Source organism: Vibrio sp. EA2, assembly GCF_033042495.1.
Taxonomy (GTDB): Bacteria; Pseudomonadota; Gammaproteobacteria; order Enterobacterales; family Vibrionaceae; genus Vibrio.
On sequence record NZ_JAWLID010000009.1, the window covers coordinates 57,672 to 115,342 of the forward strand.

Below are 57,671 nucleotides of genomic sequence, written 5' to 3' on the forward strand. Positions count from 1 at the left end.
TATCGGGGCTTTTGAATAAATGGCACGCCCTATAGGATTCGAACCATTATCTAGTATAAATCCTATATACTCAAGGTGGGTGGGTGGGTAACTTAACCCCTTTAGTGTATGCATACACACAAAGTCTTTTAAGCGTCAGGCCAATAAAGACAAAGGCTCCCCCTATCTATCCTCGGAAAATTTAATTTAGAAATTGATTCCCTTTTCCTTATGAAGGATGAAAGCCACGTGCGCACCACAGTGCAAACGCAAAAGAGAAAGTCAGTGCAAACGAGTGCATTCGTGAGTCAGACAAAATCCATTTGAGAATGTTTCTCTGAAATCCACAAACTATTAAACAGTACCTCAATGCGTTTATCTCAGCTCTCTGCATAGATGTACCAGCCCCCCATCAAATATGCACCGACAACTTGAAATATCTTAGGCGTATTAGAGGTTATATGTTAAATAGCTGACTTTTGTATTAAATATGCCAATCACAACCCTAGCTAATAGCTTAAGGCGCAAAATGTACAATTAAGCATAACGCCCACTTACCCTTTTAGCTAAGTTGATATCTTTCGAATCGAAAGATAAAACAGCGAAAATTTCATTACTAATATTTCATTCAAAATTACTACTCTACTGCTTGAAAAATGAAGTTTGTCCTTCGCTGACGACCAAGATGCCGAACTAAGATAAACGGTAACTACAGAGTGAATATTTCCTCAATGGATGAAGGAAGGGGTTTAGCTTCTACCCATCTAAGCCACACCTGTCTGCAAAATTTGCCCAAAATGTAGATGTTGAGAGCCTATTTTGTTTCAGAGCAGTTGAAATGCAGTCCGTGTACTTTGGTGTGATATTGACTAGTGCTTGTCGAACTGATCGTATGTCTTCGATTTGTTTTTGTTGTTCACAATGATCTAAAAGAAGAGGTACAGGCAACAAATCAATTAAGGCATCTGTAATAGTATCTGAGATTGATTCCCCCTTAGTTAACATGACAATTAAGCTGATGAGGATCTGCTCAACGACTTCTGTTTTATCAGAGTAAAGCTCTTCAATAACCATTCTTTGCAAACATGCAATGATCAAACTGAGTATATTTTTTTCTCCCCACTCACCATCAAATTGAGATTGAGCAAACTTGACCAATATTGTTAATTGTTCGTCACTACCATAATGTATAAATTCCCTCATGCTATCGAATGACATTGAGCTAATGTTTGAGTGACAATTTAACCAAAGTAAGTTCTCGATAATTTGTTTACTTTTGTTTGAAACAATCACCTCTTGAAAATCTTCAGGCATCAATGATTCTAAGTTAGGTGCAAAATTCTTTAGGATATTCCTAGTCCCTGCATCGATGCAGAAGCAGCCTATTTCAAGTCTCTCGGCTAAAGCAATGCTTAGTAGAAAGTTCTCTGTGCATATCCCTCTAAATTTGATTTTTAAATCTAGAGGGATATCTAAGTTGCTGTCAGTATGAATTTCTGTCCTTTGAAGGATATTCGACAAGTTATCAATGATGTCTGTCGGTACAACGCTATTTTCTTTTTCGTTTTCAAAGTAAACAGTGTCATGTGACTCATGGTAAAACGGCAATTGATTCTGATGAAACTCACAAAAATGTGATAACGATTCATATACAGTCTTTGTCATATGCCATGTGCAGTCATTAAAGACTTGTTTGCCTAAACAGGCTAAATATACAGCAGTAATTTCATCAAGGACAAAATCTTTACAGCCAACCTTAGAGTGCTCTTCATTAACTGGGGTTATGTGGATTGTTACACCTTCGCAAAGTACAGCTAACATTGCTTTTTGTATATTATTCTGACCATTTAAGTATCTGTATTTAAGGTCAATAGGTATCGACTGCTTCATGTATGGAGCTAGTTTGTTTCTTTGTTCTCTTAAGGTAGAAGTTAACTTATTTAGTTCTTCTAGTATTTCTTCACCTGTAGCGTTATCTGGGAGACTTAACATATGAAATACTTCGTTTTCATCATCATCCATGATGTGCTGTGCAATATGGTAAGCTGCAAATATGGGTGATAATTTCTCTACGAGCGTACAAAGTTTTACAGGTAGCAACATTGCATCCCCACATTGGGCACTATTTAGTTTGGTTGCTATTGTCCCATTTTCATCAATCAGATATTGAGGATTATTTTTTACAAACCGAGACGAAACTACTACTTTCCTATGAGATTGATAGTTTTCTTTGTAATGATAGGCACTGGTATACTTACCTGATTGTAGAGGCCACTCCTGTTCATGAAAATTTTGACTGGCATGCATTATGAGGTTGAAATAGAACTTTGCATTTGCATGAGTGTCGTCAAAGAACCAGTCAAGTATTTTTTCAGAAATATCTTTTATGCGGTGTGAATGGTAAAACATTAACCGCCATGAATAATGACCGAAAAAATCATCAAAAATATCTGAAGGTAACTCATTTGTTAGTTCATGAGCTTTGTCTGGGTTTTCTTGATAAACGGTTTCTAGGTATTGCCCCCATAAATAGATTAGGTTCCTCTTTTCATATGCTTCTAAAGACCGATTTTCATATCTATTTATGTTTTTTCGAAGTAAAGTAGCAGCAAGCGCGTAGTCTTTTTCCTTGTTGGCTAGCAAAGAATAGAGTGTTGTTATTTCTTCTTGTTGTTTATCCTCTTCACTCAAATGAGACAATCGTTGAATAACAGTATTGTACTGTCTTGCTTGATGTGAAAAATTCAGATAAGAAAAATAGGCTTCTGAGAGCCAAGGGAAATATTCCCTAAAACCTATTTGATAAAGCTTTACTGCTATTTCCACATGCCCATTGTGTGCAAATTGAAATGCAATGCTATCAATAAATGAGATACTTAAGTCTGCGCAGTTAAAATAGCTATCTATGATTTCGTCTATTTGAATGTGAGGAAACTCTTGCTCTGAGAGGATTGGGCAGCTTATGGCAGCAAGTGCCAAAAGGTTTGCTTTTGCACCCATCGATTCTTGTTCAGCTAACCTGTCGAGAGTTCCTATTATTAGGTCGGTGTCTTCACTCTCGCAGAGCAGCCTGACAACAGGTAAGTTACAGAAATTTTCGTCTGTTTGATTTATTAATTTTAATGCAAGCTCTTCAGGCGACAGAGATTGTATGTCCTCAAGTTCTTTAAGAAGAGTCTTGGTGATGACTGATTTCAACACTTCTTCATTGAAATAATTTTTTGCCTCTAGGTTCGTTTGGTTATTTTCCAGACAGGCTCTTGTGGTTGAACAAGTATATTGAGTGTAACGAAATAGCTGGCTGAGGATGTTAATTAATTTAAAGTCAGGAACTTTGCTACTATCGATCAGAGATATAAGTGAGTCTCGCAAATTGTCAAATTTCGACTTCTCTTCAGGTGATAGGCAAAAGTAATCTTTATCACTAAGAAAGTCGTTAGCGTTGATGCACTCTAAGATTATTGTTTCGCGTTTGAAATCAGCTAAAGGTTTTAACTCTTGTAACAGATCAAGGATGCCTTTGCTTTCGGCTATCATCGAATATTCAAGTGTTTTTTCAAATAAAGCCCCAAGAGTGAACTCAGATAATTCAGATTGTCTATCTACGAGATAGCTAACATAGTCTTCTTTTGCAAGCCTTTGCAAATAGATATATTGAGGTATTATTTGTTCTGGGAGTTTATCGAAGTACTTTCGGGCTGCATCCTCACCGTGTCGAATCTCGATAAGCTTAAGTATTGCAGCATTGGCAAGCTCTTGTGCAAATGTGGAGTAGCCTTTGGATTTAGAATAATCTTCGACTCGCTGTTCATCATCTTTATTATTTTCGTCGCTCATTAAGATCCGGAGGGATGCTATAGCTAGTTTTGCCTCTTCGTCTAGCGTATCCATCATACTGAGGAAGCGAAGTTTTTGTATTCCATTGTTGTTATCGTTTTGCCGAAAATCATCTAGAGCTTCAATTAGAGGTCGGCATATAGCACTTAGTGATACGCTGCCGCTGATTTGTACTTTAAGTGTCTCTATAAAAACTTCAGCATCAATAACTTTGTTACCACCAAACGCATCACCTGTACCGTTACTGATTATATTGTAGGTGCCCATTGATACCTCATAGTATGTTCTGATTTGGTGTAGTTAGGATGTATAAGTAGGGTAGGCTCACACAATAGTAGAGCCTTAATTGACTAGTACACCTTAGGCCTAGTGTGACTTTTCCAAAGGAAGGACTATTTATCGTTGATGTTGATCTTATTGCCCATTATTTTATCGCCATTAAATGCGTCACCACTTCCGTATGAATTAATATTGATTACTGTCTGAGGTTTTTCATTCAATTGGCTTATCACTTCCTGAAGAACCTTTGATGATTCAATTAATGCTATAAGTTCTTCTGGAGATGTTGACTTTTGGTATTGTTCTTTAGATAGCTCTTCTGCTATTGCATCAGCCACTTTATCGTCGAGGTGAACGACATTGTCTAAACCTGCTTTTATGTAGCTAGCTGTTAGCTTAATTGGAGATGACACCAAGTCATATAAGGCTCCGCCTATGATCGCACTGCTTACAAAATCCATACTTTCCTCTTCAATTACATAATTGTGATAATTATTATACAACCTCTCTCAATGCAATTGGAAACGCATTCCATTGCGTCACCTGCTCAAAATATCTTAAATGTTGTTTTTTATGATTAAAGAGTTGGCAGTGCTATTTTTTAGTAGTTAAGCTCCCAATATTATAGGTGTTGACCACCATTGACCATGCGTGGTCAATGGTGGTCAATAGCGGTCAACAGCACTGAGATGTTTGATATTGCGTAGCTGATATTGCAAAAGTTGCGAACCTGCCATCACTCATTCAAATACAACTCTGCCATTCCATCCAAACGGCTTTTCACTTCTTTCCAGTTAGGCATCACGCTTGTTAGCAAACGCCAGAACCTGTCACTATGGTTGTGCTCAGCGATGTGGCAAAGCTCATGCAATATCACGTAATCAATACATTCCTTGGGTGCTTTGATGAGGTGTGGGTTGAGCATCAAATTCCCTTTCGCTGAACAGCTTCCCCATTGTTTGCTCATGGGTAAAACACGAAAGCTTGGGATTCCGGTTACCCATGTAGCTTGAGGCAGTAGCTCAGACAAACGTTCATGGAAAATGCGTTCAGCGCGAACCTTGTACCAGTTGCGCACTAAAGCTTTAACCATGGCAGTCTTGTCGTTGTTAAACCGAGTCAAGGTAACAAGTAGCTTGCCGCGAGTCATTTTTACAGTTGGCAAGGCATCAATATCTTCCACTATCTTCAGGACATAACGGCGGCCAAGGTAGAACTGCATCTCACCGCTGACATAGTTCTTTGGCTGCACATACTCAAGGTGGCCTCGAAACTCTTTCAGCGCATCATAAATCCACTTGGCACGCTTCATTACTGCTTGGTGAATATCTTCTCGCTCTGCGTCTTCTGGAGATGAGACGACCACTTCACAGTTTGGGTGAACTTTAATAGTTATCTTGCGCCTTTTGCCTTCAGAAAAAGACTTACGAACCACCTCATAGCTAACAGCTTCATCCCCATAGACAAAACTGTACTCTTCTTTATTGCGCTCAGTAGATGAAACCGAAGTCATTAATGATGTCCTGTAACGCCGAGGCGAGTGATTTTTATAACATCAGTGATAATAGCTTGAGTCTTATCCATACCAATCGCTTTGAACAATAAAGGTATCAACTGGCGTCGAATTTGATTTTCAATTTCTTGAGGGTTGATCGAGTACTCGGCTACGGCAGCAGTAACGACTTCGTCAATACGAAGTGCGTAATCAAAACTGTCATCTTCAGGTAACGTCGATTCCCCCAAGTGATGAGGGAATAAGCCATAGAATGCCTGTACATGTCGCTTAATTTTAGGGTCGAGTTCAGCGAAACGGTCAGTTGGAATGCCTTCTACGTTACGCTCTTTTACTTGCTCTTCAAAATCAGCGAAAAGCAGGTATTGCTTTACCGGAGCATCAAACATTTCTTTTGCTTGTTGGATAGCTTTCTTAAGAAGATTAGAGAAATACTCTTGAGCATATGGATCATCAGCCAAATCTTGTTCAATCATTTTAGTTACACGACCTGTGATAGCATCCTTCTTGTTGCGAGCTTCATTGTCCGTCAACTCTTCAGGCTTAACGTTCTTCCCCATATTACCGACAAGGTATGCGCCTTTTGACTCTTGGATTTCGACACCACCAATGTGCTTATCCAGCATGGTGCGAATATTCTCTGCATACTCATCGTAGTCGACAGTCTCTTCTGCATCTTCACGTACTTGCTTACGCAGTTCAGACATGGATTTCAGCGTCTTTTTGTAGAGTTCGCGCTTGTCGTCAAAGCTCTTATCTTCGAAGTAAGTTGCAGACTGCAAAGCCACTTTCAGGCAATTAGAAAATGTGGTGAGAGCTGAATAAAAGTCTTCACGTTTCTTTTGGTTAGTATCAGTTAGCTGACCATCAATGGTATCAATCTTAGGTGCAAGTGCTTGGCGTAGCGCCTGACCGTCTTGCTTATTTTGTACGCCTTCAAAAATCGCCCACAGATCACTGTAGAAACCCGGAAGCTTCTTGTACTCGGTATCCATGCGGCTGTAGAGGCCTTTTAGATCCTCGATATCAAAACCACCTTTGATACGTTCCTCTAGTTCCTGATAACTCGCAATAGAAGCATCCAACTCTTTCAAGATGCCTCGATAATCAATCAGATAGCCAAACTGTTTCTTTTGATGCAGGCGGTTCACACGGGCAATAGCCTGAATCAAGTTATGTTGCTTAAGTGGCTTATCGATGTAAAGCACGGTGTTTTTCGGCTCATCAAACCCAGTGAGTAGCTTGTCCACTACTATCATGATGTCTGGGCCATCGTCTTTACCAAACTCATCGATAATGTGCTGGGTGTAAGCTTTCTCGTCTTGGTTGCCTACATTTTCCTTCCACCAATTTTGTACGATGTCTTTGCTCTCACCATCTACCGTATCATGCCCCTCACGGGTATCCGGTGGCGACATGGCAACCACAGAGGTTACCTTGCCAATTTGATCTAACAGCTTCTTATACTGAATAGCTGAAGCTTTCGAGTCACACGCAAGTTGCCCTTTCAGACCTTGGTTCTTAAAGTTTTGGAAGTGATCAGAGATATCATGCGCAATAAGCTCTATGCGTCCTTCTGTCTGATAAATTTGACCTTTCTGAGAAAATTTTCTCTTCAAATCGGTACGCTGTTTTTCTGAGAGCTTATCGGTAATGCGGTCAAACCATGCATCAATGGCTTTGTCATTGGTGCTTAGATCTGGAATACGCTCTTCATATAGCAGTGGAGTAACAGTTTTGTCTTCCACGGCTTGCTGCATCGTGTAAGAGTGAATGATCTTACCGAACTTGTTCTCGGTCTTATCATCTTGCAACAGTGGTGTTCCCGTAAAACCAACATAAGCTGCTTTAGGTAAAGCTTGCTGCATGCGAATGTTATTCTCACCGTTTTGGCTACGGTGACCTTCATCAACCAGAACGATAATGTCTGGGCTATCGTTATAACACTCAGGCAACTCAATCGCTGTGCCGAATTTATTGATGATGGAAAAGATAATCCGTTCATTCCCTTTACCGATTTGTTCGGCTAAGCGGCGGCCTGTGGTTGCCATGGCTGATTTATGGTCTTTATCGGACAAAGCACCGCCAGAAGCGAATGTTCGGGCAAGCTGGTCTTCTAAGTCCACTCGGTCGGTCACGACAACAACACGGCATCTAGCTAATTCTTTAATCCAAATTAGAGCCTTAGATAAGAACACCATGGTAAAAGATTTACCAGAGCCTGTGGTGTGCCAGATCACACCGCCGTTGCGAGCACCTTTTTCATCAAAAGAAGTTACCCGTTCAATCAAGGCTTTAATACCAAACACTTGCTGATAACGAGCAACAATTTTGCCAACTTTCTTATCAAACAAAGTAAATAGCTGAGTCATTTCGAGTAGACGGTCGTGGCGCAATAACGATACCAATAGACGGTCTTGATCGGTGACTACAAGCTTACCACCTGCGATAAGCGAAAGGTATTCATCTCGAACCTTAGCAGGACGGTGATTAAAGATAAGATCCAATTTGTCTTGAGTAAGTGGAGTATTCTTCAAGCGTTCAAAGGTCGCTTCAGTGATCTCTTCTTCTTTCCACTTAGCCCAGAATTTTTCAGGGGTGCCACATGTACCGTATAAGCCATCGTGCCCATTCACTGACAGTAATAATTGGCTATAAGCGAATAGATGTGGGATCTCATCGACTTTTTGGTTACGAATGTTCTGAGAAATACCTTCAGCTACCGTTGGCTTACCTTCATGGGATGAGTCTGGGCGCTTTGCTTCTATGACTACCCAAGGCAAGCCATTCACAAAGCAGACGATATCAGGAATACGATTTGCGGTGCCACGAGCATTTTCTACGGTCAGTTCTTCAGTAAAGTGGAACTGGTTATTGGATGGAGTTTGCCAATCAATCACATTGATGGTTGGGTTGGCCTTTTTGCCATCAATAAACTCTGTAACACCGATGCCATAAGTTAAAGCATCATAAATTTTTTCGTTGGCAACTTTCAGCCCTTCATTCATGGCTGGGTTAGCCAGCTCGTGAATGATTTTATCGATAGCAGCTTCCGATAACGTATGCTCTTTACCCATAAACGAGTATGTTTTATCACGAAGTACGCTACGCAGAACATCTGGCAGGATGACCGTTGAAAGGCTACCACGTTGGACTAGACATTCACTCGGCGGAATAAATTCATAGCCAAGGCTAGTTAGCAATGCGAGCGCAGGGATCTTCGCGCTTTGCTCCTCACGAAAATTAGGAAGATTTTTCACAATAATCACCTGTGTTCTAATTGAGGAAATTCAAGAGATTGATAGTGTTAGCTACCACTCTGTAGGACTCGCCTTTATCAGGTCGCCCCCAACCTCTTGAAAAGAAACCATCAACTTGCTGAGCTAACAAATTTATATCCTTTTCTTCTTTGGGAGAGTAATAGTCGCTATTAAACGGGCTGTCCGAACAAACCAAATGAAGGATAACTTGATGTGGATGAAGTCGTGTTTGAATGTCGTTTAATGAATCTGGTTTTTCATCAAACCATTCAATTAATCTTTTAGAGTCTAACCTTCTATTTACTAAGTCCTTGGATATGCTTGGCTCAAAACAGTGTAATAACACAGCTAGTATATTTAATAGCTGGTAGCCATATATGGTGTCTTCTGCAAATGTGCTTTCATTAAGTGTCTGCGCGATTTCAAGATGTCGTACAAACGTTTCAATCTCCCTTAGGGTAGTCTGCTTAATGCTAAATATGTGCTCAATGAATGCTATCGTTCCGTTTTGCTCTAGTTTTTTATTCCTCAAGGAGGAGCTTTGAGCGACAAGGTTTCTATAGTGAGAAAGAGAGATATTTGTTTGGGAGTAACCGTCTGACACGAATGCAGGTAAATTAACTGTGAACTTTACGAATTTATCTAGATACCTTTGAGAGTCGATCGATGAACCATAACAGTGATTGATAGAAGACCTAAGCTGTTGAGTATTGGTTACTAATACAAACTGTACACCTTCAACGTTGAATGTATGCTTGATGATCTCCAACATGTTAACTGCGAAGTCTGGTCTACAGCGATCTAGTTCATCGACAAACAGTATAATAGGCTGTTCCTGAGCTATCTCTTGCAGTGTCTCTTGAAGCGCTTTTAGGCTTTCAGATGCCTTTACATGATCTTTCAGTACCGACTCTACCGATGCATCAATGGCCTTATTGGCTGCTTGCTGAATTTCTTTGTCGAAGTCGTTTACTACATCGGCGGCATCTTGGCGAAGTAGATGCGCTACGCCAGCTTTTGCTAGAGTCTTCAAACCGTATCTTGCCGCAGGTATGGCTTTCTGAATAAAGCTTTCTTGAGCTTCTTCTGAAGGTAGAATATTAATGACTTCTGCTAGTACAGTTAAGAGAGGCTCATCAGCATGATCCGCTTGGAAGGCATCTACATAGATCAAGTGATGTGTCTCATCTTCAGCCATAAGGTTAATTAACTTATGGCAGAACTCCGTTTTCCCCGTTCCCCAACTGCCATCAATCACCATAGGTGAGATATCTATGTCTGCTCGTAGTAGTTGAATGGCTTTCTCTGCAATCTGTTTACGTTGAAATTCATCTCGCTCATTAAATGTGATGTTCATAAAGCCTAGCCTTTGTTTTTAGTTTTAATTCATAGTTTGTTCACTGGCTGATTCAAGTGTTCGTCCTTGGTAATCATGCAAGGTGACACCTTTATCTGTTTTCCAATCTACCCAGCCATTAGAAGTGGCGAGCAACAGGAACATGGATGCACCGCTTGGTGTTCTGAATAGGTAGTCGCGTTGAAAGACAAAACGTTGACCATCAGTGTTCACGACACCTTTTGCGAGTAACTCGTCCCGCTTATCGTAAAAGCGTTGTTCGGTTTTTCTTTTTGTTGTCATCGGAGCAGACGAGCCTTTCAAGACAACCATTCCTTCACTGGTATAGATGCCTTTCGCATCAACACCTGCACGATTACATACAAAGGTCTGTTCGGTCTTTGTCATTGCTGGTTCTGTAAGCGGTTCGAAAATCGGGTAACCCAATGTTGCCAGTAGCAAACTGCCAATATCATGGATTTCGTCGCAATCTGCTTTTAAAGGGATAGGAGTATGAGGTTTTTGCCCACCATTTCCATTGAGCAGGTCATAACGCTGGCAGGACTTTGCTTTTTCAATCGAAAGAGATTCCAGATACAGCACGTGGGTCTGAGTCAAATTATTAGTAAGAGAAATTAAAACTAAGGCTCGTTCCCAATCTTTTTTCTCATCTTTATGATGCTGCATTAACCGAGACCCTACATCACCAGATTGACCTATGTAGCATTCTTCTTTGTTATCACCAGAAACAAGAAAGTACAAACCAACTTGCTTTGATTCTGGCATTTTAACAAACTCGGCCATTTCACTTCGCGGCACTTCAATCAAGCGAATGATTGAGGTGGTTTGTTCTGCAATGCGAATACCCGATGGGTCTCCACTAGGTAGAAAAATCTGGATGGTGCGAGGTCTCTTATTCATTATGCGACTTCCATTTCTTCAACGTTTACACGGCACTTACCCGTTAACAACTGCTGCATCAGTGCTTTTTTCTCCTGCTTGAAGTGAGCAAGCTTGGCTTCTAGTGCTTCGATTTCTTTGTCGGCAGCAGTTAGAACAGAAGCTATTTTTTGTTGTTCAACGATAGTTGGTAGTTTAATAGTAAAACCCTTGACCATTCCCGCGTTGAGGTTTGATTGAGTTCCCTGTTGTCCTGTTAAAATAATTTTTTCTTTTAAATTAATAAGGTAATAGTACAAGTAGATATTAATTAAATTACTGTTAGGTCGAATTCCAAGAATAGCTTGAGATGAGCAAAGCTCTACTGTTGCAATGCTACACTCACCTATAGAGGCATACATCGCATATAAAACAGTTCCTTTAGGATATAAACGAGCGCTACTATTGGCTATTCCTTCATCAGTAAGAGACTTTTCTGTTTTCGAAATCCACTTACCATGCTTTGTCATATCGGCAATAGAAACCCATGGATGTTTTCCATCATAGTATTCACTTACAGAAGATTTAGGCGTACCACCGCTATTCATAGCAGCGACATCACCCAACTTAACCTCTTCCCACGTCCCCTCAAACACCTTACCCGTTTCAGGATTAAGCAAACGTTTCTTACCCGTCAAAAGCTGCTGCATCAGGGCTTTTTTCTGCTGCTTACTGGTTTCAATCAACTTTTCTGTGGCAGCAATCGCTTTGTCCCATGTTGAGAGAATTTTGGCGATTTTGCGTTGTTCTGGGAGTGATGGTTTTAAAATTGGTGTTTTCTCAACTACAGATTTGTTTATCTTCACCATGGAGCTACTACTGCCCGCTGCACAGTTTTTGAAATACTGTCTGGCCTTAGGTGACTGGAGGTATATTTCCAGATAACTTGGTTCTACCTTAGACTCGTCAGCACGAAATTTCATCATTAAGTCAGGGTAAGAGCAGTTCGGGATTTCACCTCTAAACATAACAGAACGACCAACTTTATCAGGTGTATTTGAACGACTAATTAAAAAGTCACCATGACATAGCTGAGTCTTGAGTACTCGTTCTGTAGCTTCAACATTTTTGATATTGGCTGTATCAAGAGTATGGTCGGTCAATGCACCTAGCCCCAGAACAACATACCCTGTGTTCTGCTCGACGGCATTTGGTGAATAACCATTTTTGATTGATGTACAAAGTAAATTCTTAAGGAGAGTCTTTTCCCAACCACTAGGCACCATAACCCAGCTCCTCTAGGTAACCAGCCATTTCTACTTCTAGATCGGCTAACTCCTTCTGCAATGCTAGACGTTCAATTCGTACCGCAACTAAATCTATCTCTTCTTCTTCCTCAAACGTGTCGACATAACGAGGAATATTAAGGTTGTAGTCGTTCTCAACAATCTCTTCGAGCGTTGCTAGGTATGAGTATTTGTCGGTGGTTTCACGCGCTTTATAGGTATCAACAATCTTTTGAATGTTCTCAGGCGTTAGCTGGTTCTGGTTCTTACCTGATTTGAACTCACGAGAGGCATCAATAAACAATACCTTGTTATCGTTTTTCTGTTTTTTGAAGATCAGGATGGCGGCAGGGATGCCTGTACCGAAGAACAGTTTCTCAGGTAAACCAATCACTGCATCGAGCAAGTTTTCGTCAATCAATTGTTTACGAATTTTACCTTCTGAAGATGCTCGGAATAGCACACCGTGAGGTACAACAACACCCATACGACCAGTCTGTGGTTTTAACGTCTCAATCATGTGTGAGATAAACGCATAGTCACCTTTAGTTTTTGGTGGAAGACCACGGCGAAAGCGACCAAAGTGATCATTGCTCGCGATGTCGTATCCCCATTTATCTAAGGAAAATGGAGGGTTGGCGGTAACCACATCAAAGTGCAGTAATCCACCTTCCTGATCTTGTAGCTTAGGGTTACGAATTGTGTCCCCCCACTCAATACGGTGGTTATCTTCACCATGCAGGAACATGTTCATCTTCGCCAGTGACCAAGTTGAACCAATTGCCTCCTGACCAAACAAAGCATACTGCTTCGAACCGCCAAAGTTCTTTTGAACTTGCTTACCACACTTCATCAATAGTGAGCCTGAGCCACAGGCTGGGTCACAAATACTGTCGCCTTGTTGTGGTTCAAGGATGATAGAGAGTAAATCAGAGACTTCTGGTGGTGTATAGAACTCGCCAGCCGATTTGCCACTACTTGCCGCGAAGTGTTTGATTAGATACTCGTAGGCATTACCTATCACATCTAATGAGCCAACACGGCTAGGGCGAAGGTTTAACGTCTCTTTACCAAAATCTTCCAGTAAGTGGCGAAGGATTTCGTTCTTTTGCTTTTCATCACCAAGTTTATCGGTGTTAAAGCTGATGTCTTGGAACACGCCTTTTAACTTGGTGCCGTTGGCTTCTTCGATAGCGTGCAGAGCTTGGTCGATACGTGATCCGTTACCTGCTTCATGACGAGCTTCATATAGCTCCCAAAAAGTTGCGCCTGTTGGGACTTTAAAAGACTGGCTCTCCATCATTGCTGCGATCAGCTCTGGTTCATCCCCGTATTCAACCGTTAGTTCGGCTACTTTATCTCTATGTACATCGGAAATGTACTTTAAGAACAACATGGTTAGGATAAAGTCTTTGTAAATCGACGGATCAACGGTGCCTCGGAAAGTATCACAGGCAGCCCAGACGGCTTTGTTTATTGCATCTTGACTAATATTAGTATGGGGCATTTACTACTTGCTCTTGAATAATGGTGAATATCAAATCGAAACCAACATTAGCTAATGTTTACAATCAAAGATTCAGTGACTTAGCAAAAAGGAGTTTCATTGTTATTTATGTTTGTTGCTGCAATTCTATCACTAAAGAAGAGGAAAAATACGTACTTTAGGTGGCGGTGTTGTGGTTAGATAAACGCATGGTTCAAAGGCTGGGGAAGGAATGGGAAGCAGAGGTGAGCGGACATGCTCACCCCTTACTTTGATTAAGCGATCTTGAGCTGAACATTACCTTGTTTTTGAATGTTTTTTGGCGTCCTTCCTTTAGGTAAGCAAGGAATAGTGAAGGCCTCATTAATATTACCAGCAGCAGGAAGTTGGATTTTGTTTCCATCCGCATCTTTTTTGTATCGTGCAACCCTTCGCACGCTAATTTTGTTTCCTGTAACCGCAATACCAAGATTCATGTTCCACCCCTTGAAAATTGCAGATAATTTGCACAACAGTGAGTACGAGGTGGACTCATGAACGAGTGACTGAAGATAGTTCCGTACCTGATACTCAATATCATCCTCCGACTCCAAACCCAATGATGAAATGATACGAGTAAGATAAGTTTCTGGTGTCATAGGCAAAGTCTCATTAAGTGAAGTTTCTTTGAGTTTTTGCGTAATCAGATAGTGTGCAAACGCATAAATTGCCTCAGAAACTTGGCTCTCCAGTCGATGGCGCTTTACTACAGTTGCAACAAAATGCACCGATAACGCTAGCTCCTCATTTTCTTCCACATATGCCAAAATCTCAGCGGGTTGAAAGGATGTGCCTTGAGTTCCTCTAAACGCATAAGGGTTAGAACTTTTCTCAAATGCTTTTGCTAACATCGCTACTCGTGACAGTACGTTCGCGTTGACCTTAACCCCCGCCATTTCTAAAACCTGAGATCTAGACCTCATGTTGCCTACATCGATGTGCGCGAAGGACAGATCGTCAGTGACTCCATAGGTTACGGGCGCAATAAATCCAGCCCCTGATTCATAGGATGCTTCTAGACGATGATGTCCGTTCAAAATTTCTCCCTCATCAGAGAAAATGAGTGGTTCACCAGTAAGGCACCATTGGCCTTTCGCCATAGCCTCCGCGTATTTCCTGATCTTTGCCTTGCTCAATTTTCTATTTTTATTGTTGTCATTTATGGCTCCGCGCCGAGAAAACTTCAACATGTCTCTGGCTAACTGGGGTGTGATGTAAATGACCGTGTGTTTTAGACTCGTTTCTACTTGTTTTACCCCGGAGTAGTAGCGTGCGTTGGACTTAAAAATATCTTTTAGTTGTTCGGACGATAGAACAGAGCTGGAATTAGCTAAAAGTTTTTTAGAACTTGCTAAATAACTAGAGCTTTCTTTGTCATCATATCTATCTACCAACGAGTCAACTATCGATGTTTCTAATTCCTGATCTGATATTTCATCAAATGCGTTTTCTTTGTTATCTGCCATTTGCGACCTCTCTGTATTACTTGTGGCAATATAATGACTAGGCATTCACCTGCCTTAGATAATTACCATTATTGATCCGACATGCACGTCGGATCAAACTTTAATTTTGTTTTAGACTGCGCTTTTCAGATAACTGGATGAAAAAACTTGATACTTTCGGATAAAAAAATCAGTGGGATCTTGCTTTCTTCGGAAGGACGAACGCAAAAAACACTAATTGCAACTATGCCTGTGTTTGAAGTCGCCGCTTTTTTTTCGGTAGGAAACTTATTGCCCGAATTAAAATGGGCAGCCGATGCCGCTGTTAATGCTAAAAACGCTGACAAGGTTCAAGAAATTCAAGCTGAGCTAGAGAGTATCCTGTTTGATAAATCGGTATGCATGCCGTTGTCCCTAACATTTGCGGTTATCGGAAAGCCACACCTTCATCATGCAGCTCGTTCCCTGCCCACACTGAGTTACAACCCCTCGGATACTCATATTGTGGGGAACGTTTTAGTGCTGGTAGCAATCTGTAAGATTCTTGGCTTAAAAACGTTTTTGTTTAGCTCAAGGCTAAGTGTTAAAGAGGCTAATCAGAAGAGCGAGCTTAGGCAGCGCCTAGCTATGGAAAACGTGGAGGTACGAGTTGTATTTGATGACGAGAAGGGGTTGGAAGCCAGTCATGCTATCGACCTGTTTAAAAAAAGTAGCATTTTTGACTCATCATTGAACCTGCCTCATCTGAGTGAAGGAAAAAACTTACTACCGAATGATGACTTCCCACTAAAAGATTATATAAATCAGCTAATAAAAGAAGCGAATATTGAACGTTATGGTGGTGTTAACTTTAATTCTAAGCATGTAAAAGTATCAGAGAGCAGCATTACCACACAGTATATATTGTTCAAATTAATTGTTGGTGCCGTGGCTGGGGTAGGAACGCAAGAGTACAGTAAGATGTCGAAAGACGTTACTTTATCGAGTGGTGATAGTCTTTCATCTATATTGTCAGAAGGTTATGTAAGTAATATTGCCAGCTTCTTAGCAGCTTGGCTTGAACCATTGAAGGAAGCGTTTGTGCATAATCGCTCTGGTTACCATTTATCTCCTCAAGTTTGGCAAGCAATAGGCCTCACAATCCATCAATTAGTGAGCAATGGCGCGTCACTAACGGACTTAAGTAACGCAGGTAGAGAGCTAGGCCAACTAGACTACAGCAAGAACGCTACTCACTGGAAAAAGTGCTCGGTAATGGAGTTGGACGCTAAAGGCAGTATTTACAAAAATGCGGCGAATTCGACTCGACAGTTTCGGATAGGGCTATCCGAGTATTTTCTCTCATTGCTAGCAGTGTAAGAGCTGACCAATCACATGTGGGATGTGTGTAGTTTTACAGCTTTAAAATAAGAGCCTGTTATATAAGAGCTTCCGATTAGTATTATCCCATATTTGATAGTGATCTCATGGGCAGGCATCTTTGTTCTATCTATGTTCACCTTCAAGCAGTCCTTGCACGAAATCAACCAATCGCTAGATAACGCTAGTTCTGACGATTTGATGGATAGAGTTAGCTCACACCCTTTTTCACCAAGGCTGGCATTGACTACGTGAAACAAGTTCATTCGTTCTTCAGAGTTTAATTTATCAATATACCGAACAAATTCCTCCACTTTAGGCTCCTTCTTAAAATTCAGTAAGTATGGATTGCGTTCACTAACTAAAAGGGGTCTACCAAGTCGTTGGCTATTCAGCCTGTCATTTCTACTTAGATGCTAACGGCTAACTAGCGTTCACGTTATCTTTATAGGTAAATTAAGCAATTAACCAATGGCTATCCATTTAGTGATTAAAATTAACGCTGCGAGTGAAGCATAGAATCCCCATACAGAGAAGGACTTTAAAGACTGCCACTGTAAGTTTGAGATATTTCCTTTCGGATTTACTGAATACAGATCCTCTTCAGTTAGAGATTTGTTATGAAGTTTCGAAATGAAAGCGTTGTAGGAGTTCCTAAATGCTTTTTCAAGAGCTAAATAATATGCATCTAAAGCAGTAAAAACTATTGTTGGTAAAAGGGCAATATAGGCGTAATCAGGTTTCCCTTTGTCCGCTACGATTACTAAAACAGCAGATACCAAAGTTACACACCAAGCTTTACATGACGAGCTATTAGACGCCATACGTTGTATTACACTTTGAAGAATGCTCAAATGTGTTTGTATTGATGCAGCTTCTGGGTTTACTTCAATATGTTTGCTTGTCATCTCAGTTTGCCTTATTTCGAATGGCGTATTCAATCCAGCTTGAAATGTTGTTTGCGATATCTTGGTAAGCGCTAAAAGAACTAGGATCATAGCAAGGTACAACACTAGACATCGCTCTACCATCGTTGAACTTAATTAGGTCAAACGGGTTTGCCCCTTTTCTGCTAGTTCCAGTTCTTGGGCACCTTACATTGTGAATGTGAATACCTAACAACGCTTTCCCATCATTCCATGCCTTGATTATTTCATGTCTCACCCATGGCCTTGAAGCAGTTTCGCTACCAATCAAAACAATAACACATCGCTTGTATTTCATATTTTGATCTATCCAACTCTCAACTGCTTTCTTGCCCGTTTGCTTGAGTTTTTCCCATTCATTTGGAGTAGTAGGCGAGTTACCCTCGATGCTGCCGATATTTCTTATTTGCTGAACTCTCATTACATCGTTACTAAAATGAAAGCTATAAAAAACTGGAATCTTAGCCACGTTCAATTTCCTTTATAGATTTTCTACCCAAGTTCCCGACTGGTTCGTTCCTGCACCAAATACCGCGTACCCCGACTTAAACCTAGTACTTCCTTCATCTATCTTTTTGTACAGTTGAAGATACTCATTGCCGTACCATCTCCCTGAGTCATCTTCTGTTGGAATGATTAGTACCTTCTCATCACCTTTAGTAGAATCTGCAAAGCCAATCTCCCAAGGGCACCAACGTGATTGGGTGGAATTATTTGTTGCCAAGAACAAAAACCATTCATTAGTTTTGATCTTGGTTTTAATTCGGTGTGCGGTTTCTCTGTTGGGAGTACTCGGCATTTCACTATCCTCCCAATCAATATACAAGTCCCAGCCATTTTCTTTCATCAATACTTGGAGACCTTTGGCTAACTCATGGTCTTTGTGGCTGTGACATAAAAAGGCAGTTTGTTGATTTTTTGCTAAAGCTTCATTGAGTGACTTTGCTACGGCAAACCTTCCCGAGCGATTTGCGGCTGACCTTAAATCCCTTACTTTAATAGCCATTTATATTCCTGCTTTTGTAGTAACGTTAAAATTGAACAGAGGTTAAACAACATTCTCGCATAGTTATATTGCTGAAAGTTTAGGTAATCATACTGGATTTAAGTTCGAATTATCATGATGTTGATAACAACTACTACTATTAGTCGGCATCGTATCATCTGACAACGCAGGGAGCAGAATTACAGTCTAAAGAAGGAATCGGCCAATGAAATTCATGTCAACGTTGTAAATCTTAGGTTAATATCTAAGCAGTCGTTTGAAAATCTGGGTTCTTTAGGAGCATCCACAAGGATGTTCGTCTTATCTGGAACGATGGTGGAGCTTTGATCACTTTTTGAAATATATCTTCTGTACTGATTATATCTACTTTAGTTTTTGCCCGAGTCAAGGCTGTATATACCCAAGATCTATCAATAACTCTAGATGTATCGACCACCACAATAACCCTATCAAACTGCGAACCTTGAGCTTTATGTACTGTGATACAATATGATGCCGAGAGGCTTTGTAATAGATTGTCGGTTATTATCACTGTAGAACCGTCTGACAGGGTTACACCTCCAAAGCTACCTTTCCCTCTAGACACCTCCTCTAAAACCCCCATAGTCCCGTTCTGGACGCCTTCATCCCAGAAGTTTTTATTAAACACAACAGGATCGCCTTTTCGTAGAATGATTTTGTAGTTGTCCACAATATCTCCTTCTTCTGGAGCAAAGATAGGCGTACCGTCAGGGTTGATAGAAAACTGCGTTGCTCGATTGATTTCTGTAACTCTAGTATTACTCCCCGCAACTACCATAGCGTCACCACAAGCCTCCGTCATCAGCTCAACAGCTCTCTTAGAGAACAGTTGTCTTGGGGTGTTGTGGAAAGTGATATTCCCCATAGTCAAACAATCCGGTGTAACACCGTGCCTAATCAATCTGGTGTATTCTGGAATCCCGCTCTGTTCAGATGAGCGCTTAACGATATCTAGTTCTACAGTTGGTAGGCATTTGGCCTTAATGAAGTCATGCAGTGCCAAACCATATCCCACTGGCGGCAATTGGTATGGATCACCTACAAAGATGAATCTAGTGTTTTCAGGAACTTTTCGCAATAGGCGAAACAATATTGGGATGTCCACCATGCTGGCTTCATCAATTACTACAACCGACTTATCTCCCGACTTCATATCGCCTCTCATGAGGGCACCATGTATCGTTTGAGATAAATATCCAGTGGTATCTCGGATGCACTCTGCGGCTCGCCCCGCGAGCGCCATCGGATAAACCTTGTAGCCAGTATGGCTCAAAGCCTTGAATAGGGCTTTAAGCACGGTTGTCTTTCCAGTGCCAGCACCACCTGTCAGTATGAAAACCCCACTGGACATCCCTGTTTTAACTGCCTCTTTTTGTTTTGCAGTTAATTCAAATGGAAGATCCTTTTGAGCAACATTGAATGCCCAGTCCATCTCAGGAGACCAACTTGATACTTGGGACTTCAGATGGAGTAATTCTACTGCAATGAAATGCTCCATGATTAACGGGACTGAAGCGTGGAAGCCGAACTCAGATTTACGAACTTGCGATGCTTTATTCGCTAGGCTCAAAGCCTTGAATGCTAAACTTTGACTTTCCAAAAGGCTTCTTAATGGCTTGTAGAGAGTCTTCTCGTCGCTAACCGTATGACCTTTCCCAAGCTCTTTTTGAACTACATATTCAAGCGCTGCAACCAGTCGTCTTTCATCGTCCGGGTTGGATATGTTGAATGTCTTTGGATTCTGAGCGAGAGCATCTATTTCATTAAATGTCATACCTAGAGAGACGGCGACGTATGGGTTTTCCTTGATAGCGTCAATCGAGTCGGAGCCATGAAAAGTGATGATTTTATTGATTGCTGATGTTTTAAAGCCAAATTTCCTTAGCCATTCAGCGTGCGCTAATGTTGAGTATTGCTTGCAGGCTTTTACGAATACCTTGGCGGTCTCAGGTGTCAAAAAGTCGAACTTCGACAGGTCATTTTCATAAGCGTACCTAAAAACATCTTTGCCTAACCTAGTCCAAATTTCGTCAGCTTTAGACCTTCCAATTCCTTTGAAATCAGGGCTATCTGATACGTAGCGCCTGAACTCTTCACCTGTATCAGGCAACAAGCAGCGTACGTTGGTAGCTAGGATTGTATAACGCTTGCGGGTTTTGCCAGAATTGAACTTTAGTAGCTCTGGTTTCCCCTCGTAATCACCAGTGACCCTCCATAGCTGCCCCTTCGAAAGGGGAATGGAGTTGGAGTCTATCGGTGCCTTGATTACATATAACTTATCATAGTCTTTAGTGTCTGGTTCAGGGTCATGTCCTTCAACACGCTCAGCCGTAAAGATTAAGTTTTTATTGGAGAACCAGACAGCAATTACGCGCATCTTCCATAATTGATTAATGCTCTTCAAAAAAAACCACTCCATGTTTAGCAATTACATCAGCGAACCTGCTAGCCTTTCCTCGACTTTCCAGTTCAGACTCAAGTTGTGCAATCTTAGCTTTGAGCACTTCATTTTCAGCAATAAGTGCCGGATCATTTATGCTGACTTTACTAGTTGATGGCGCTTTACCTTTTGCTGTGGAACCTTTTTTACCTTTCGATGGTTGCAGGTGTTCGTTTAGAACTAGGTAATCCAACAGTGACTTAAGATCAGCCTGTATGGACTTGCTCTTGCGAACACTATCTCGGTTAGGGAAGCCAAGAGTGTCCGCAAGGGCTTTAGGAGCAAATTCTCCAGTCTGATTACTGATGTGTTTTAGAAGGTCTAACACTCCTTTCTCAGAAATAATTATGTTAAGAAGGTTCAACTCTTCTTTGATATCTTTAAGCTTATGTGCGGAAGTCTGACATGATCGGCTCAGATCAACGTGATGAAAAAGCCAAAGCCTAAATGTAGAATGTCGTACTTGACCTGTTTCTAAACTCATGCAAACTAACCCTTAAGTTGTTCCCTGTACCACTTAAAGAACGATGGACACTTTTCCTGATTAATTAAAGTTTTTACTCCTTGTAAACCTAAAGTCGTGATCTGGTATCCATCAAGCTCCAATCCTGCCTCATCACATGCTTTTACTAATTCAACTAAGACTTTATAAGCAGCAACTTCTTTGTCTGAGTACTCTTGAATCAAACCTCCATCCGTTCGAGATTGAATATCTGATAGCTTTAGTCTATCAATCTCAGAATTCGCGTTCTGAAGTGCCTTACGGGTTGCGTTTAGATCGGCTGTCGCTTGACTTAATTGAAGTTCTGAAATCATCAATTGCTCCTGCAACTGAGACTCTTTATTTTGGGACTGCTTCTTCATACGAGCTTCAGTATTGTAATAACTCTCAACTAGAAGCCTATATTTACTGTCATTTCTCCTGAGCGTAGAACCGCTCATAGGCTCACCCTTCTGTTTGGTGTACCTATCAGCAACTGCATTAGTTAGAGCAGTGAAGCTACTATAGGAATCACAGTCCAGATCTCTAAGGATGCGTTCTATTACTGTTTTACGATCAAAAACCCCCTTCATTTGGTGCTTAAGCATCTCATCGTAACATTTGATATCTTTAGACAAGTCCAAGTTCCTCTAATAGTGGCACTTCTGTGTCTTGCTTCATTGTTTCAACAAGAAGAGATTCAGGGTCAGTACCTTTAAGTTGAGCGAGCATATTCAAGTTTTGAACAACATATTTTACAGGGTCAAACTCCAACATCATTTTAGTATTTGGGGACAACTCGGGGATTTGCTGTCGTTGCAGCTTTACTCGAAGCTTCGATGCAAGCGTTGAGGCTACACGTTTAAGATGCTGACTTTGAAGTGAAGGGGTTCCGCTAACTTCTTTAAGTCGAGCCATTAAACCATTTGAAACTTCATCATCAGGTACGTATTTGTATTGTTCGAGAGCATTGAAACCTGAAATCACATATTTATCTGGGTTTTGACGAATATAGTTGTGCTTTGTAAGCCAATGTGACGCGATGCGGATCTGCTCATTACATTTCATCTCTAAATGAGATTTTTCAGAATTGTTTGTCGACAGAAGAAGCATAGCAGAATACTCTCTCGCCTCGTCGAGCGCCTTACGTGCAGCAGCAGCAATTGCAACCTTGTTGTGACCTGTAATACAGGCGTGTGAACATTCATGGCAGTTCATACGACCATGTTCATTAATAACCTCTTCTGGACACTGATTGTTGTAAGGGCAGATATGAGTATAATTAATGGCTAAGCCTCGCCCTCCTGACTCACGAAGCACTATCAATGCATCCCCTGAACCCGCAAAAAACGGTAACTTGTCTCCCTCATATCCCCCATTAGAGTCAAACATCTGAATTAGATGATCTTCCGTAATAACCCCCTCCTCCGCAGAGACAACGTTATCACTTGATACCATTTTATCTTTGACTGTGGAAAGGGATGCAGCATCCTCCGGTGTCGCTTTAGTATAGAAGCCAATTACCCCCTTGCTTTGGCCTGTAAATGCTTTCACTGCATCTGAGTCGCCTGTAGTGATATGAATTACAGTAACTAACTGTACTCGCAGGCTATGTGGCGTGATGGTAGTTTTAGGGACTAACGGAGAAAAAGCTACTGGTTCATCCATATCCTGATACTGACACAAATAAACTTTTGTCAATTCCGTTAGCTTATTCTCTTTCACAATTTCGAATTGTTCTACCGAAAGGTTCGTTGGTGTCAAGGTGATCTTCGTATCAAATTCAACGTTATGCTTATTCAACCATTGCTCAAAAATAAAAATATACGGAGACATGTTAACGTGAATGCCATTATGGTTTGCTGTACCTTGAAGAAGAGGACGAAACGAACCTTTAGATGACTGCTCATTATCTTGATAAAATATTGGCTCAGAGAAAGCTTTATCAGTATAGTTTTGTCTCATCTCCTTCGCATGACATAGCATCATCATTACATCTTCTTGAATACAGCTTTCTAACCCTTCTGGTTTGACCTTATCGGCTCTTACACGCAGTGGGACATGAGTGCTTGTAGGATCATCAGTAATTGTAGGAATGTAATCTGCATCAAATGTGTCGGCACAAAGGTAAGCACTGTTTGATGATCTCTGTCCTGCATAAGCCGAAACACACAGACTGAGAGCTTGCTGATAATTTCCAGTATCAACTCTTGTAGACTTCTCACCCACAATCATTTTTCTGGTACGAGGAGTCATCCAGCTTGGTAAACACACCTCACCCATTGGAAGTTCTCTTCCACCAATATCTATTGAAGTCGGAATGTTATAAACACTAAAGTCTTCTGAGTGTGAAATTTCGTTGATGTGCTCAAACCCTTTGATTTTTGATAAGTTACTCCTTGATACTTGTAATGCCTTACGTCCAACTGGTGAGGTTGCTTTTTCAACCTGAATGGACGATGTGAATAGAACCGCCTTAGCAAATTCTTTAAGCCACATTCGAAATACAACCCAATACCCTATGTTAAATGTGTCCTTTTGAGTCTTACCTGAACGTCTGTACCCAACATGATTGAGTGCGGGAATAGGGTTTTGCTTAAGGTCTAGACCTTCAATACCGCCGTACCGCTCCATTGTATATTCGAAGTATCTACGTAAAGAAGCACAACAATCTCTTAGCTGGTTCGAGTTAATTGATTTGCTATTCTTCTTGGTCGATGTTGCGCCAGTCATACCCTCAATAAATGATAGAAGAGACATCGGGTAGATAACTTCTTTACCTTGCAGCTTAGCTTTACTTTGATAGATTGTATCAATAACAGGGTCTGTTTTGACAAAGACAGAACTAAGAAATTTACTTGGTGTATCTGGATATTCAAAAAAGCAATTGGGATATTTTTTATAAAACCATGGCAAATACTCAAAGATATAAGCATTGAGATATTGGAGGCTATTCATTCTATATTTAGATGTATTACGCTCGATATCGCTTAAATCTGTCCATGAAAGTTGAGTCGTTTTCCATAAGTTGTTGTTATCAACGCCAATGTTGGCGGTTGCGTAATCACCTAGTTTACGACTTATTTTGAAATCACCAAATGAGACAACATCTTCTCTAATATTTTGAGCGTAAAGTAGTTTTACACCTTGTTTATATACTGGCCCTAAGGCAATATTTTGAGCGCCTTGAGCCAAAGACTCGAATTCACCGAATGTATTTGATATGTAACCACTACGCTTTGAAGGAGCCTTTCCTGTTGACATTGCGGTTGTAGCAATCACTTTCGCTTTTTGACTATGGTATAACTCTATACACTGTTCCACCCAACCATTAGGTAGCAATCCCTTACGCTCAAGGTGTTGACACACTTGCTTCCAAGAAAGTTCAGAAGTTGGCTTGTAATGATAATGATCTATTCGAAAGTCAGTGAACGACTCGACCGTCATATCTTCAAACGATTCAATTCCTCGGCAGATCATATATCTAGAAAGGGTCGCAGTTTGGCTAGTCAAAGATCTGTAAAGAATATCCAAGTCATCAAATCTTGAAGTTAATACCTCACCATATGTTTGTCTTGATTTCTCTGTAGTATCAACCCAAATTTCTAAGGCTAGCTTTGGGTAACATAAGCTGATGGGGTTTCTCCCAAAAATTTCTTGTTTCACTTCTTTTTCGAAACGGAAATGAGCAGGTAAGATGGCAACCTTTTTTCTTGCCGCATTAGCTAGAAGTGCACTCAATGTCGAACGAAAGAATTTCTTTTGTTGATCATTGATGCTTGTGTTGGGAAATAGTTGATCCATGACCTCAACCCAAGTAGGGGCAACACAAACATTATCCAAAAGGATTTCGATCATTTCTCTCGTCCACAAGGACACATTGTTGTGGAGCCACCATACGCACCACATTCTTTGTTGTTTGTTTTTTTGCGGTTCTTTTGATGAGCTAAGCTCTTCCAAATCCTCGGTCAATGATCGAGCGAGAGCCTCTAGATTTTCCGGTGTATAACAAGGGTATGGTTGGGACATTATTTCAACTCAGCTCCAAAGTGGCTGTTAAGTAAAAGTTTTTGGTCGCTTTGTATTATTCCACTCTGAATTAGCTGCAAAGCCTTATCAACCTTTTCTTGAGTAAGGTCGATTTCAGGTATTGCATATACTTCTGTGGAAGTTATATCGGCATGTGCCATAAGTTGTTGGACAACTTGCTTATCAAGCCCTCGGATTGGAGTGCCATCAGCTCTAAAACCAATGACCACATAGTTCAAGCAGTGAACGCCATACATATGTCGAAGAGAGTGTAAGGCCCATCCGCGTGGAACTGGCAACCTTCTGCTTCCATATACTTTTTTAAGGCACTGCTTAAGAATGTACTGTCTAGTAGCATCTGATGAAAGCGCTAAGGGGCGACCAAGGTAATCTCCTCGTCTCAGTACAACAAACAAAAAGCTGTGTGCAACCTGTAGCGGTTGCCTCTCCTTGATTAAGTACTGCTGTAATGTTTCGAAAAAGATAGTTCTAAACGGCTCAATAAAAAATGTTTCAGGAGTCGTTCGCCCCTTATAAGCTGCGCTATGGGCAGTCTCACCACTTATAGCCTCATATTCGTTACCATAAGCAAGTGGTCTTGTTTTAGGGTGAATACATTTTATTTTCTTGTTCTTAATGTCGATGTCTTGTAGCAAGGTATTGGCTGCTTCAATTTCCCTCAGCCCAGTCCCCATCAGAAGTGATAAAAACAAGAGATCCCTTAAGGTTGTTGTTTCATTTAGTACAGGAATCGCATCCTCATGTGGCAGAGCTTTCTTTAGAGAACTACCCACAGGCGGAGATGCGTAGGACGATTTTCTAGCCTTTAGAATGGTAGTTCTACTGAGTTTAGGCCCATGCCTAACTACGCCTGCGAGGACAGATTTTTTAAGCAAAGCTTTTCGTTGAGCCTCTGGAATTTCTTTTCTAAATAGAGCTTCTCCAAACATGACTTGAGGAGACAAGGATAAATCAATTAACTCCAACTCAGATGCCATTTGAAATTCAGCTTGAAATCGTGCGGATTCCTTTAAAAACCCCCGAACCGAAGAAACTATCCTTTGGTTAGTTTCATGTTTAGTTGGATTGCGTCTTGTTTTTTGGGCTGCCAAATACGAGAGAGTTTCACTTGAAGAATGGACGCCCATAGAAAGATAATTTGGAAACTGCAAAATTATCTCTGTCAGGAGAGGGGTACCTGTTTTAACGCCAACTTCTAATGTTGCAATTTCGTCTGGATCACTTAATGCGTCTAGGTATCGAAAAAAGATACGTAGATCTGACGCCTTATTTTTTACCGTGTTAGGAGGTTCAGTTCTGGCAAGTTCATTTATGTAAGAATTATATCCATCAACAGGAATACCATCCATGTAGAGAGCATAAGATTTTTGCCCTGTGGCCAATCTGAACGAAACATATTCCATCTGCACCTACTTATGCACTAATTAGTTATACTTTTCCATCCTATATACAAGTGCAAGCGAGTGCAACAAAAACAATAGACGAAAAAAAGCCACCGACTAATGAGCCGATGGCTTTTTCTTTAAGTTCTTGAACTTAAAACAAATATGGCGGGAGTGTTGGGATTCGAACCCAAGACCGACGGCTTAGAAGGCCGTTGCTCTATCCAACTGAGCTACACCCCCGAAGGTGCATTTTCTAAATTTACGTATGCACTGCGCCTCTATACTATATAAGAACCTATGACCACATCCTTAGAAGGGACGTGCTCTATCCAGCTGAGCTAAGGGCGCGCTACAGGGAAAGGATTATACGAGTTCAAACGGGTAAATCAACGGCTTTTAGTAACATTATGATCTGAATGCCTAAAAAAAGGTCAGTGAAGCAGTGGATGCTCAAAAACACCTCGGAGCAAACGTTTGCGTATGGATGTTAAATAGAAATTCTGCGACAATGCGCGCAGATTATTTGCCTTCTAAATTTATAAGGAAAGTCATGACTGCTCAAAATATAGACGGGACCCTTATTTCCCAAACTGTTCGTTCTGAAGTTGCAGCACGTGTAAAAGCTCGCGTTGAAGCGGGATTACGTGCCCCTGGCCTTGCAGTTGTTCTAGTTGGTGAAGACCCTGCTTCTCAAGTTTACGTTGGCAGTAAGCGCCGCGCTTGTGAAGAAGTGGGTTTTGTATCCAAGTCTTTTGACCTTCCTGCATCAACCACTGAAGCAGAATTGCTAACGTTGATCGATGAGTTAAATAATGACAACGAAATTGATGGTATTTTAGTTCAGCTTCCGCTTCCAGCTGGTATTGATAGTACTCACGTTTTAGAGCGTATTCATCCAGAAAAAGACGTTGATGGCTTCCACCCTTACAACGTAGGTCGCCTGGCTCAGCGTATCCCTAAACTGCGCTCTTGTACGCCAAAAGGTATTATTACCCTGCTCGACCGCTACAATATTAATCTTCGTGGTAAACACGCCGTTGTGGTTGGCGCTTCAAACATCGTTGGTCGTCCAATGACACTTGAGCTTCTGCTAGCTGGCTGCACAACGACAACCTGCCACCGCTTTACCAAAGACCTAGAGAGCTACGTTCGTCAAGCAGACGTCGTTGTTGTCGCAGTGGGTAAACCAAACTTCATTCCTGGCGAATGGATTAAGAAAGGCGCTGTGGTTGTCGATGTGGGTATCAACCGTCTTGACTCTGGTAAGTTAGTTGGCGACGTGGAATACGATAAAGCACGTGAAAGCGCGAGCTTTATTACCCCAGTACCGGGGGGCGTTGGCCCAATGACAGTGGCAAGCCTGATTGAAAATACCATGCTGGCTTGTGAGCAGTTCCATACTGACAAGTAATGACAGAATACTAAGTACGAAAAAGGCTCCTGGATAAGGAGCCTTTTTTCTACTTGAGCGAATCAGATGTTCGTGTTTACAGACTCAAAATCACACCAGCGATGGATGCGCTCATTAAGTTCGCCATCACACCAGCGATAATTGCTCGGAACCCATGCTTAGAAACAAAGGCACGCTTCTCTGGTACCAGTGAACCTAAGCCACCAATAAGCATCGCCATACTTGAGATATTCGCAAAACCACACAGTGCAAACGTCACGATCGCTTGAGAATGAGCACTGAGTTCAGATTTCACTTCTGCAAGTTGGATGAAAGCAACGAATTCATTCACCACGATCTTATTACCGATCAGAGAACCTGCCGTGATCGCCTCTGCCCATGGCACACCTAACAGCCACGCAACTGGCGCAAATACGTAGCCCAAAACGAGTTCGAAGCTTAATGGCGTGCCGATAAGATCGCCAAACCATCCCAAAATACCGTTAAGCAATGCAATCACACTGATGAAAGCCAACAGCGTGCCACCAACGGCAACCGCGATACGAACACCCGCCATCGCGCCATCTGCCAATGCTTCAACCACATTGGTTGCTCGTGGGATTTCAACTTGGTTAAGATCGATTTCCTCAGCTTGGTTAGCGTCTTCCGGCATCAGAATCTTAGCCATCAACAAGCCCGCTGGTGCAGACATAAACGCTGCCGCGATAAGGTAATTTAAATCAACGCCTAATGATGCATAGCCTACCAACGTACCACCAGCAACCGACGCCAGACCACCAGTCATTACTGCAAAGAACTGAGAATCCGTCATGTGCTTTAGGTAAGGCTTGACCATTAATGGCGCTTCAATCGTACCAACAAAGATATTGGCTGTAGCAGATAAAGATTCAGCACGACCAATGCCTAACAGCTTTTGGATACCACCACCGATAAAGTTAATCATTCTTGGCATCACACCAATGTGATAAAGGCTAGCGATAAGAGAAGAGAAGAAGACAATAATCCCCAGTACATTGATAGCGAAAGTGAATCCGCCTGTCGCCAAATTGCCGAATAAAAACGCAATGCCTTCCTGACCATAGTTGATTAAGTTCGATACTACGCTGCTCACTGAATTTAGAGCGTCTCGCCCCGCTGGCACATACAGAACCAATAATGCGAACAATACCTGTAAGGCAAAAGCAAGTGAGACGGTTCTGAGCTTTATATTTTTTCTATTTGTAGAAAGTAGCCATGCTACGAAGAGTATGGCTACGATACCAATAAGTGAGTTCATAAATTGGGTCCGACAGAAGGGGAATGGTAAAGGCGTCGGATTGTATAGCGGACTCAAAATGCTGCAACTTGAGGTTGTTAACAGTGTGAAAAGTTTCAGTGGTCAATATTTAAACTAAACATTAAGCCACTGAATTTACTAATGATAAACGTTTGCTTTTTATTATTATTTCCATATGGAAAAATTGTTTATGAATTAAGAAAAAATTTTGTGACAAAAGTCACCTTATGTGTACATTCATCATGACTTGGGAATGGAGATATACGGCGCTAATCTTTGGTCCCAATGACACGGGTTGCCAATCTTCTGTTTTATAAAGTTGATCACCGCCGATATTTTTTTTGGCATATGCTGTCGGCTCGGATAAACCGCATAGAATGGCATCGACTGGCTGGCCTTCCAGTCTGGTAGCAATTGAATCAGCTTACCGGTTCTGAATTCATCTCCTAACAAATACGTCGCAAGGTAAGCTATGCCCCACCCTGCAATCGCGGCGTCACGAACGGCCTCTGCCAAATCGACGGAATAATTACCAGAAACTTTCACGTTGAGTTCCTGATGGTCTTTGGTAAATGCCCATCCGGTGTAATCACGCTCCCAACTTCTGTAAATCAGGCAGTTGTGCAAAGATAAATCGTTCGGTTCTGTTGGCTTATCGTGTTTTAGCAAGTAATCCGGTGAAGCCGCGACAACAAACTGGCAATCTGTCAGCCGCTGCGCGATGTAACCCTCGGGCAAGTGTTCATTGTTCGTCACCCAAAGATCCAGTCCTTCTGCCAACATGTCTACCTTGTAGTCAAACAAGTGAACTTCAACCTCAAGCTGAGGGTACCGTTCCCTTAACTCCTGAATGGCAGGGATGATATGTAACGTGCCGAAGGATTGCGATATGCCTAAACGAACTAACCCAGCCACTTCATCTCTCTGACTTTCCATTTCCAGCGTTGCACTGCTGACAGCCTGGACCACCTGCTCACAGTGATGAAAAAAGGTCTTGCCTGCTTCTGTTGGGGTAAAACTTCGCGTGGTGCGTTGGACCAACTTGATACCAAGAGAGTCCTCTAACTGGCTAAGCTGCTTACTGACGTGAGAAACGGATACGCCGAGGCTTTTTGCTGCCGCCGTGAAGCTTTTATGTTTGATCAATGCAGAGAAGATGACCATTTGCGCAGCACGTTCAGATAACACAAATTACCTCGATTTAAATACAGAAAAACAAAGGGCTCCGAAGAGCCCTTAACAATGATTATTTATTCAGGAACTAGTATGTGATGCGATCAGCTAAGTGGCTAACAGCAAGCGCGAAGTAGTAAGAGCGATTCCACTTCATCAACACATTGTAGTTATTGTAAACCAGATAAGTCCGACCGTTTTCATCGTCAGGCATAATCAGCCAAGCTTTGATATCGTCGTCCAGTTTAGGTAACGGGCTACCATCAAACTTGGTAATACCTAATTTGCTCCACTCTTGCAGGTACTTACCTTTCTCTTCGGTTCGACCTTCCAAGTTATGGTCAATACCTCTTGGAACTTTGACCTGACGTCCCCAAGTGTACTTATCATCCCATCCAGACTTGCTCAGGTAGTTAGCGGTTGAAGCAAACACGTCCGCTTTGGTTTGCCAGATGTCTTTCTTGCCGTCGCCATTGCCATCGGCCGCAAAACGCAGGAAGGAGCTTGGCATAAACTGACATTGCCCCATCGCGCCTGCCCAAGAGCCTTTGAAATTCTCAAGTTCAATATGGCCTTGATCCAGAATCTGAAGGGCAGCCATGGTTTCTTTACGGAAGAACTCTTCACGGCGACCTTCAAATGCCATGGTAGAAAGCGCATCTATCACGCGGAAATTACCGGTAAATTTACCGAAATTACTTTCCACACCCCACAAGGCAACTATAAAACGTGGCTGAACGCCGAAGGCATCACCAATGCGTTTAAGCTCCGTATAGTGTGCTTTGTATAATTCTTTCGCTTGCTTAACCTTCCACTCTGGGACTGCACGAGGAATGTACTCATCCAGCGTCAGTTTTTTCTCTGGTTGGTTTCGGTCTGCTTTCACCGCTCGTGGCTTATATTCCACATTGGCGAATGCCGCGCTGATTACTTGCTCGGAGATGCCTTGAGCACGCGCTTCGGCACGCAACTTATCTAAGTATTCCTCAAAACCTTCGCTACTTGCAAAGGCTGAGGCACACATGCCAACGCTAAGCAGTGTAGCCAGTATTTTTTTCATATTGCCCTCCTTGAGCAAGGCAGAAGTCTCAGCAAGACACGCGATTATTTTTCGTCTTTTTGCTGAGCTTTTTGTTCTTTATATTTTTCTAATAGGTTTTCCGGTGGTGGCGGAACTTGAAGGAAGAAGCCGTCATTCTGCAACGAGACTTTCACTTTTTCGATATCCACCTGTGCCAATGTACGACCATCAAGTTTAATCGTCATGACAGCGATAGGCTTACCGAACATCTGCATCAAGGTGTCAGGAACCTGTGAAAAATCATCCTTTTTCGGAATATAGAGATAAGTACCTTCTTTTTTAGAGCTTTTATAAATAGAACAAAGCATGACACGCCTTTTATGCTGATTTACCCGTTTTATGTACGGATTTAGTTGGAAACGTAAAATTGCCGCAAACTTAATAGCAAATTTGAGATTAATTCACCGAATTGCTTGCTAGAGAACTTGCTGCGCCAAAAGATGGAATATAACATGATAGACCTAGTTTAAGGCAACGCTCTTTCAACAGAGGCAACAAGTCCACGATGACCCATTCACCAGACCTTAAAGGTAGCAGCTTTACTTTGTCAGTTTTACACCTTTCTGACAGCAAGATAGAAAAAACTATCGAATTTTTGCAAGAAAAAGTGTCTCAGGCACCTTCTTTCTTTGCATCGGCACCTTTGGTTATCAATATAGCAAAAGTCGAAGGCGACATTGATTTCCCTAAACTCAAGCAAGGCATTGCCGATGCGGGGTTTATTCCGGTTGGTGTTGCGGGTTGCAAAGACAAACGTGTACAAAACCTTGCTTCTGCAGCGGGCTTTGCGATTATGTCTGCAAGCAAATCTCCAAGCCAGGCGCCAGCGAAAATGGCACCGACTAAGTTCATCCATACGCCGGTTCGATCCGGTCAGCAAATTTATGCAAAAGATGGTGATTTAGTGGTACTAGCACATGTTAGCGCAGGAGCCGAAGTCATTGCCGACGGTTCTATTCATATTCACGGAACTTTGCGCGGGCGCGCAATTGCAGGTGCAAGTGGGCAGCATGAAGCGCGGATAATTTGCCACGATTTACAAGCAGAACTAGTATCTATTGCTGGAGATTACTGGTTAAGCGATCAAATTGAGAGTGAGTATTGGCAAAAGAAAGTAATGATCAGTAAAGCCGAAGAATCATTACATCTGGAAACACTCACGATATAGTCTAAAAAGGAAAACAAATGGCACGCATTATTGTAGTAACGTCTGGTAAAGGTGGCGTCGGTAAGACCACTTCAAGCGCAGCCATCGCCTCTGGCTTGGCTCTAAAAGGCAATAAGACAGCGGTAATCGATTTCGATATCGGTTTGCGTAACCTCGATCTTATTATGGGTTGTGAGCGCCGTGTCGTTTATGACTTTGTCAACGTCATTAACGGTGAAGCGACGTTAAACCAAGCGCTGATCAAAGATAAGCGCACAGAAAACTTATTTATTCTTCCTGCATCACAAACGCGCGATAAAGACGCACTCACGAAAGATGGCGTACAGCGTGTATTTACCGAATTGGACGAGATGGGTTTTGACTTCATCATCTGTGATTCACCAGCAGGTATCGAACAAGGTGCTCTGATGGCATTGTATTACGCGGATGAAGCCATTGTTACCACTAACCCTGAAGTCTCATCCGTACGCGATTCAGACCGTATTTTGGGCATTCTGGATTCGAAATCACTACGCTCAGAGCAAGGTCTAGAACCTGTGAAGCAACACCTTCTGTTGACTCGCTACAACCCAATGCGTGTAAATCAAGGTGAAATGTTGAGTGTTGAGGACGTTGAGGAAATCCTGCACATCCCGCTGCTAGGCGTTATTCCTGAAAGCCAAGCGGTGCTCAACGCATCAAACAAAGGTGTGCCCGTTACATTTGATGAACAAACAGATGCCGGCATGGCTTACTCTGACGCGGTAGACCGCTTACTTGGTAATAAGGTTGATTTTCGTTTCCTTACAGAGGAGAAGAAAGGGCTGTTTAAACGACTGTTCGGAGGCTAGACATGTCACTATTAGAATTTTTCCGCCCACAGAAGAAAAAAACTGCAAGCCTAGCCAAAGAGCGTTTGCAAATTATTGTGGCAGAACGCCGCAGCCAGGATGATCCGGCACCGTCTTATTTGCCTCAGTTAAAAGAGGATATCCTGAAGGTGATTGGTAAATACGTAGATATTGACCCAAAAATGGTCGATTTAACGTTTGAGCATAAAGATGATGATATCTCTGTGCTTGAGCTCAACGTAAAGCTACCAGATGACGAGAAGTAAATAGACACTGGGTGTTTGTGAATTTAAATCGATCCTTTCGAGCTTGATAACAAACACTCATGCTTGCAATATTGACGCTTGCTGTGAGTAGATTCCTGATCTCGCTTATGCTCGTCGGAATGACGCTTTGAAAGTCCGTGAGTGAATTAAAAAAAGGTTGGCTAGTTGGCCAACCTTTCTGTTTCATAGCTTAGCTCTGTCTATTTAAGCGTTTTATTCATTTGTTCGCCGATAAGTTCCAGGCGCCAGTTCTGCATCACATCAGGTAATTTTGCCGGATCACGTTCCTTTTTCCATACCCAACTAAGCAACTGATTGATCTGCTTTTTAGAGGCGAGGAACTCAGTTGCTAGGCCCGATTTCTGTGATGCACTTTTGACGATATCTTTCATGTTTTTGAAAACCTGCTTGTAACCTGGGTAGTCCATAAGACGTTCAATTTTCTCAGGATATTCGTCAGCAGGTGTCTGCTTGGCTTTTTTAACGATATCGGCAATCTTTGCACCGTGACGGTTAACCGCACGGATATCAATGCCTTCCGCTTCCATTTTCTTAAAGCTTGTAAGGCCAAGACGCGCAACGGTTAATAAGTCCCCTTCTTTGAAAACAAAGTTCAAGGCAAGGTCGCGTTTGATTGCCTGGCGGTAACGCCAAGTTGCCAACGGCTTTAAGATCGCCAATTCAGACGGTTTCAACTGCCAGGCACCTTTAATATCAAGGTAAGCATATTCTTCATTTACTTCGCGAATACGCTTCGACACTAGCAAGTCACTTTCCTGCTGTACTGCGTGCCACCAGCCAGCTTCGGTTACTTTGTCGAGTAGGATTTCGTAAAGCGGCATTAAGTAATGAACGTCAGCCGCTGCATAATCAAGCTGCTTTTGTGTCAGTGGACGAGCCATCCAGTCAGTGCGAGATTCGCTCTTATCCAATTCAACACCTAAATATTCTTCCACAAGCGTGGCAAAGCCTGTTGATAGCCCATGTCCAAGAAACGCAGCCATAAGCTGGGTATCGACCATAGGAAATGGCGTGCAACCAAACGCATTCTGGAACACTTCGAGATCTTCACCACATGCATGCAGGACTTTGAGAACCGACGTGTCTTTTAAAAGCGCAACAAACGGTGACATGTCCGTCAATTCAGTCGGATCGATTAAGGAAAGATTATTGCCGTCGAAAAGCTGAATCAAACCTAGCTGTGGATAGAAAGTTCTAATCCGTACAAATTCCGTATCCAACATAACGACATCTGCATCTCTGGCTTGAGCGCAAATTTGTTCTAGGTCTTTGTTTTTAGTAATAATCTTATAATTCACATGCTTCTCGCTATAAAAAATGCCAGCAAAACGCTGGCATTCTATCATTTTTTAATTCCGGCGACTTCACGAAATCGACTTATGCGCTCTTCTTCGCAAGCTCAGCATCGTTTTCTTCACGAAGAACACGACGTAGAATTTTACCGACGTTAGTCTTCGGCAATTCTTCACGGAATTCAACCAGTTTCGGCACTTTGTATCCCGTTAGGTGTTCGCGACAATGAGCAATCACTTCATCTTTAGTCAAGCTTGGATCACGTTTAACGACATAGATTTTGACCAGTTCACCTGAGGCCTCGTTAGGCTGACCGATCGCTGCAACTTCCAGCACTTTACCGTGCAAGGCGACAACATCTTCAATCTCGTTCGGATAAACGTTGAAGCCAGAGACCAGAATCATGTCTTTCTTCCGGTCAACAATGTGTAGGAAGCCTTCGTCGTCAAATTTAACGATATCACCGGTTGATAACCAGCCTTCTGCGTTGATCGTATCTTTACTTGCTTCTGGACGTTGCCAATAGCCTTGCATCACCTGAGGACCACGAACTTGAAGCTCACCCGTTTCTGTATTCGGTAAAGCGTTGCCTTCTTCATCGACAATACGAACTTCTGTCGACGGGACTGGCAAACCAATAGAGCCATTGTATTCAACAAGATCATGCGGGTAAGCAGCAACTAATGGAGAACACTCAGTCAGGCCATAACCTTCCAATAGATAGCAATCTGTCGTCTTCAGCCATTTCTCTGCTACTGAGCGTTGCACAGCCATACCGCCGCCTACCGACAGGCGCAGGTTGCTGAAGTCCAGCTCATGGAAGTCTTCATTATTCACCAACGCGTTAAATAGCGTATTCACCCCGGTAATGGCGGTAAACGGGTATTTTTGTAACTCTTTAATGAAGCCTGGAATATCACGTGGGTTGGTAATCAGTAGGTTACGGCCCCCCATCTCGATAAACAGTAAGCAGTTCACGGTCAAAGCAAATACGTGATACAGCGGTAATGCTGTCACAACCAACTCTCTGCCTGGGGTCAGAACCGGACCGTACGCCCCTTTTGCCTGTAATACGTTGGCAATCATATTACGATGAGTCAGGATTGCACCTTTCGCTACGCCCGTTGTACCACCTGTGTATTGTAAAAAGGCGATATCATCACCGGACATAAAGGGCTTCACGTACTGCAAACGGCGGCCTTTGTGCAACGCTTTACGCATTGAAATTGCACCAGGCAGGTTATATTTCGGTACCATACCTTTAACGTATTTGACGACAAAATCGACAATCGTACCCTTCGCTCGCGGCAACATCTGCCCAAGGCTGGTCAGCACAACATGTTTTACAGAGGTGTTCTCAACAATTTGCTCTAACGTATTAGCAAAGTTAGAAACAATCACGATCGCCGTCGCACCCGAGTCGTTGAGCTGGTGTTCTAGTTCACGAGGAGTGTAGAGCGGATTGACGTTTACCGCGATACAACCTGCACGCAAAATACCAAACAGCGCAACTGGGTATTGAAGCAAGTTAGGCATCATCAGAGCAACTCGGTCACCCTTTTTTAGCTTTAACTCATTTTGTAGGTAAGCGGCAAATTCACGGCTACGCTCTTCCAGCTTTCGGAAGGTCATAACCGAGCCCATGTTCATAAATGCAGGTTGGTCTGCGTACTTTTGTACAGACTGCTCAAACATTTCAACCAAAGACTCATATTGGTCTGGGTTGATGGTTTCAGGTACGTCACTTGGATAACGTGAAAGCCATGGTTTATCCACGATATTACTCCTCGTTCATCGCTGTCTTACAATAACAGCCTTTTTATTTTGTCGGCCATTACAGCACAGCGGAGGTGCTTGAGCACGAAACTCCCAAACACTTGTTTAATTTTTGTTAACTACACCAAGAATTGCACCTGAAACTTCGAGTATTTGCTCTAAATGACAGTGATGACCACCTGCGACAGTGATCACTTGCGGTGAATTCTGTCCCCAATCTGCTTGGTTAGAAGGTAAGTTCTGAAATCCTTGGTCGCCTAATACGATCAGATGTGGACAACGTATTTGGCTGGTGATTGAGTTCGCATGCTCTTGCGCCATCCGATAAAGCGAAGCGCATTTTAACTTGGAGTCATGACGCCAATACCATACATTTTCACGCTGCACAGTTCCGCGCTCGACAATGGGCAAAAGCTGTTCAGCAGTTAATTGGTTGGCTTGCATGCGTAACTTTAAAGCAAGGTCAAAGGATGCAATAGATCGTTCTGGCTTATTTCGTTGTCGTTGCCGACTTAAAACGCCATCACGAAGGCGTTGCAAACTATTTGCAGGCGCCTCGGTAATAGGCCCTGCACCTTCGATTTGCACTAATGCTTCGACCTGCTCAGGAAACGCAGCACTATAGCAACTTGCGACTAAAGCACCAAGCGAATGGCCGACTAATATGAGTCTGTTTGGCGATAATTCATCCAATAACTGGTGTAGGTCGGAAATATAATCGTGGAAGGGATAATAATTGTCGGAGGATTTGTGGCTGGACAAGCCATGACCAAAGTGATCGACGGCCAACAAATGAAGGGCTGGGTTGAGCTGATGTATTTGGTCCATCAAAGCTTTAAAACTGCCAGCGTTGTCTAGCCAACCATGAAGAAAAACGACTGACAAGTCAGCCGCTTTTTCATTACCTATTTCAAGAGCTGCCATGGTCCCGGCAGCAAGTTCAAATCGACGCTCATGCATAGCAGATTATTTGACCTGTTTGATGATTCTGCCATCTTGCGGGAAATCGTGACGCTCCATGCGGCAGTAAATTGAATAGCAAGGGTAGAGGAAAAGTGGCGTATCGTACGTACGGACTCGCTCTTCAATCGTCCATAAGCGGTAGCCCTGACCTTTAATCAGCGGGAAGATATAGTCATGCTCGCCAATTCTTCCGGCTTCTTCCCCTGCACTCTTGCCTACCACGGTAACTAAACGCCCTTGGCTAAATGCCACCGGCTCTACGTATCCATCGAAGTAAACTGCAAAACGACCATCAGGCTCTTGGCTAATATCAGGCTTACCAGAGTCACTAATGGGTAGATTGACGATTTCAACACGTGTTTTGTCTTTAAAGTTGTCGACTTTCGCAATGATGCCCCCAAGACGAACATCTTGGCTCGCCACCCCTTCAGACTCAGCAAACGTATTGTAATCTGTTAACACTTGTTCCGTCGTCGCATTCAACTCTTCAGGGAGAGAGCTGCATGCTGACAGCCCAACCACCGCAAACAGAGCCAGGAGAATGTGTCGAGATAAGCTCATAAATCACCATCTAAATCTATCGTTCCTGAACGAAACCGCTTCGTTCTTTACACATAAATATCGACACCAAGTAATTGAGCCAGTTCCTCTTTTTTCGCTCGATTCATGACGTCCATGTACTGCTCCATCGCTTTTCGTGAACTTCCTTCAGGAAGATCATATTGCACTTGAGCGCGGTGAATCTGAGACTCATCCACTGGTTTTATGGAGTGAGCGACAGCATCAGCAACCTTAGAGGACTGGCCTACCGCTGACTTTGCCTGAGTCTTTTTTAGCTGGTTCTTTTTATTGACTTTATTCGCGCGGTTTGCCCCCGAAACCAACGAGGGAGGTAAACCATTAATAGATGCCATAACACTCCATAAAAAACGGGGCAACAACCGCCCCGCCCGCCCTTAGTGCATTTTTCGATTACTCGCGACCCGGAAGTTTCTTCCATGTCACGTTATCACGCAGATAAACCGGGCTCGATTCTTCGACTGGAACCGTATTACCTTTTGCTAACTCTTGCTGAGCAAGGATCACGATGTCTTGTGAGTCTGGATAAAGCACATCACTTGAAGTCACATTAAATGGCAGGTTAGCCAGTTCTTCCTGGTAAGCCCCCCAACCCGTGCCTGCTGTTGTCCAAGTTTTATCGTCAGCCTGAGCCTCTTCTGCCAAACGTGCTGGCGGAATAACACACTCTTCATCCACACCGGCCCATTCGCCATTTTCCTGGCGAGAATAACGAGCCCAGTAGACTTCACTCATGCGAGCATCAATCGCGACAGCAACATTTGTCGAACCATGCAAACGGTAACTTGCTTGTGCCATTGCAGCTAATGTTGAAACACCAATCATCGGCAACTCTGCACCAAACGCTAAACCCTGTGCAATGCCAATACCAATACGCACACCCGTGAAACTACCCGGACCACGACCAAATGCCAGTGCATCCAGTTCTTGTAGAGTCAGACCCGCTTCTTTCAACACTTCGTCAACCATAGGTAAGACTTTTTTGGTGTGATCACGCGGTGCGACTTCGCTGCGTGAAATCACTTGGTCATTAACCAGTAGCGCAACTGAACAGTTTTCAGTTGCTGTATCGATGGCAAGAATTTTTGCGCTCATTTAACTCTCTACAACTCTATTTGATTTGGTTAGGCCACAACGCTCGTCTGTGACCGGCTATTCTGCTTTAAGAAAAGCTTTGATTCGTTCTAAATCTCGTGTTCTTGGAATCGGCGGTAAGCTTCCTAAGAAAGTGCCACCATAATCTCGGGTCACGAGTCGGTTATCACAGATGATTAATGCTCCATGATCGCTCTGATCCCGAATCAAGCGTCCTACGCCCTGCTTTAAAGTTATCACCGCATCTGGAATTTGCACTTCGGCAAAAGGCTCTCCACCACGTAATCGACAATCTTCGATTCGGGCTTTGAGAAGCGGGTCATCAGGGGCAGTAAACGGTAATTTGTCGATGATAACACAGCTCAGCGCATCACCTCTAACATCGATCCCTTCCCAAAACGCACCCGTTGCCACCAGCAACGCATTGCCGAGCTCCATAAACTCTGCCAAGGTTTTTTGTTTACTCATTTCACCTTGCATAAGAACAGGCAGGTCCAGTACTTCGCGAAACTTTTCGCCCAGATCACGCATCATACTGTGAGACGTACAGAGGAAGAAGCAACGCCCCTGGTTCTCTTCAATAACCGGGGCCAGCATTCTCACTAATTTGTCTGCCAAACCCGGGCTGTTGGGTTCCGGCAAATAGCGAGGTACACATAAGCGTGCTTGCTTTTCGTAATCAAACGGCGATGGCAACGAAAACTGCTGTTTGGGCTTCAGACCTAAGCGCTCGGTAAAATGTTTAAAGTCGCCAGACACCGCCAAGGTAGCGGAGGTAAAGATCCAAGCCCCTTGCTTAATTTCAATCTGCTCGTGAAACTTATCGGCAACGGAAAGCGGTGTAATGTGCAACGCAAAATGCCGCGGTGAAGTATCATACCAATAAGAATAACCGGTGATATCGACATCACATACGCGATCGATCCGGCCTTTAATTAAGTTGGCACGTTCAAACGCCGCATCCAATAATTGGCTACGACCTAACGCAATTTTGAGAACATCAATCGCCAGTTCGAGACTATCGGTTAGCCGAACCAGTTCGCGCTTAATCGACTCCGACTGCAACGCCTCTCGCCAGTTGCCACGAAAGCCTGGCTCACCAAGAACAATGCGCATATCCATTGCACTTTGCACTAGCTTATCCCCAACCTTTTGCAGTTGACGCATGTCTTTCGCTTCTGTGCGGTAAGCGATTTCAATGTCTTTCGCGAGATCATGAATTTGACGGCTAGAGACCGTCTGCCCAAAATATTCACTGGCAATGTCGGGTAGCTGATGCGCTTCATCGAAAATAAATACGTCCGCTTCTGGGATCAACTCACCAAAGCCGGTTTCTTTAATCGCGAGGTCGGCAAGAAACAGGTGATGGTTCACCACGACAACATCTGAGTCCATGGCACGTTTACGTGCTTTCAACACAAAGCAGTCAGTATAGCTCGGGCACTCTTTGCCCAAACAATTGTCATTCGTCGACGTAATCGTTGGAATGATCATACTGTCTTCCGGCAGATCGTCACAGTCACCCAGGTCACCGGTTTTAGTTTCAGAAGACCACGATCTCACCTTAACCAATTGAGTCAGCAACGTGGGATCGGACTCGTTGGTGTGGCTTTCTACCATCTGGCGGCTAAGGCGATCCAGACAAAGGTAATTCGAACGCCCTTTCAGCAGCGCTACCTGACCATAAAAACCGAGTGCATTCACCATGAGAGGTAAATCTCTATGGTACAGCTGCTCCTGCAGGTTTTTAGAACCGGTACTGATGATGACTTTCTTGCCGCTTAACAGAGCAGGAACTAAGTAAGCGAAGGTTTTACCTGTTCCCGTCCCCGCTTCAACCACCAACTGGCTTTGCTCTTTGATCGCACGACTGACAGCTTCTGCCATATCAATTTGTGGCTGACGAGCCTGAAAGCCAGGAATAGCCTTACCTAAAGCGCCCTCAGAAGAGAATGTTTTTGCGATCATGTCTGATATTTAGTTGGGAAAATTGACCAGAGTATATCAGACGATCAGGCGTGACATCAGCTGACAATATGACCCGCTTATTACTCATCTTTGATATTTTGTTGAAACCAGTCGAAGAATAGATTATTTATGGTGGAACATTGCAGTACGGTTGGTCCCTTTCGGCCAGCACATTTTTCGTACGCTTCATTTTTACTGTATGGAAGTCCCCAGTTTATGGAAAAGAAAACCCTGTTAACCCATTGTTCTGACGCTCCGGGTTTAATCTCAAAAATCACTAACATTTGTTACAAGCATCAACTAAACATCATTCACAATAACGAGTTTGTTGATAACACCAGTGGGCACTTTTTCATGCGAACGGAGCTGGAAGGTTACTTCAACGATCAAACGCTTCTCGCCGATTTGGATCAGGCCTTACCAACCGGAGCAAAACGCACACTGGTTAGCTCTCGACGTAAGCGCATCGTCATTTTGGTAACAAAGGAAGCACACTGTCTGGGCGACATTCTGATGAAAAATTACGATGGTGGCTTAGATGTTGAAATCGCGGCGGTCGTCGGTAATTACGATAAACTGCAAACCTTGACTGAACGATTTGATATCCCTTATCACTATGTGACCCATGAGGATCTCAGCCGTGAAGAGCACGAACAAAAAATGCTTGAAGTGATCAACCAATACGACGCGGACTACATCGTACTAGCGAAGTACATGCGTGTATTGACGCCTGGGTTTGTTGAGAAGTATCACCACAAGATCATCAATATTCACCACAGCTTTTTACCTGCGTTTATTGGTGCCAAACCTTACCAACAAGCGTATGACCGCGGTGTGAAAATCATCGGTGCGACGGCACACTTTGTGACCAACGATTTGGACGAAGGTCCAATCATCAAGCAAGACGTCATTCCAGTCGACCACAATTTTAGTGCGCAGGACATGGCGCAAGCTGGTCGTGATGTTGAGAAGAACGTCTTAAGTAAAGCGCTGAATAAAGTGATCAATGACCACGTTTTTGTTTACGGTAATAAGACGGTGATCCTATAGCAAACTTCAAAAGTTCGTCATTTCGACGAGCCTAAACGAGTTCAGGAATCTAATACTAACGCGCAGTGAGTTTTTTAATAAAATTCACTGCGCGTTTTAGGTTTATCCCTACTCTTGCTCCGATTCAACAATACGTTTCAGTGAATGCGGATGAAGCTTGATACATACGCTCTGGTATTTAAAAGCCACTGTCGGGTTGCTCAGTCGCTCCCCTTCTCCTTTAGGGCTGGACAATTTGATTTTCACGCCCATCTCTTCCAGCTTTTCAAACTGCGCACCAAAGTCCGGGTAAGTGTGTTTTAGGTCAGCGAGAAACTCATCCGCCGTCTCCGCATGAGATGGAATGACAAACTCTACATGCTCCCAGCCTTCTGTTGGGTAGAGTTTATCCTCTGCCGGATATGGCAACTCCAAGCACTCAATTTTCCAGCCTCGGCTTTCTAGCATTTTATCAAACTCAATTACGATGATTGGACGGCCATTAATTTGCGCTTTAGAAATGACGTTACCGTACTGAGTCCATGCTTGATGTGCTTGTTGTGCAGTTTCCGTGTTATTGATACGCAACGCAATATGGTCGGCTTGAGCCTGGCTCAAATCCAAGTGAAGCATTGCTGCCAGCGCTTCAATTTTTGCCGTAAAGGCGTCCAGGTCTTGGAGCATCAATTCGGGGGTTAAGCGTTTTTCAACAAGTTGAATATTCATTAAAGCTCTCTTTAAAGGCGATTTATCGTTTTACTCTGGGCGCAATAGTAAACCTAACTTGAGTGACATTCCATTCAGCCGAAAAAGTAAAAAATTCCCCCAATCCTCTCTGTATGAAAAGCAATAAAGTTGTTATCATTAGCGCCATTTTTGTGAACTCCAACAGAACTCGACTCCGATTATAACGAGTTCTTAGTCCTCGAATTGAAGGAAACGCGTGTGAATATCCAAGCACTTATTAATGACAAAGTATCTCAGGCTCTAGAAGCCGCTGGCGCACCTGCAGGCAGCCCTGCAGCGGTTCGTCAATCAGCAAAGCCACAATTTGGTGACTACCAAGCAAACGGCGTAATGGGCGTTGCTAAAAAACTGGGTACTAACCCACGAGAATTTGCACAGAAAGTACTGGATGTTCTAGACCTTGACGGCATTGCAAGCAAAACAGAAATTGCTGGCCCTGGTTTCATTAACATCTTCCTAAGCGAGGCGTTCTTGGCCAAGCAAGCAGATGCAGCACTGGCAGATTCACGTCTGGGCGTGGCAGTAGAAGAAGCGCAAACTATCGTTGCGGACTACTCTGCACCAAACGTTGCGAAAGAAATGCACGTAGGTCACCTGCGTTCAACCATTATTGGTGATGCAGTTGTACGTACTCTTGAGTTCTTGGGTCACAAAGTGATTCGCGCTAACCACATTGGCGACTGGGGCACTCAGTTCGGCATGCTTATCGCAAACCTTGAACGTGTACAACAAGAGTCTGGCGAAGTTTCTATGGAACTGGCTGACCTTGAAGCTTTCTACCGCGAATCGAAAAAGCTTTATGACGAAGACGAAGAGTTCGCAGTAAAAGCACGTAACTACGTAGTGAAACTGCAAAGCGGTGACGAGTTCTGCGCAGAAATGTGGAAGAAACTGGTTGACGTAACCATGATCCAAAACCAGCGCAACTATGATCGTCTCAACGTTTCTCTGACTCGTGATGATGTAATGGGCGAAAGCATGTACAACAACATGCTGCCTAAGATTGTTGCAGACCTGAAAGAGCAAGGTCTTGCGGTTGAAGATGATGGCGCGCAAGTTGTATTCCTAGACGAGTACAAAAACAAAGACGGTGAGCCAATGGGTGTTATCGTTCAGAAACGCGATGGCGGCTTCCTATACACAACAACGGACATCGCATGTGCGAAGTACCGTTACGAAGAGTTAGGCGCAGACCGCGTGCTTTACTTCATCGACTCACGTCAGCACCAACACCTAATGCAAGCTTGGACTATCGTGCGTAAAGCGGGTTACGTACCTGAGTCTGTATCTCTTGAACACCACGCTTTCGGCATGATGCTAGGTAAAGATGGCCGCCCATTTAAGACTCGTGCAGGTGGTACAGTACGTCTTGCGGATCTGCTGGATGAAGCAGAAGAGCGTGCAGCGAAGCTTATCGACTCTAAAAACTCAGAGTTAGGTTCAGAAGAGAAAGAAAAGATCGCTAAAACAGTTGCAATGGCAGCAGTTAAATACTCTGACCTATCTAAGCACCGTACCACTGACTACGTGTTCGATTGGGACATCATGCTAGCATTCGAAGGTAACACGGCGCCGTACATGCAGTACGCGTACACTCGTGTTGCTTCTATCTTCGCAAAAGCAGGCGTTTCAATGGACGAACTTCAAGGTTACATCCAAGTCACTGATGAGAAAGAAAAAGCGCTTATTGCAAAACTTCTGCAGTTCGAAGAAGCGGTGCAATCTGTTGCTCGCGAAGGTCAACCACACATCATGTGTAGCTACCTATTTGAGCTAGCAGGCCAGTTCTCAAGCTTCTACGAAGCGTGCCCAATCCTAATTGCAGAAGACGAAGCAGTAAAACAAAGCCGTCTGAAACTTGCAGCACTAACAGCGAAGACCATCAAGCAAGGTCTATCTCTGCTAGGTATCGAAACGCTAGAGCGCATGTAATCTAATTTTAGCTAACGCTTAAAAACAAAGGCTGACGTGAGAGCGTCAGCCTTTTTGTTTATACTAAATTCAATCAATACAAATAAAAATGAATTGGAAAACAAAATGAGTTTTGAACTGCACCCTCAACTAGCAAATGACACGACAGTGATTGGTCATTTTCCACTTTGCGTTGCGCTGCTACATAAAGATAATGCCGTACCTTGGGTCATTCTGGTTCCCAAGCGCGCCAATTTAAAAGAGCTGCACCACTTACCTATGCACGATCAGCGGCAGTTCTTGTTAGAGTCTCAAGCGGTAAGCCAAGCGCTCGAAGCGACATTCCTTCCCGACAAACTCAATATGGGCGCTCTGGGCAATATGGTGCCTCAACTGCACATTCATCATATTGCACGTTTCATCGATGACGTCGCTTGGCCAGGGCCTGTATGGGGTAACACCAAAGGCGAGTTCCGTAACGAAGAAGAACAAAACGAAATACTTGGACGAATTCAGAACGTATTATCACTCAGTTCTATTTTTCAAAAAGTATAAAATGGATTGTGTTACCTTCAAAGACTAAAAAGCCGCCTCATAAATGAGGCGGCTTTTCTATACGACGATTTACATTGTTACGGTGAGAGATAATCCATCTTGACTTGTCACAGCATAGCGTATGCGGGTCACATGATGCGCTTTATTGGTGTCTACCAAACGCGTGATACGGCCCTTGTTGATCCACACACTCAGCATAGCATCAGCACCATCTTCACTCATGCCAAACTGCTTTGCCAATTCAGACTGAGACACGGCACCGTTATCTGCAATATATTGATAAAGCTGTTTTAAAATCATGCCACTTGTGCCTCCAGCAAACCTTGCTGTTTCTTACCAATACGCTTAAATACACGATAAGTACTAAAGAAGATCGCTACGATTACTGCCATCCATACCCCACTGGTAATAGGGCTGTCCGCAAAGTGCATCATTTGATGATAGAAAGTCGCCGATAGATACGCTAACCCCATCGTCCATACCGCTATAAAGCGTGCAAAGTTGCTACCAAATTCACGAACATATGCTCCTATTGCTGCCACACATGGCGTGTACAAAAGGATGAAGATTAAGTATGCGAACGCGGCATGGCCAGAAACAAACTGAGATTTGATATTGCCAAAAATAGAGGCATCAATTTCTTGCTCTTCTGCTACCGCATATGAATCGGTTAAGTCACCAACCTCAATGCCTAAAGGATCTGAGTAACTAAGACCGGCAAGGTTCTCAGGTATACTCATTACCGCCTCCTCTAAGCTACCTAGTAGATCGTATTCAGCTTCGTCACCATCCGTTGGCGTGGTGTATAGGCTGTTCAGCGTACCGACTACCGCTTCTTTCGCGAAGATACCGGTAATAATACCCACCGTCGCAGGCCAGTTGTCTTTTTCGATACCAATTGGTGCAAACACTGGGGTGACAACCTGTGATGCTTTTGAAAGTACCGATTTCTCGCTATCTTCATTACCAAAGCTTCCGTCAGTACCGAGTGAGTTTAGGAAGCTCAGCAGCGCTACTACGATAACAATGGTTTTACCAGCTCCTAGAACAAAACGCTTAAGCTTTTGCCAGGTTTTTATCACGACATTCTGTAAAGTCGGTAGCTCGTAATTAGGCATTTCCATCACAAAGCTATCACTGCTACCAGGGTAAAGTGTATTTTTAAGAAACAGGCCAGTGAAAATAGCCGCCACAATACCAAGCAGGTAAAGTGCAAAGACGACATTTTGACCTGAGTCAGGGAAGAACGCTGCCGCAAACAATGCGTAAACAGGTAGGCGAGCACCACAAGACATAAACGGAACCATGGATGCCGCCAGTTTACGTTCACGTTCTTGATCGAGAGTACGGGTCGCCATAATAGAAGGAACATTACAGCCAAATCCCAAAACAAGCGGTACAAAGGCTTTACCTGGCAGGCCAATTTTCTGCATCACTTTATCCAGAACGAATGCCGCACGAGCCATATAACCAGAACTTTCCAGAACCGCGAGGAACAAGTACAAACAAGCAATCACGGGAATAAAAGTTGCAACTGTCTGAATACCACCGCCGATACCATCGGCAAGAACAGTCACCAACCAAACAGGTAAGTGATCATCCAGTAAGTAATGACCACCATCAACTAATAAAGCACCTACGCCGATATCAAAGAAGTCTATAAATGCACTACCAATGTTTATCGAAAACATAAACATCAGGTACATGACCGCAAAGAAAAATGGAACACCCACCCATTTATTCAGAATAAACTGATCAAGCTTTTCTGTTACGCTGCGACTGAGCTTACCTTCGCTACGACGAACCTTCTTACACTGCTCATGCAAATGGGTGTACTTGGTGTCCGCCACGTGTAAGTCAATGTCTAACTCAAGCGCCGCAATGGATGCCAAAACTGAGCTTCTGTCACTGTCTGCAAGGCTGTTCAGCACTAAAGTATCTTTTTCTAATGCACGAATAGCAAGTGCACGATGAGAGACGGTTTGATCACTAAAAAGTGTTGAGACTTCTTCAATCGCCGCTTCCATTTGCGCACCATAGTTCAACGCCAGATCTTTAAGCGCAACCCCCTGAACAATGGACTTATGCAATTGCTCTTTAAATTTGGCGACTTGCTCCTTGTTCGTCGCTGACAAGCTAAGAACCGGGCAACCCAACATCTTCTCCAGCTCCGCGACATTAATCATTTGGCGCTCGCGCTTTAACGCATCCATTTTGTTCAGGACGACAACCATTGGACGGCCAAGCTCACGAAGCTGTAGGGTCATATACAAGCTGCGCTCTAAACTCGTTGCATCAACAACATTGATGATAAGATCTGCAGGGTGAGTCAGTACGGCGCGTGAGGCAATTGACTCATCAATGCTGTTGCCATCATTACCACTATCCAGTGAATAAATACCAGGGAGGTCTGTCAGTAAAAAATCATCACCTGCGTGTTTGAATTGCCCTGTTTTTTTCTCGACGGTGACACCAGCCCAGTTACCGACCTGTTGCTTTGCGCCAGTTAAACCATTAAAAAGAGTTGTTTTGCCGCTATTAGGATTACCGACAGTGAGTACTTGATACTGCATTACACTCTCTCCACTTCGATTTCTTGAGCAATCGCCTCTCTTACTGCAACAGACACACCACGAACTTCAACTTGTAATGGGTCCCCCATCGGAGCACGTCGAATCACTTTAACGACGGTATTAGGCAATAGCCCCATTACCATTAGCTTTTTCCTAACCTCAGGTGAGAGACCATCTAATACGCGAATCGTCACAGAATCGCCGGGGATAATTTGTGATAGCTTCATAGTATCTCCAAGATTATTGCTAATGATAAATATTTTCATTTAAAGAATTAATGCTGCAATAGTACTCCTATGTAACCTCTCATTTATTGTGTGAAATCAAAGTTACCACAAATGCTCTCCCCTCTTTTAAACGTCAACTCCGTTAACTTTTAACACGTCAATTTCGTCAAAACTAATTTATTTGGCAATGATTAGTGTTGGAAAACAAAGTAAAAGCATAATAAAAAATAATATTTATCCTTAAATATCAACAATATAAATAAACAATAAGAACATTGTCGCTTTTTTCACATTAAAGTGTCGTTATTTTTATAAGAAAAATAAGTAACCCCTCGTATAGTTAACCCATCGAGAGGTCGTCCTCTCAAATGTATTCCAGAGGTGGCATGTTACATGCCACTCCGGCAGCAAGCGAAGGTGTCATTGACACCCGTGGTATAGTCCCCCCGGCTATACCACGATCTTTTTTTTCATTGCTTGTCCTAACTCCCCTATCTCGATAGCGTATTAACTCTTTTCGTCAGCTCAAAACTTTCCCTGCAAACTTACCGATTGATCAATTCAATTTTGATGTGAACGCTACTACGGTTTCACCAACCCAAAGATACTTAGAAAAGAACGTGATTAAGAATCTGCTCTCCTAACACTTCTTCTTACTACCATGAGATTCCTCATTAACAATTCCGGGAGCCGCTCTGATGACAGTGCTCTAGCCAGCCTATTGATTTTATGTCCAACAGGAACAGGACTTAATAAAGAGCCACATACTCAAACCATAAGGTTATCCTCGACAACGACAGAGGAGCATAATTCAGGATCTCGTTACCGAGTGCGTGGGTGTTAAAGGTGTGAGTTTCAGCGAAGAGGCTACAGTGTGTCGATCCCTGATGTCACTAGCGCTCCTCGGAATGACACTGGTGAGTGATAATTGTACGCACTCAAACTATAAACATTTGAGCGCTATTGGTGGGACAAATCAGTTTACTTCTTGGCTTTCTTGAGTCATGGCAAATTTTGAAGGGGGCAAGCCGAAGTGTAACCTGAACTTCTGGCTGAAGTAAGAAGGGTCATTAAAACCACAATTAAATGCTACTTCACTGATTTTCTCTCCGGCGAGTAGCTGCTCACAGGCAGTTTCTAAACGTACTTCGGTTAAGTAATCTTTTAACGTTCTTGAAGAGGCGGACTTGAAGCGTCTTTGCAAACTGCGTTCTGACATAAACAACATTTTTGCCGCGCAAGCCGTACCAAATTCAGCATCATGGTAATGTTCAGCTACGATCTGATAGACTTTTTGTAACCACTCATCCTCAGGGCTCACTAAGTTTTCCATCTCTTTTTCTACTTCGAACTCCGGCATAGCTTGTTCTGTGTTGTCGAGTTCTCTCGCCACTGGCCATGTAATCTCAATTTTGTTTTGCGCATCAGAAGTAAAAACGGCTAAATGGCCTCCGCTCTCGCTGACCAACTGAGACAAATTCTCGGTTCCAAGGTCGGTATAATGACCACTTGAACCCCGACCTGACGATAATTTCTTGGGTAACTGTTTGCCGTAATCAATAAAACTTAACCAGACGACGTCACTATCCTCAGACAACATGAGCTTTATCGTTTGCCCACGATAAGAACGTTTAATGATATTGGCGAAAACAGTGTTAAAAATGACGTCTAAGTTGAAGCTTTCCAGCGCAATTCGACTCGATTTATGCTCATCAACAAGCTCAACCACAATGCCTGCTTTCGATAAATCTTCTTTCCATACATCAACGACAGATTGAGTTATTTGGCTCAAATTATAATTCTGACTACCACTACTAGAGTCATCCGGAACGGTTCTTAATTCGTTTAACTGCCAATAGGTTTTAGCAAAGTGATCGCGTGTAGAGGAATCAGTCTGTTGCGGAAACTTAGACGCGAGATGGTCGATGCTTGATTTAATTGATTGCGCAACATGATCAACCAATAGGTTTCTCACCTGAATCTGTTTGCGAAGCTGTTGGTTACTGGTGAGTAATACGCGGCTTTGGTGTCTAAGTTGATTGGTTTTGAGAGTGACTTGTGAAGCCAACGCTCGATTGACTTGGACCATATAACGAGAACGCCAATACGTGAGTAAACCCATGATAATCAGCGTCGAAGCAAGGAAACCAAAAATAGCCAGTGAAGATAAATACCAGGGTTGCTCAACCTTGAAGCGAGACTCTAGGCCAATCAAACCTGCAGAGACTTGAGACTGACTACTTACTTGAAGATGATACTCCCCGGAATTAAGGTGATCTAAAGTAAGTTGACCGCCTTCCAAAGTTTGCCAAGGTTCATCTTCACTCAATCGATAATACAAGTTTTGACTATCGAGGCTTGGTATGATGCCAAAACGGAAACTGAGTGATGAACCATAAGGTAATTGAACCCCTTCAAGGTTGGCACCTCCAACTTGAATAACGTCATTGTCGTGCACCACCTGACTGACGAGAAATCTGGACTCGGGAGGATGTGATACTAGCAGCGCAGAGGTGTTGGCTTTGACCAAACCAAATTTTGAGCCAAAGACTAACTCACTACTCTCTCCTTCAATTCTCTTGATAACAGTACATACTCCCGACAGGAATTCGTTGTTTAATAATCCCGATGAAGCAGAGAAATGCTTTACCAGTTCTCCAGAAAGATTGTAAAAGCTTAACCCGACTGACGAAGCAAGCCAGACCCCCTGCTCATCGCTTATCAAACAAGCAGGTCTGGCATTAGAAACACTCAACTCTAAAACTTGTTTTTCATCGCTGGTAGTCATCGTTTTAAATAAACCGTACGATGAAGCGAACCAGCGGTTACCATCAACAGCAGTGATAATATCTAGCGACTCACCAAATTTTTCAGAAAAACGTTTGAAGCGGATTTGTTGATTGTCGTATTCATAAACACCATGATCCGTCCCGATCAATAACCGGTCTTTCGTATCATATAAGCTGGTTATTTTTGCAGGTAAGTACTGGCCGACCAACCAATCACCGCCAAGATTCCTTACTCGTTGATTGGCGATATCAACGTTATACAGTTGATAGCCACTTGCAACCCAAACGCGCGAAGCATCGTCTGCGGCAAGGTGTTCAACCGCATGCCCGGCCATCACTTGTAAGTAGGGGAAAGTGATCTCTTTTAACCCATCGAGCTCGAATACTTGTAAACCTTCCGATGTCGCGAGCCAAAGCATTCCCTCTTGAAACACCAGATCATTGATTGGAATGTGAGATTCGAGGATAACTTTGTTGCCATGCAACCCTCGACGGTAGAGTTTGTAATCATCAGCGAACCACAACGCACCATCAGGTCCAGTCACGGCTTTGCGAATTCTGCCCGATAATGTTTCTGAGTCGTAACTACTAAATGTAATCCGTTCAAACTTTTTACTGAACAAAGAGTAGTAGCGAATTCCCTGACTGGTCGCGATCCACATACCACCCATATTGTCACTCATAAGTGAAAATATTTTGTTGCTGTCCAGTTCCAACTCAAGAAAGCTGGCAGATTTAACTTCCGTCACTTCGCTAGTTAAAAACGAATACAAGTAGAGACCATGCTCGGTTCCTACCCAATACTCTTGATTAGTCTCTGCAAACGTTAATACATGTGAGCCACCGACTTGGTTAACTTGCTTATCCGGCTCATCGATGTTGAAAATTAACGCTCCCCGAAGCGTCCCAACCAAAATTTCTCGTCGCGTAGGAGAGTAGTAGATTTTTTCTATATAGCTCTGACCAGATTCAGCGACATGATCAAAGGCGTTCCCTTCAGACAGATAGAAGCCCGAAGTCGTGGCAAGTGCCCATTTATTTTCTATAAAAATCGCATCGTTAATATAGACGTAACTGTTGTTACTATGATGGTAAAGCTGGAGTAATGAATACGTTTTTAACTCACTGGTTTCAGTATTGTAAGTATAAAAGTGTGCGCCATCACTGACCCAGATAAAATGTTTAGACGCGCCGATCTTTCTGATTTGGGAACCGGGGTTGAGGCTGAATACCAAGCTTCGCCCTTGATTTGGATAGGTTTGGTAGACTTCATTCTCAACAAAAGTCCAAAACGCCCCTTTATAGTAGGCAAGCTGTTTAACTGGTTTGTTTAAAAAACTACCTGATTTAGGGAGTATATTCTGACCATCATAGAATAAAACACGCCCATGAACGTCATGTATCCAGAGGCCGCCTTGCTCTCCCATGTATAAGTTTTTTGCAGCAACAAACGTCCCCTTAACCTGAGTCGGCAAAGGGTAAAAAATCGCATTGGCTTTATTAAATGCGAATGCATGAGATGAAATGACCGCTCCCAAAAGTATGAGAGCAAGATAGCGTAGCAAGACGAAACCTTTAATATCTAAATTTATATTAACTCGTCACACTTCATGCCTTATCTAACATGGTTATTTCGAGACGAGAATTATCGGATAATAATATCTCAATTGGTTTTAGAGAAAAGGTTCGCCTTACCAAAGGTTGCAATTCTTACTGCTGGATCACGTAAAAAAGAAAATTCCGATAGAGGAAAACAACCTCATTACTACTTTTTGCTTAGGCACTGCGCGAAACTATCCGCCATACCGGACAGGAAAGTGAAGTAACTTCCAGCTTTAGTTTCAATGGCACTTGCTAATGGATCCAGCTCACCTTTTGCCACGTCACTGCCGCGCATTACGCTTTCAACAACCGCTGGCGTAAATTGTGGTTCAGAGAACACACAGGCAACATTTCCTGAACTGAGAGCTTTACGAATACCAATCAATGTTTTTGCTCCTGGCTTGCGATCAGGGCTCACGGTAAAGGCACCAAGCTGATTTAATTGATAACGCTCTTCAAAGTAGCCATAGGCATCGTGGAATACAAAATAGCCTTTATCTTTTACTGCAGCGAGTTTCTGCTGGATTTCACGATCAGTAGTCGCAAGTTGAGCTTCGAAGTTAGCCAGATTCTGTTTGTATTTGCTCTCATTGGTGGCATCGGTCTCTATTAGCTTATCAGTCAAGGCTCGAGCGACTTGTTTGACTGGTTCAACGCCAAGCCAAAAGTGAGGATCATAAGAACCATGATCATGACCGTCATGATCATTATCGTGTTCATTATTAAATTCACGCAATGATAGGCCGGGAATTTGACTGATCGTCATCGTATTTGATTTACCTACCATGACTTTTTCAAGAAAAGGCTCTAAGTCATGCCCGTACCAAATGACAAGATCAGCTGAAGCGACTTTCTTAACGTCTGAAGGACGCAAAGCATAATCATGAGGGGAAGTATTTGACTGCAACAATAACTCTGGTTCAGTAACCCCCTGGGTAAGCTCTGTCACCACCAATTGGATAGGTTTTATACTGGTAAGTACGGTTACTGCCTGCGCAGGCAGAGTAAGTATTGCTGAAGCTGCAAGAATTAATGCTCTTTTCATAGTTTTACTTGGGATATCGAGTGGAAAGTGCAATAATGTTACATTATAACATTATAGATTTGCAAACGAGTTTCATTCATGTCTTCATTAGTCCATCTGGAACACTTAAGCGTCGAGTTCGATGATCGCAAGGTTCTGGACAACATCAGCATGGAATTAGCAAAGGGTAAAATAACGACCCTAATTGGTCCCAATGGCGCTGGGAAATCAACGCTAGTAAAAGTCATTTTAGGCCTCCAGAAGCCCACGAGCGGTAAAATAACTAAGAAAAAGAAATTAAAAATTGGTTACGTCCCACAAAAATTAAAGCTCAATGATTCTTTACCATTAAATGTCACTCGATTTTTAAATTTGGCAGGGAAATACAGCAAGCAAGAGTGTATTGATGCACTAAGGCTTGTCGGAGCTGAACACCTAATCAGCAGCAATATGCACAGCTTGTCCGGTGGTGAAAATCAGCGCGTCCTCCTCGCTCGTGCTTTGCTTCAGCGTCCTGAGCTTCTTGTTCTCGATGAACCCGCTCAAGGCGTGGATATTCAGGGACAGATTGACTTGTATGACTTGATAGAGAGCATACGTCACCGCTTTGACTGCGCAATTTTCATGGTATCCCATGACTTGCATTTGGTGATGGCTAAAACAGATGATGTGATTTGTTTACACCATCATGTTTGCTGTTCAGGTTCTCCTGCCATGATTACCCAGGATCCCTCCTATATTGCCTTATTTGGCAATGCGGGCAGAGAATCATTAGCGTTTTATCATCATGACCATCACCACCATCACGACTTATCCGGTGATCCGGTTTCCGGTGATGCATCATCTTGCGCCAAGCATAACCACGGACACCATCACCATGATTGAGTTTCTGCTCCCCTCTATTCTTGCCGGTATTGGCATCGCAATTATCGCCGGGCCACTAGGTTCCTTCGTCGTCTGGCGAAAAATGGCCTACTTTGGCGACACACTAGCCCATGCCTCTCTAATGGGCCTGGCGCTTGGCTTTTTGCTCAATGTGAACATTTACCTGGCTCTACTCGTGTGCTGTTTGGCTCTCGCCGTACTGCTGGTAACACTACAAAAGCAACAATTGGTCGCCACTGACACCTTACTCGGTATTCTGGCTCACAGCTCACTATCAGTAGGCTTAGTATCGGTTAGCTTTCTGGATAACGTGCGCGTTGACTTGATGAGTTACTTATTTGGTGATTTGCTCGCTGTTTCATTGCAGGACCTGATATTTATTTATGCGGGTGTTGTTGCCGTTAGTGCATGTTTATACATTTTCTGGCGCCCACTGCTATCGAGCACGGTCAGTGAAGAGCTTGCCGCAGTGGAAGGCGTGAATACCGATCTTGTACGTCTGGTACTGATGTTGATGGTAGGCGTTGTGATTGCGGTGGGCATGAAGTTTGTCGGTGCATTGATCATGACATCACTACTTATTATCCCAGCGGCAACGGCGCGAAAACTGTCTTCCACACCAGAACAGATGGCGCTGTTTGCCTCCATTATCGGTTCGATTTCTGTATTGATGGGACTAAGCCTGTCTTGGCATTTTGATACGCCAGCGGGCCCGTCTGTGGTTATCAGTGCAACTTCTCTGTTTATGCTAAGCCAGATAATCCAACGCAAAGCATAAGGATGCAATCAGTCTGAGTTTAGTTTTGCTCATTGTTATCCAACTACCACGATCAAAAAAGCCTGGCAATGCCAGGCTTTTGTAATCAAACAGGTAGTAAATTACCAGCCTGTTACTTCACGTAGACCTTGTCCAATCTCTGCTAGAGATTTAACGGTCTTAACGCCAGCCGCTTCTAGTGCAGCGAACTTGTCTTCAGCAGTACCTTTACCACCCGAGATGATCGCACCAGCGTGACCCATACGCTTACCTGGAGGCGCAGTTACACCAGCGATGTAAGAAACAACTGGCTTAGTCACGTTCTCTTTGATGAACGCTGCCGCTTCTTCTTCTGCTGTACCACCGATTTCACCGATCATTACGATCGCTTCTGTTTCAGGGTCTTCTTGGAACAGTTTTAGAATATCAATGAAGTTTGAACCTGGGATTGGGTCACCACCGATACCAACACAAGTAGACTGGCCGAAACCTTCGTCAGTTGTTTGCTTAACTGCTTCGTAAGTAAGTGTACCAGAACGAGATACGATACCTACTTTACCTTTCTTGTGGATGTGACCAGGCATGATACCGATCTTACACTCGTCAGGAGTGATAACACCCGGACAGTTAGGACCGATCATGCGAACGCCTGTTTCTTCTAGCTTCACTTTTACGTCGATCATATCTGTTGTAGGGATACCTTCCGTGATAGTTACGATTAGCTCGATACCTGCGTCAATCGCTTCTAGGATTGCATCTTTACAGAAAGGTGCTGGTACGTAGATGACTGTCGCTGTTGCGCCAGTTGCTTCTACTGCTTCACGAACTGTGTTGAATACAGGTAGACCTAGGTGAGTTTGGCCGCCTTTACCTGGAGACACACCACCAACCATTTGCGTACCGTATGCGATAGCTTGCTCTGAGTGGAAAGTACCTTGACCACCAGTGAAACCCTGACAGATTACTTTAGTGTCTTTGTTAATTAATACAGACATTATTTAGCCTCCGCAGCAGCAACAACTTTCTGAGCAGCATCTGTTAGCGACTCAGCAGCAATGATATCAACATCAGAATTAGCAAGAACTTCGCGACCTAGGTCTGCGTTAGTACCTTCTAGACGAACAACAACTGGTACGTTTACACCTACCTCTTTAACCGCACCGATAATACCTTCTGCGATCATGTCACAACGTACGATACCACCGAAGATGTTTACTAGTACTGCTTTCACATTGTCATCAGATAGGATGATCTTGAATGCTTCTGCAACACGCTCTTTCGTTGCGCCGCCACCTACATCTAGGAAGTTAGCAGGTTTGCCGCCGTGTAGGTTTACGATATCCATCGTGCCCATTGCCAGGCCAGCACCGTTAACCATACAGCCAACGTTACCATCTAGAGCTACGTAGTTCAGTTCCCACTGAGCCGCGTGAGCTTCACGCTCGTCTTCTTGTGATGGATCGTGCATCTCACGAAGTTTAGGCTGACGGTAAAGTGCGTTTGAATCGATGTTGATTTTGCCGTCAAGACATAGCAGGTTGCCTTCGCCAGTAACCACAAGCGGGTTGATCTCTAGTAGAGCAAGGTCGTACTGAGCGAACATCGTGCCAAGACCCATGAAGATCTTAACGAATTGTTTGATTTGGTCACCTTCAAGACCAAGTT

The 57,671-nt window shown here is 43.2% G+C and carries 46 protein-coding genes and 1 tRNA gene (1 of these 47 only partly in view); 10 read left to right on the forward strand and 37 right to left on the reverse strand.

Annotated features, from left to right (window positions below):
• Positions 1-735: 735 nt before the first annotated feature.
• The 9 genes from RXX31_RS17210 to RXX31_RS17250 form a co-directional block, all read right to left on the reverse strand.
• Positions 736-4,083, reverse strand: coding sequence for a hypothetical protein (locus RXX31_RS17210; RefSeq protein ID WP_317590868.1), 3,348 nt, complete (start codon positions 4,081-4,083; stop codon positions 736-738).
• Positions 4,084-4,208: 125 nt separating this feature from the next.
• Positions 4,209-4,556 carry a hypothetical protein gene (locus tag RXX31_RS17215; RefSeq protein WP_258477891.1) on the reverse strand — a complete coding sequence of 116 codons (348 nt, stop codon included), beginning with the start codon at positions 4,554-4,556 and terminating at the stop codon, positions 4,209-4,211.
• 275 nt (positions 4,557-4,831) lie between these two features.
• Complete coding sequence (locus RXX31_RS17220; RefSeq protein WP_317590869.1) at positions 4,832-5,608, reverse strand: SprT family zinc-dependent metalloprotease; 777 nt, start codon at positions 5,606-5,608, stop codon at positions 4,832-4,834.
• Entirely contained in the window at positions 5,608-8,871 is a 3,264-nt protein-coding gene (locus tag RXX31_RS17225) for an HsdR family type I site-specific deoxyribonuclease (protein ID WP_317591005.1), read from the reverse strand. Before RXX31_RS17225 ends, RXX31_RS17220 begins: the two co-directional genes overlap by 1 nt.
• A gap of 13 nt (positions 8,872-8,884) precedes the next feature.
• The gene (locus RXX31_RS17230; protein ID WP_317590870.1) at positions 8,885-10,225 is read right to left on the reverse strand and encodes a KAP family NTPase; all 1,341 of its coding nucleotides are present in this window, start codon (positions 10,223-10,225) and stop codon (positions 8,885-8,887) included.
• Between the two features lie 24 nt (positions 10,226-10,249).
• Positions 10,250-11,125, reverse strand: coding sequence for a GIY-YIG nuclease family protein (locus tag RXX31_RS17235; protein ID WP_317590872.1), 876 nt, complete (start codon positions 11,123-11,125; stop codon positions 10,250-10,252).
• The gene (locus RXX31_RS17240; RefSeq protein ID WP_317590873.1) at positions 11,125-12,369 is read right to left on the reverse strand and encodes a restriction endonuclease subunit S; all 1,245 of its coding nucleotides are present in this window, start codon (positions 12,367-12,369) and stop codon (positions 11,125-11,127) included. Before RXX31_RS17240 ends, RXX31_RS17235 begins: the two co-directional genes overlap by 1 nt.
• Positions 12,359-13,876 (reverse strand): type I restriction-modification system subunit M, encoded by a 1,518-nt coding sequence (locus RXX31_RS17245; RefSeq protein ID WP_317590874.1) that lies wholly within the window; start codon positions 13,874-13,876, stop codon positions 12,359-12,361. The genes RXX31_RS17240 and RXX31_RS17245 overlap by 11 nt, the downstream gene beginning before the upstream one ends.
• A gap of 254 nt (positions 13,877-14,130) precedes the next feature.
• Positions 14,131-15,360, reverse strand: coding sequence for a chromosome partitioning protein ParB (locus RXX31_RS17250; protein ID WP_317590876.1), 1,230 nt, complete (start codon positions 15,358-15,360; stop codon positions 14,131-14,133).
• Positions 15,361-15,507: 147 nt separating this feature from the next.
• Between RXX31_RS17250 and RXX31_RS17255 the strand changes: the two genes are divergently transcribed.
• Positions 15,508-16,698, forward strand: coding sequence for a hypothetical protein (locus tag RXX31_RS17255; RefSeq protein WP_140266672.1), 1,191 nt, complete (start codon positions 15,508-15,510; stop codon positions 16,696-16,698).
• A 464-nt stretch (positions 16,699-17,162) separates the two neighbouring features.
• Here the strand turns inward: RXX31_RS17255 and RXX31_RS17260 are convergent, their stop codons facing one another.
• From RXX31_RS17260 to RXX31_RS17300, 9 genes are all read right to left on the reverse strand, one after another.
• A complete protein-coding gene (locus tag RXX31_RS17260; RefSeq protein ID WP_054395099.1) occupies positions 17,163-17,606 on the reverse strand; it encodes a hypothetical protein in 444 nt (147 codons plus the stop codon).
• 1 nt (position 17,607) lies between these two features.
• Positions 17,608-18,093 (reverse strand): TIR domain-containing protein, encoded by a 486-nt coding sequence (locus tag RXX31_RS17265; RefSeq protein ID WP_258641257.1) that lies wholly within the window; start codon positions 18,091-18,093, stop codon positions 17,608-17,610.
• A gap of 12 nt (positions 18,094-18,105) precedes the next feature.
• Positions 18,106-18,630: a toll/interleukin-1 receptor domain-containing protein gene (locus RXX31_RS17270; RefSeq protein ID WP_152916931.1), complete on the reverse strand. Its 525-nt coding sequence runs from the start codon at positions 18,628-18,630 to the stop codon at positions 18,106-18,108.
• A 244-nt stretch (positions 18,631-18,874) separates the two neighbouring features.
• Positions 18,875-21,055 carry an AAA family ATPase gene (locus RXX31_RS17275; RefSeq protein WP_317590879.1) on the reverse strand — a complete coding sequence of 727 codons (2,181 nt, stop codon included), beginning with the start codon at positions 21,053-21,055 and terminating at the stop codon, positions 18,875-18,877.
• Positions 21,042-21,575, reverse strand: coding sequence for a hypothetical protein (locus tag RXX31_RS17280; protein ID WP_317590881.1), 534 nt, complete (start codon positions 21,573-21,575; stop codon positions 21,042-21,044). Before RXX31_RS17280 ends, RXX31_RS17275 begins: the two co-directional genes overlap by 14 nt.
• A 5-nt stretch (positions 21,576-21,580) precedes the next feature.
• A complete protein-coding gene (locus RXX31_RS17285; RefSeq protein ID WP_317590883.1) occupies positions 21,581-22,210 on the reverse strand; it encodes a hypothetical protein in 630 nt (209 codons plus the stop codon).
• A complete protein-coding gene (locus tag RXX31_RS17290; protein ID WP_317590884.1) occupies positions 22,203-25,430 on the reverse strand; it encodes a hypothetical protein in 3,228 nt (1,075 codons plus the stop codon). Before RXX31_RS17290 ends, RXX31_RS17285 begins: the two co-directional genes overlap by 8 nt.
• Before the next feature lie 170 nt (positions 25,431-25,600).
• On the reverse strand, positions 25,601-27,025 hold the full coding sequence (locus RXX31_RS17295) for a tyrosine-type recombinase/integrase (RefSeq protein WP_310953289.1): 1,425 nt from the start codon (positions 27,023-27,025) through the stop codon (positions 25,601-25,603).
• 145 nt (positions 27,026-27,170) lie between these two features.
• Positions 27,171-27,247 (reverse strand) — tRNA-Arg (locus RXX31_RS17300).
• A 310-nt stretch (positions 27,248-27,557) separates the two neighbouring features.
• Here RXX31_RS17300 and folD point away from each other — a divergent pair.
• The gene (gene folD / locus RXX31_RS17305; protein ID WP_317590886.1) at positions 27,558-28,418 is read left to right on the forward strand and encodes a bifunctional methylenetetrahydrofolate dehydrogenase/methenyltetrahydrofolate cyclohydrolase FolD; all 861 of its coding nucleotides are present in this window, start codon (positions 27,558-27,560) and stop codon (positions 28,416-28,418) included.
• Positions 28,419-28,494: 76 nt separating this feature from the next.
• Here the strand turns inward: folD and RXX31_RS17310 are convergent, their stop codons facing one another.
• From RXX31_RS17310 to RXX31_RS17325, 4 genes are all read right to left on the reverse strand, one after another.
• Positions 28,495-29,694 (reverse strand): NupC/NupG family nucleoside CNT transporter, encoded by a 1,200-nt coding sequence (locus RXX31_RS17310; protein WP_317590888.1) that lies wholly within the window; start codon positions 29,692-29,694, stop codon positions 28,495-28,497.
• Between the two features lie 240 nt (positions 29,695-29,934).
• Complete coding sequence (locus RXX31_RS17315) at positions 29,935-30,882, reverse strand: LysR family transcriptional regulator (protein WP_317590889.1); 948 nt, start codon at positions 30,880-30,882, stop codon at positions 29,935-29,937.
• Positions 30,883-30,955: 73 nt separating this feature from the next.
• Positions 30,956-31,927 (reverse strand): lytic murein transglycosylase, encoded by a 972-nt coding sequence (locus RXX31_RS17320; RefSeq protein ID WP_317590891.1) that lies wholly within the window; start codon positions 31,925-31,927, stop codon positions 30,956-30,958.
• A gap of 44 nt (positions 31,928-31,971) precedes the next feature.
• Positions 31,972-32,256: a YcgL domain-containing protein gene (locus RXX31_RS17325; protein ID WP_317590893.1), complete on the reverse strand. Its 285-nt coding sequence runs from the start codon at positions 32,254-32,256 to the stop codon at positions 31,972-31,974.
• 197 nt (positions 32,257-32,453) lie between these two features.
• Between RXX31_RS17325 and minC the strand changes: the two genes are divergently transcribed.
• Genes minC through minE form a run of 3 tightly spaced genes read left to right on the forward strand, consistent with a single transcriptional unit; the run spans position 32,454 to position 34,212 of the window.
• The gene (minC, locus tag RXX31_RS17330; protein ID WP_317590895.1) at positions 32,454-33,116 is read left to right on the forward strand and encodes a septum site-determining protein MinC; all 663 of its coding nucleotides are present in this window, start codon (positions 32,454-32,456) and stop codon (positions 33,114-33,116) included.
• A gap of 17 nt (positions 33,117-33,133) precedes the next feature.
• A complete protein-coding gene (gene minD, locus RXX31_RS17335; RefSeq protein ID WP_317590896.1) occupies positions 33,134-33,946 on the forward strand; it encodes a septum site-determining protein MinD in 813 nt (270 codons plus the stop codon).
• Between the two features lie 2 nt (positions 33,947-33,948).
• Positions 33,949-34,212, forward strand: coding sequence for a cell division topological specificity factor MinE (gene minE, locus RXX31_RS17340; protein ID WP_317590897.1), 264 nt, complete (start codon positions 33,949-33,951; stop codon positions 34,210-34,212).
• A 200-nt stretch (positions 34,213-34,412) separates the two neighbouring features.
• On the opposite strand, the gene rnd is transcribed toward minE, so the two are convergent.
• The 7 genes from rnd to RXX31_RS17375 form a co-directional block, all read right to left on the reverse strand.
• A complete protein-coding gene (gene rnd / locus RXX31_RS17345; RefSeq protein ID WP_317590898.1) occupies positions 34,413-35,531 on the reverse strand; it encodes a ribonuclease D in 1,119 nt (372 codons plus the stop codon).
• A gap of 79 nt (positions 35,532-35,610) precedes the next feature.
• Positions 35,611-37,302 (reverse strand): long-chain-fatty-acid--CoA ligase FadD, encoded by a 1,692-nt coding sequence (fadD, locus tag RXX31_RS17350; protein ID WP_317590899.1) that lies wholly within the window; start codon positions 37,300-37,302, stop codon positions 35,611-35,613.
• A gap of 105 nt (positions 37,303-37,407) precedes the next feature.
• Positions 37,408-38,262: an alpha/beta hydrolase gene (locus RXX31_RS17355; RefSeq protein ID WP_317590900.1), complete on the reverse strand. Its 855-nt coding sequence runs from the start codon at positions 38,260-38,262 to the stop codon at positions 37,408-37,410.
• 6 nt (positions 38,263-38,268) lie between these two features.
• Positions 38,269-38,826 carry a Slp family lipoprotein gene (locus tag RXX31_RS17360; RefSeq protein WP_317590901.1) on the reverse strand — a complete coding sequence of 186 codons (558 nt, stop codon included), beginning with the start codon at positions 38,824-38,826 and terminating at the stop codon, positions 38,269-38,271.
• Between the two features lie 47 nt (positions 38,827-38,873).
• The gene (locus RXX31_RS17365) at positions 38,874-39,179 is read right to left on the reverse strand and encodes a chromosome partitioning protein ParA (RefSeq protein ID WP_317590903.1); all 306 of its coding nucleotides are present in this window, start codon (positions 39,177-39,179) and stop codon (positions 38,874-38,876) included.
• A 58-nt stretch (positions 39,180-39,237) separates the two neighbouring features.
• Positions 39,238-39,939, reverse strand: a complete 702-nt coding sequence (gene tsaB, locus RXX31_RS17370) for a tRNA (adenosine(37)-N6)-threonylcarbamoyltransferase complex dimerization subunit type 1 TsaB (RefSeq protein WP_317590904.1) — start codon at positions 39,937-39,939, stop codon at positions 39,238-39,240.
• Positions 39,940-39,996: 57 nt separating this feature from the next.
• A complete protein-coding gene (locus RXX31_RS17375) occupies positions 39,997-41,907 on the reverse strand; it encodes an ATP-dependent DNA helicase (RefSeq protein WP_317590906.1) in 1,911 nt (636 codons plus the stop codon).
• Between the two features lie 216 nt (positions 41,908-42,123).
• Here RXX31_RS17375 and purU point away from each other — a divergent pair, with 216 nt between their 5' ends.
• Positions 42,124-42,957 (forward strand): formyltetrahydrofolate deformylase, encoded by an 834-nt coding sequence (gene purU, locus RXX31_RS17380; RefSeq protein WP_317590908.1) that lies wholly within the window; start codon positions 42,124-42,126, stop codon positions 42,955-42,957.
• A 108-nt stretch (positions 42,958-43,065) separates the two neighbouring features.
• Here purU and RXX31_RS17385 read toward each other — a convergent pair whose 3' ends face one another.
• Positions 43,066-43,662, reverse strand: coding sequence for a VOC family protein (locus RXX31_RS17385; RefSeq protein ID WP_317590910.1), 597 nt, complete (start codon positions 43,660-43,662; stop codon positions 43,066-43,068).
• A 219-nt stretch (positions 43,663-43,881) separates the two neighbouring features.
• On the opposite strand from RXX31_RS17385, the gene argS reads away from it, so the two are divergent.
• Both argS and RXX31_RS17395 read left to right on the forward strand, forming a co-directional pair.
• The gene (gene argS, locus RXX31_RS17390; protein ID WP_317590911.1) at positions 43,882-45,615 is read left to right on the forward strand and encodes an arginine--tRNA ligase; all 1,734 of its coding nucleotides are present in this window, start codon (positions 43,882-43,884) and stop codon (positions 45,613-45,615) included.
• 105 nt (positions 45,616-45,720) lie between these two features.
• Positions 45,721-46,149, forward strand: a complete 429-nt coding sequence (locus tag RXX31_RS17395) for an HIT domain-containing protein (RefSeq protein ID WP_317590912.1) — start codon at positions 45,721-45,723, stop codon at positions 46,147-46,149.
• A 69-nt stretch (positions 46,150-46,218) separates the two neighbouring features.
• Here the strand turns inward: RXX31_RS17395 and RXX31_RS17400 are convergent, their stop codons facing one another.
• The 5 genes from RXX31_RS17400 to znuA all read right to left on the reverse strand — a co-directional run bounded on the left by RXX31_RS17400 (position 46,219) and on the right by znuA (position 54,385).
• On the reverse strand, positions 46,219-46,449 hold the full coding sequence (locus RXX31_RS17400; protein ID WP_317590913.1) for a FeoC-like transcriptional regulator: 231 nt from the start codon (positions 46,447-46,449) through the stop codon (positions 46,219-46,221).
• Positions 46,446-48,722 (reverse strand): Fe(2+) transporter permease subunit FeoB, encoded by a 2,277-nt coding sequence (gene feoB / locus RXX31_RS17405; protein ID WP_317590916.1) that lies wholly within the window; start codon positions 48,720-48,722, stop codon positions 46,446-46,448. Before feoB ends, RXX31_RS17400 begins: the two co-directional genes overlap by 4 nt.
• On the reverse strand, positions 48,722-48,949 hold the full coding sequence (locus RXX31_RS17410; RefSeq protein ID WP_317590917.1) for a FeoA family protein: 228 nt from the start codon (positions 48,947-48,949) through the stop codon (positions 48,722-48,724). Before RXX31_RS17410 ends, feoB begins: the two co-directional genes overlap by 1 nt.
• Positions 48,950-49,925: 976 nt before the next feature.
• The gene (locus RXX31_RS17415) at positions 49,926-53,303 is read right to left on the reverse strand and encodes a helix-turn-helix domain-containing protein (protein WP_317590919.1); all 3,378 of its coding nucleotides are present in this window, start codon (positions 53,301-53,303) and stop codon (positions 49,926-49,928) included.
• Positions 53,304-53,503: 200 nt separating this feature from the next.
• Positions 53,504-54,385 carry a zinc ABC transporter substrate-binding protein ZnuA gene (gene znuA, locus RXX31_RS17420; protein ID WP_317590920.1) on the reverse strand — a complete coding sequence of 294 codons (882 nt, stop codon included), beginning with the start codon at positions 54,383-54,385 and terminating at the stop codon, positions 53,504-53,506.
• A 78-nt stretch (positions 54,386-54,463) separates the two neighbouring features.
• Here znuA and znuC point away from each other — a divergent pair, with 78 nt between their 5' ends.
• Positions 54,464-55,249 (forward strand): zinc ABC transporter ATP-binding protein ZnuC, encoded by a 786-nt coding sequence (gene znuC, locus RXX31_RS17425; RefSeq protein WP_317590922.1) that lies wholly within the window; start codon positions 54,464-54,466, stop codon positions 55,247-55,249.
• Entirely contained in the window at positions 55,242-56,027 is a 786-nt protein-coding gene (gene znuB / locus RXX31_RS17430; protein ID WP_020336308.1) for a zinc ABC transporter permease subunit ZnuB, read from the forward strand. The genes znuC and znuB overlap by 8 nt, the downstream gene beginning before the upstream one ends.
• A 101-nt stretch (positions 56,028-56,128) precedes the next feature.
• Here the strand turns inward: znuB and sucD are convergent, their stop codons facing one another.
• A complete protein-coding gene (sucD, locus tag RXX31_RS17435; RefSeq protein WP_053395190.1) occupies positions 56,129-57,001 on the reverse strand; it encodes a succinate--CoA ligase subunit alpha in 873 nt (290 codons plus the stop codon).
• Positions 57,001-57,671, reverse strand: the 3' portion of a protein-coding gene (gene sucC / locus RXX31_RS17440; RefSeq protein WP_264902568.1) for an ADP-forming succinate--CoA ligase subunit beta. Its footprint extends 496 nt past the window's final position; 671 of the gene's 1,167 nt are visible here — the last part of the coding sequence; its start codon lies beyond the right edge, outside the window; the stop codon is at positions 57,001-57,003. Before sucC ends, sucD begins: the two co-directional genes overlap by 1 nt.

Coding starts and splice junctions, on each gene's coding strand:
- RXX31_RS17375 (WP_317590906.1), bottom strand. CDS start 41,907: ATGATCGCAAAAACATTCTCTTCTGAGGGCGCTTTAGGTAAGGCTATT.
- znuA (WP_317590920.1), bottom strand. CDS start 54,385: ATGAAAAGAGCATTAATTCTTGCAGCTTCAGCAATACTTACTCTGCCT.
- znuC (WP_317590922.1), top strand. CDS start 54,464: ATGTCTTCATTAGTCCATCTGGAACACTTAAGCGTCGAGTTCGATGAT.
- RXX31_RS17295 (WP_310953289.1), bottom strand. CDS start 27,025: ATGGAATATGTTTCGTTCAGATTGGCCACAGGGCAAAAATCTTATGCT.
- RXX31_RS17400 (WP_317590913.1), bottom strand. CDS start 46,449: ATGATTTTAAAACAGCTTTATCAATATATTGCAGATAACGGTGCCGTG.
- RXX31_RS17395 (WP_317590912.1), top strand. CDS start 45,721: ATGAGTTTTGAACTGCACCCTCAACTAGCAAATGACACGACAGTGATT.
- RXX31_RS17260 (WP_054395099.1), bottom strand. CDS start 17,606: ATGACAAGCAAACATATTGAAGTAAACCCAGAAGCTGCATCAATACAA.
- RXX31_RS17365 (WP_317590903.1), bottom strand. CDS start 39,179: ATGGCATCTATTAATGGTTTACCTCCCTCGTTGGTTTCGGGGGCAAAC.
- RXX31_RS17385 (WP_317590910.1), bottom strand. CDS start 43,662: ATGAATATTCAACTTGTTGAAAAACGCTTAACCCCCGAATTGATGCTC.
- RXX31_RS17360 (WP_317590901.1), bottom strand. CDS start 38,826: ATGAGCTTATCTCGACACATTCTCCTGGCTCTGTTTGCGGTGGTTGGG.
- RXX31_RS17235 (WP_317590872.1), bottom strand. CDS start 11,125: ATGAATAAGAGACCTCGCACCATCCAGATTTTTCTACCTAGTGGAGAC.
- znuB (WP_020336308.1), top strand. CDS start 55,242: ATGATTGAGTTTCTGCTCCCCTCTATTCTTGCCGGTATTGGCATCGCA.
- folD (WP_317590886.1), top strand. CDS start 27,558: ATGACTGCTCAAAATATAGACGGGACCCTTATTTCCCAAACTGTTCGT.
- RXX31_RS17290 (WP_317590884.1), bottom strand. CDS start 25,430: ATGATCGAAATCCTTTTGGATAATGTTTGTGTTGCCCCTACTTGGGTT.
- RXX31_RS17210 (WP_317590868.1), bottom strand. CDS start 4,083: ATGGGCACCTACAATATAATCAGTAACGGTACAGGTGATGCGTTTGGT.
- RXX31_RS17240 (WP_317590873.1), bottom strand. CDS start 12,369: ATGGTGCCTAGTGGTTGGGAAAAGACTCTCCTTAAGAATTTACTTTGT.
- RXX31_RS17310 (WP_317590888.1), bottom strand. CDS start 29,694: ATGAACTCACTTATTGGTATCGTAGCCATACTCTTCGTAGCATGGCTA.
- RXX31_RS17320 (WP_317590891.1), bottom strand. CDS start 31,927: ATGAAAAAAATACTGGCTACACTGCTTAGCGTTGGCATGTGTGCCTCA.
- RXX31_RS17270 (WP_152916931.1), bottom strand. CDS start 18,630: ATGGCTATTAAAGTAAGGGATTTAAGGTCAGCCGCAAATCGCTCGGGA.
- RXX31_RS17355 (WP_317590900.1), bottom strand. CDS start 38,262: ATGCATGAGCGTCGATTTGAACTTGCTGCCGGGACCATGGCAGCTCTT.
- purU (WP_317590908.1), top strand. CDS start 42,124: ATGGAAAAGAAAACCCTGTTAACCCATTGTTCTGACGCTCCGGGTTTA.
- RXX31_RS17215 (WP_258477891.1), bottom strand. CDS start 4,556: ATGGATTTTGTAAGCAGTGCGATCATAGGCGGAGCCTTATATGACTTG.
- minE (WP_317590897.1), top strand. CDS start 33,949: ATGTCACTATTAGAATTTTTCCGCCCACAGAAGAAAAAAACTGCAAGC.
- RXX31_RS17410 (WP_317590917.1), bottom strand. CDS start 48,949: ATGAAGCTATCACAAATTATCCCCGGCGATTCTGTGACGATTCGCGTA.
- minD (WP_317590896.1), top strand. CDS start 33,134: ATGGCACGCATTATTGTAGTAACGTCTGGTAAAGGTGGCGTCGGTAAG.
- tsaB (WP_317590904.1), bottom strand. CDS start 39,939: ATGAGCGCAAAAATTCTTGCCATCGATACAGCAACTGAAAACTGTTCA.
- RXX31_RS17220 (WP_317590869.1), bottom strand. CDS start 5,608: ATGACTTCGGTTTCATCTACTGAGCGCAATAAAGAAGAGTACAGTTTT.
- minC (WP_317590895.1), top strand. CDS start 32,454: ATGACCCATTCACCAGACCTTAAAGGTAGCAGCTTTACTTTGTCAGTT.
- RXX31_RS17325 (WP_317590893.1), bottom strand. CDS start 32,256: ATGCTTTGTTCTATTTATAAAAGCTCTAAAAAAGAAGGTACTTATCTC.
- feoB (WP_317590916.1), bottom strand. CDS start 48,722: ATGCAGTATCAAGTACTCACTGTCGGTAATCCTAATAGCGGCAAAACA.
- RXX31_RS17230 (WP_317590870.1), bottom strand. CDS start 10,225: ATGAACATCACATTTAATGAGCGAGATGAATTTCAACGTAAACAGATT.
- RXX31_RS17280 (WP_317590881.1), bottom strand. CDS start 21,575: ATGAGTTTAGAAACAGGTCAAGTACGACATTCTACATTTAGGCTTTGG.
- sucD (WP_053395190.1), bottom strand. CDS start 57,001: ATGTCTGTATTAATTAACAAAGACACTAAAGTAATCTGTCAGGGTTTC.
- RXX31_RS17245 (WP_317590874.1), bottom strand. CDS start 13,876: ATGCCCCATACTAATATTAGTCAAGATGCAATAAACAAAGCCGTCTGG.
- RXX31_RS17250 (WP_317590876.1), bottom strand. CDS start 15,360: ATGGCAGATAACAAAGAAAACGCATTTGATGAAATATCAGATCAGGAA.